The organism is Crossiella cryophila (genome assembly GCF_014204915.1).
GTDB classification, from domain to species: Bacteria; Actinomycetota; Actinomycetes; order Mycobacteriales; family Pseudonocardiaceae; genus Crossiella; species Crossiella cryophila.
Genome location: NZ_JACHMH010000001.1, coordinates 3,277,910 through 3,334,024, shown reverse-complemented (window position 1 = coordinate 3,334,024; position 56,115 = coordinate 3,277,910). Strand labels below are relative to the sequence as shown.

Annotated in this window: 54 protein-coding genes (2 of these 54 only partly in view); 21 read left to right on the top strand and 33 right to left on the bottom strand. The window is 70.1% G+C overall.

Annotation, left to right across the window (positions count from 1 at the left end; translation table 11 throughout):
- The 5 genes from HNR67_RS15480 to HNR67_RS15460 all read right to left on the bottom strand — a co-directional run.
- Window positions 1–616, bottom strand: the 5' portion of a protein-coding gene (locus tag HNR67_RS15480) for an ROK family transcriptional regulator (protein ID WP_185002785.1). Its footprint begins 560 nt before the window's first position; the window shows 616 of its 1,176 coding nt (coding positions 1–616); the start codon lies at window positions 614–616; its stop codon lies off the left edge, out of view.
- A gap of 72 nt (window positions 617–688) precedes the next feature.
- Window positions 689–2,125 carry a sugar ABC transporter permease gene (locus HNR67_RS15475; RefSeq protein ID WP_185002783.1) on the bottom strand — a complete coding sequence of 479 codons (1,437 nt, stop codon included), beginning with the start codon at window positions 2,123–2,125 and terminating at the stop codon, window positions 689–691.
- A gap of 56 nt (window positions 2,126–2,181) precedes the next feature.
- Complete coding sequence (locus HNR67_RS15470) at window positions 2,182–2,952, bottom strand: ATP-binding cassette domain-containing protein (RefSeq protein WP_185002781.1); 771 nt, start codon at window positions 2,950–2,952, stop codon at window positions 2,182–2,184.
- Between the two features lie 124 nt (window positions 2,953–3,076).
- Window positions 3,077–4,204, bottom strand: a complete 1,128-nt coding sequence (locus HNR67_RS15465) for a sugar ABC transporter substrate-binding protein (protein WP_185002780.1) — start codon at window positions 4,202–4,204, stop codon at window positions 3,077–3,079.
- A gap of 1,052 nt (window positions 4,205–5,256) precedes the next feature.
- Window positions 5,257–6,990: a DEAD/DEAH box helicase gene (locus tag HNR67_RS15460; RefSeq protein WP_407645176.1), complete on the bottom strand. Its 1,734-nt coding sequence runs from the start codon at window positions 6,988–6,990 to the stop codon at window positions 5,257–5,259.
- Between the two features lie 242 nt (window positions 6,991–7,232).
- On the opposite strand from HNR67_RS15460, the gene HNR67_RS15455 reads away from it, so the two are divergent.
- Window positions 7,233–8,516, top strand: a complete 1,284-nt coding sequence (locus HNR67_RS15455; protein WP_185002778.1) for a YihY/virulence factor BrkB family protein — start codon at window positions 7,233–7,235, stop codon at window positions 8,514–8,516.
- Here the strand turns inward: HNR67_RS15455 and HNR67_RS15450 are convergent.
- From HNR67_RS15450 to HNR67_RS15440, 3 genes are all read right to left on the bottom strand, one after another.
- Window positions 8,478–9,281 (bottom strand): IclR family transcriptional regulator, encoded by an 804-nt coding sequence (locus tag HNR67_RS15450; RefSeq protein ID WP_185002776.1) that lies wholly within the window; start codon window positions 9,279–9,281, stop codon window positions 8,478–8,480. The genes HNR67_RS15455 and HNR67_RS15450 overlap by 39 nt on opposite strands.
- 59 nt (window positions 9,282–9,340) lie before the next feature.
- Entirely contained in the window at window positions 9,341–9,904 is a 564-nt protein-coding gene (locus tag HNR67_RS15445) for a DJ-1/PfpI family protein (RefSeq protein WP_185002774.1), read from the bottom strand.
- Window positions 9,905–9,976: 72 nt separating this feature from the next.
- Complete coding sequence (locus HNR67_RS15440; protein ID WP_312987322.1) at window positions 9,977–11,167, bottom strand: MFS transporter; 1,191 nt, start codon at window positions 11,165–11,167, stop codon at window positions 9,977–9,979.
- Window positions 11,168–11,261: 94 nt separating this feature from the next.
- On the opposite strand from HNR67_RS15440, the gene HNR67_RS15435 reads away from it, so the two are divergent.
- Window positions 11,262–11,645 carry a MerR family DNA-binding transcriptional regulator gene (locus HNR67_RS15435; protein WP_185002772.1) on the top strand — a complete coding sequence of 128 codons (384 nt, stop codon included), beginning with the start codon at window positions 11,262–11,264 and terminating at the stop codon, window positions 11,643–11,645.
- Here HNR67_RS15435 and HNR67_RS45675 read toward each other — a convergent pair.
- On the bottom strand, window positions 11,635–13,059 hold the full coding sequence (locus tag HNR67_RS45675; RefSeq protein WP_312987320.1) for a S8 family peptidase: 1,425 nt from the start codon (window positions 13,057–13,059) through the stop codon (window positions 11,635–11,637). The two genes, HNR67_RS15435 and HNR67_RS45675, sit on opposite strands and share 11 nt — an antisense overlap.
- A 152-nt stretch (window positions 13,060–13,211) precedes the next feature.
- On the opposite strand from HNR67_RS45675, the gene HNR67_RS15425 reads away from it, so the two are divergent.
- Window positions 13,212–15,020: an alpha-L-fucosidase gene (locus HNR67_RS15425; RefSeq protein ID WP_185002770.1), complete on the top strand. Its 1,809-nt coding sequence runs from the start codon at window positions 13,212–13,214 to the stop codon at window positions 15,018–15,020.
- Window positions 15,017–17,074, top strand: coding sequence for a beta-glucosidase (locus HNR67_RS15420; RefSeq protein ID WP_185002769.1), 2,058 nt, complete (start codon window positions 15,017–15,019; stop codon window positions 17,072–17,074). Before HNR67_RS15425 ends, HNR67_RS15420 begins: the two co-directional genes overlap by 4 nt.
- Window positions 17,075–17,126: 52 nt before the next feature.
- Here HNR67_RS15420 and HNR67_RS15415 read toward each other — a convergent pair whose 3' ends face one another.
- The 5 genes from HNR67_RS15415 to HNR67_RS15395 all read right to left on the bottom strand — a co-directional run bounded on the left by HNR67_RS15415 (window position 17,127) and on the right by HNR67_RS15395 (window position 20,633).
- Window positions 17,127–17,531, bottom strand: coding sequence for a hypothetical protein (locus HNR67_RS15415; RefSeq protein ID WP_185002767.1), 405 nt, complete (start codon window positions 17,529–17,531; stop codon window positions 17,127–17,129).
- A 19-nt stretch (window positions 17,532–17,550) separates the two neighbouring features.
- A complete protein-coding gene (locus tag HNR67_RS15410) occupies window positions 17,551–17,949 on the bottom strand; it encodes a hypothetical protein (protein ID WP_185002765.1) in 399 nt (132 codons plus the stop codon).
- A 31-nt stretch (window positions 17,950–17,980) separates the two neighbouring features.
- The gene (locus tag HNR67_RS15405) at window positions 17,981–18,454 is read right to left on the bottom strand and encodes a stress protein (protein WP_185002763.1); all 474 of its coding nucleotides are present in this window, start codon (window positions 18,452–18,454) and stop codon (window positions 17,981–17,983) included.
- Between the two features lie 28 nt (window positions 18,455–18,482).
- On the bottom strand, window positions 18,483–18,980 hold the full coding sequence (locus HNR67_RS15400; protein WP_185002762.1) for a stress protein: 498 nt from the start codon (window positions 18,978–18,980) through the stop codon (window positions 18,483–18,485).
- Window positions 18,981–19,112: 132 nt separating this feature from the next.
- The gene (locus HNR67_RS15395; protein ID WP_185002761.1) at window positions 19,113–20,633 is read right to left on the bottom strand and encodes a right-handed parallel beta-helix repeat-containing protein; all 1,521 of its coding nucleotides are present in this window, start codon (window positions 20,631–20,633) and stop codon (window positions 19,113–19,115) included.
- A 148-nt stretch (window positions 20,634–20,781) separates the two neighbouring features.
- Here HNR67_RS15395 and HNR67_RS15390 point away from each other — a divergent pair, with 148 nt between their 5' ends.
- Window positions 20,782–21,042, top strand: coding sequence for a hypothetical protein (locus HNR67_RS15390; protein WP_185002760.1), 261 nt, complete (start codon window positions 20,782–20,784; stop codon window positions 21,040–21,042).
- Between the two features lie 1,157 nt (window positions 21,043–22,199).
- Here HNR67_RS15390 and HNR67_RS45670 read toward each other — a convergent pair.
- Together HNR67_RS45670 and HNR67_RS15380 are read right to left on the bottom strand one after the other, a co-directional pair.
- Complete coding sequence (locus tag HNR67_RS45670; RefSeq protein WP_185002758.1) at window positions 22,200–22,505, bottom strand: antibiotic biosynthesis monooxygenase family protein; 306 nt, start codon at window positions 22,503–22,505, stop codon at window positions 22,200–22,202.
- Window positions 22,502–22,750: a DUF3039 domain-containing protein gene (locus HNR67_RS15380; protein ID WP_185002757.1), complete on the bottom strand. Its 249-nt coding sequence runs from the start codon at window positions 22,748–22,750 to the stop codon at window positions 22,502–22,504. Before HNR67_RS15380 ends, HNR67_RS45670 begins: the two co-directional genes overlap by 4 nt.
- Window positions 22,751–22,775: 25 nt before the next feature.
- Here HNR67_RS15380 and HNR67_RS15375 point away from each other — a divergent pair, with 25 nt between their 5' ends.
- Together HNR67_RS15375 and HNR67_RS15370 are read left to right on the top strand one after the other, a co-directional pair.
- Window positions 22,776–23,714 carry a pseudouridine-5'-phosphate glycosidase gene (locus tag HNR67_RS15375; RefSeq protein ID WP_185002756.1) on the top strand — a complete coding sequence of 313 codons (939 nt, stop codon included), beginning with the start codon at window positions 22,776–22,778 and terminating at the stop codon, window positions 23,712–23,714.
- A 1-nt stretch (window position 23,715) separates the two neighbouring features.
- Window positions 23,716–24,615: a carbohydrate kinase family protein gene (locus HNR67_RS15370; RefSeq protein ID WP_185002755.1), complete on the top strand. Its 900-nt coding sequence runs from the start codon at window positions 23,716–23,718 to the stop codon at window positions 24,613–24,615.
- A gap of 139 nt (window positions 24,616–24,754) precedes the next feature.
- Here HNR67_RS15370 and HNR67_RS15365 read toward each other — a convergent pair whose 3' ends face one another.
- From HNR67_RS15365 to HNR67_RS15350, 4 genes are all read right to left on the bottom strand, one after another.
- Entirely contained in the window at window positions 24,755–25,318 is a 564-nt protein-coding gene (locus tag HNR67_RS15365; RefSeq protein ID WP_185002753.1) for a DUF2017 family protein, read from the bottom strand.
- A 120-nt stretch (window positions 25,319–25,438) separates the two neighbouring features.
- The gene (locus HNR67_RS15360; RefSeq protein ID WP_185002752.1) at window positions 25,439–25,756 is read right to left on the bottom strand and encodes a DUF3099 domain-containing protein; all 318 of its coding nucleotides are present in this window, start codon (window positions 25,754–25,756) and stop codon (window positions 25,439–25,441) included.
- A gap of 19 nt (window positions 25,757–25,775) precedes the next feature.
- Window positions 25,776–26,333, bottom strand: coding sequence for a hypothetical protein (locus tag HNR67_RS15355; RefSeq protein ID WP_185002750.1), 558 nt, complete (start codon window positions 26,331–26,333; stop codon window positions 25,776–25,778).
- 46 nt (window positions 26,334–26,379) lie between these two features.
- Window positions 26,380–27,441: a winged helix DNA-binding domain-containing protein gene (locus HNR67_RS15350; RefSeq protein WP_185002748.1), complete on the bottom strand. Its 1,062-nt coding sequence runs from the start codon at window positions 27,439–27,441 to the stop codon at window positions 26,380–26,382.
- Window positions 27,442–27,481: 40 nt separating this feature from the next.
- Between HNR67_RS15350 and HNR67_RS15345 the strand changes: the two genes are divergently transcribed.
- From HNR67_RS15345 to HNR67_RS15335, 3 genes are read left to right on the top strand one after another with little or no spacing between them, the layout of a single operon-like run.
- Entirely contained in the window at window positions 27,482–28,069 is a 588-nt protein-coding gene (locus HNR67_RS15345) for a CGNR zinc finger domain-containing protein (RefSeq protein WP_185002747.1), read from the top strand.
- Complete coding sequence (locus HNR67_RS15340) at window positions 28,056–29,603, top strand: PucR family transcriptional regulator (RefSeq protein WP_185002745.1); 1,548 nt, start codon at window positions 28,056–28,058, stop codon at window positions 29,601–29,603. Before HNR67_RS15345 ends, HNR67_RS15340 begins: the two co-directional genes overlap by 14 nt.
- Window positions 29,604–29,618: 15 nt before the next feature.
- On the top strand, window positions 29,619–29,786 hold the full coding sequence (locus HNR67_RS15335; protein ID WP_185011804.1) for a hypothetical protein: 168 nt from the start codon (window positions 29,619–29,621) through the stop codon (window positions 29,784–29,786).
- Here the strand turns inward: HNR67_RS15335 and HNR67_RS15330 are convergent.
- Complete coding sequence (locus tag HNR67_RS15330) at window positions 29,725–30,792, bottom strand: C45 family autoproteolytic acyltransferase/hydolase (RefSeq protein ID WP_185002743.1); 1,068 nt, start codon at window positions 30,790–30,792, stop codon at window positions 29,725–29,727. The genes HNR67_RS15335 and HNR67_RS15330 overlap by 62 nt on opposite strands.
- A gap of 84 nt (window positions 30,793–30,876) precedes the next feature.
- Between HNR67_RS15330 and HNR67_RS15325 the strand changes: the two genes are divergently transcribed.
- The 3 genes from HNR67_RS15325 (at window position 30,877) to HNR67_RS15315 (ending at window position 34,059) form a co-directional block, all read left to right on the top strand.
- Window positions 30,877–32,385 carry a DUF7782 domain-containing protein gene (locus HNR67_RS15325; protein WP_312987314.1) on the top strand — a complete coding sequence of 503 codons (1,509 nt, stop codon included), beginning with the start codon at window positions 30,877–30,879 and terminating at the stop codon, window positions 32,383–32,385.
- Window positions 32,382–32,807, top strand: coding sequence for a D-aminoacyl-tRNA deacylase (gene dtd / locus HNR67_RS15320; RefSeq protein ID WP_185002739.1), 426 nt, complete (start codon window positions 32,382–32,384; stop codon window positions 32,805–32,807). Before HNR67_RS15325 ends, dtd begins: the two co-directional genes overlap by 4 nt.
- Before the next feature lie 262 nt (window positions 32,808–33,069).
- Entirely contained in the window at window positions 33,070–34,059 is a 990-nt protein-coding gene (locus tag HNR67_RS15315) for a sigma-70 family RNA polymerase sigma factor (protein ID WP_246492520.1), read from the top strand.
- Between the two features lie 1,149 nt (window positions 34,060–35,208).
- Here HNR67_RS15315 and HNR67_RS15310 read toward each other — a convergent pair.
- Complete coding sequence (locus HNR67_RS15310) at window positions 35,209–35,919, bottom strand: tyrosine-protein phosphatase (protein WP_185002737.1); 711 nt, start codon at window positions 35,917–35,919, stop codon at window positions 35,209–35,211.
- A gap of 56 nt (window positions 35,920–35,975) precedes the next feature.
- Between HNR67_RS15310 and HNR67_RS15305 the strand changes: the two genes are divergently transcribed.
- A complete protein-coding gene (locus tag HNR67_RS15305) occupies window positions 35,976–36,863 on the top strand; it encodes a LysR family transcriptional regulator (RefSeq protein WP_185002735.1) in 888 nt (295 codons plus the stop codon).
- On the opposite strand, the gene HNR67_RS15300 is transcribed toward HNR67_RS15305, so the two are convergent.
- Window positions 36,853–37,650, bottom strand: coding sequence for an aldo/keto reductase (locus tag HNR67_RS15300; protein WP_185002734.1), 798 nt, complete (start codon window positions 37,648–37,650; stop codon window positions 36,853–36,855). The two genes, HNR67_RS15305 and HNR67_RS15300, sit on opposite strands and share 11 nt — an antisense overlap.
- A gap of 169 nt (window positions 37,651–37,819) precedes the next feature.
- Between HNR67_RS15300 and HNR67_RS15295 the strand changes: the two genes are divergently transcribed.
- From HNR67_RS15295 to HNR67_RS15285, 3 genes are read left to right on the top strand one after another with little or no spacing between them, the layout of a single operon-like run.
- Window positions 37,820–39,481, top strand: a complete 1,662-nt coding sequence (locus HNR67_RS15295; protein ID WP_185002732.1) for a fumarate hydratase — start codon at window positions 37,820–37,822, stop codon at window positions 39,479–39,481.
- 28 nt (window positions 39,482–39,509) lie between these two features.
- A complete protein-coding gene (locus HNR67_RS15290) occupies window positions 39,510–40,547 on the top strand; it encodes a TRM11 family SAM-dependent methyltransferase (protein WP_185002730.1) in 1,038 nt (345 codons plus the stop codon).
- A 47-nt stretch (window positions 40,548–40,594) separates the two neighbouring features.
- On the top strand, window positions 40,595–41,830 hold the full coding sequence (locus tag HNR67_RS15285) for a hypothetical protein (RefSeq protein ID WP_185002728.1): 1,236 nt from the start codon (window positions 40,595–40,597) through the stop codon (window positions 41,828–41,830).
- 78 nt (window positions 41,831–41,908) lie between these two features.
- On the opposite strand, the gene HNR67_RS15280 is transcribed toward HNR67_RS15285, so the two are convergent.
- The 7 genes from HNR67_RS15280 to HNR67_RS15250 all read right to left on the bottom strand — a co-directional run bounded on the left by HNR67_RS15280 (window position 41,909) and on the right by HNR67_RS15250 (window position 49,087).
- On the bottom strand, window positions 41,909–42,376 hold the full coding sequence (locus tag HNR67_RS15280) for a hypothetical protein (protein WP_185002727.1): 468 nt from the start codon (window positions 42,374–42,376) through the stop codon (window positions 41,909–41,911).
- A 126-nt stretch (window positions 42,377–42,502) separates the two neighbouring features.
- Window positions 42,503–43,651, bottom strand: coding sequence for a hypothetical protein (locus HNR67_RS15275; RefSeq protein WP_221489912.1), 1,149 nt, complete (start codon window positions 43,649–43,651; stop codon window positions 42,503–42,505).
- Window positions 43,648–44,919, bottom strand: a complete 1,272-nt coding sequence (locus HNR67_RS15270; RefSeq protein ID WP_185002723.1) for a glucarate dehydratase family protein — start codon at window positions 44,917–44,919, stop codon at window positions 43,648–43,650. Before HNR67_RS15270 ends, HNR67_RS15275 begins: the two co-directional genes overlap by 4 nt.
- On the bottom strand, window positions 44,916–45,815 hold the full coding sequence (locus tag HNR67_RS15265) for a 5-dehydro-4-deoxyglucarate dehydratase (RefSeq protein WP_185002722.1): 900 nt from the start codon (window positions 45,813–45,815) through the stop codon (window positions 44,916–44,918). Before HNR67_RS15265 ends, HNR67_RS15270 begins: the two co-directional genes overlap by 4 nt.
- A 52-nt stretch (window positions 45,816–45,867) precedes the next feature.
- Entirely contained in the window at window positions 45,868–46,812 is a 945-nt protein-coding gene (locus tag HNR67_RS15260; RefSeq protein ID WP_185002720.1) for a carbohydrate ABC transporter permease, read from the bottom strand.
- Complete coding sequence (locus HNR67_RS15255; RefSeq protein ID WP_221489911.1) at window positions 46,812–47,759, bottom strand: carbohydrate ABC transporter permease; 948 nt, start codon at window positions 47,757–47,759, stop codon at window positions 46,812–46,814. The genes HNR67_RS15260 and HNR67_RS15255 overlap by 1 nt, the downstream gene beginning before the upstream one ends.
- The gene (locus tag HNR67_RS15250; protein ID WP_185002718.1) at window positions 47,756–49,087 is read right to left on the bottom strand and encodes an ABC transporter substrate-binding protein; all 1,332 of its coding nucleotides are present in this window, start codon (window positions 49,085–49,087) and stop codon (window positions 47,756–47,758) included. Before HNR67_RS15250 ends, HNR67_RS15255 begins: the two co-directional genes overlap by 4 nt.
- 177 nt (window positions 49,088–49,264) lie before the next feature.
- Between HNR67_RS15250 and HNR67_RS15245 the strand changes: the two genes are divergently transcribed.
- The 4 genes from HNR67_RS15245 (at window position 49,265) to HNR67_RS15230 (ending at window position 53,773) form a co-directional block, all read left to right on the top strand.
- Complete coding sequence (locus HNR67_RS15245) at window positions 49,265–50,071, top strand: IclR family transcriptional regulator (protein WP_185002717.1); 807 nt, start codon at window positions 49,265–49,267, stop codon at window positions 50,069–50,071.
- A gap of 67 nt (window positions 50,072–50,138) precedes the next feature.
- Complete coding sequence (locus HNR67_RS15240) at window positions 50,139–50,963, top strand: NAD-dependent epimerase/dehydratase family protein (RefSeq protein WP_185002716.1); 825 nt, start codon at window positions 50,139–50,141, stop codon at window positions 50,961–50,963.
- Complete coding sequence (locus HNR67_RS15235) at window positions 50,960–52,474, top strand: aldehyde dehydrogenase (NADP(+)) (protein WP_185002714.1); 1,515 nt, start codon at window positions 50,960–50,962, stop codon at window positions 52,472–52,474. Before HNR67_RS15240 ends, HNR67_RS15235 begins: the two co-directional genes overlap by 4 nt.
- A 105-nt stretch (window positions 52,475–52,579) precedes the next feature.
- Window positions 52,580–53,773, top strand: a complete 1,194-nt coding sequence (locus tag HNR67_RS15230) for an RtcB family protein (protein ID WP_246492518.1) — start codon at window positions 52,580–52,582, stop codon at window positions 53,771–53,773.
- A gap of 177 nt (window positions 53,774–53,950) precedes the next feature.
- Here the strand turns inward: HNR67_RS15230 and HNR67_RS15225 are convergent, their stop codons facing one another.
- The 3 genes in view from HNR67_RS15225 to HNR67_RS15215 are tightly spaced (at most 10 nt apart) and all read right to left on the bottom strand, a layout consistent with a single transcriptional unit that may run on beyond the window.
- The gene (locus tag HNR67_RS15225; protein ID WP_185002712.1) at window positions 53,951–54,706 is read right to left on the bottom strand and encodes an SGNH/GDSL hydrolase family protein; all 756 of its coding nucleotides are present in this window, start codon (window positions 54,704–54,706) and stop codon (window positions 53,951–53,953) included.
- A gap of 10 nt (window positions 54,707–54,716) precedes the next feature.
- Window positions 54,717–55,364, bottom strand: a complete 648-nt coding sequence (locus tag HNR67_RS15220) for a response regulator (protein ID WP_185002711.1) — start codon at window positions 55,362–55,364, stop codon at window positions 54,717–54,719.
- A protein-coding gene (locus HNR67_RS15215) for a sensor histidine kinase (RefSeq protein ID WP_312987310.1) crosses the window boundary here: on the bottom strand, window positions 55,361–56,115 show its 3' portion. 508 nt of this gene lie beyond the right edge of the window; 755 of the gene's 1,263 nt are visible here — the last part of the coding sequence; the start codon falls outside the window, past its right edge; its stop codon occupies window positions 55,361–55,363. The genes HNR67_RS15220 and HNR67_RS15215 overlap by 4 nt, the downstream gene beginning before the upstream one ends.

Genomic DNA, 56,115 nt, shown 5'->3' with positions numbered 1-56,115 from the left:
CTCGGATGTGCTCGGCCAGCCCACCCAGATCGGCGTCGTTGCCGACCTGGACGGGCAGCCGTAGCTCGGTGGAGAGCATCCGGCCGAAGGGCACCCCGGTCCAGTGCAGGTTCGGCGCCTCGTGCACCAGTCCGTCGGCGCGTCGCACCACCCCTGGCACGGACACGCCGATGCGCACCGGCGGCCTGCCCAGTTCGGTGGCCAGTTCCCGGCAGGCGGTGGCCACCTTGGCCAGCACCGTCTCCGGATCGGCCCCACCCCTGGCCTGGGCCCAGTGCCTGCCGCCGAGCACGGTGCCGCCGATGCCGACCGCGGCCACGGTCACCTGTTCGACGCCAACGTCCACCGCCAGCACCGGCACCGCCCGCGCCTGGGGCAGCACCAGCAGCGAGGGCCGTCCGGCGCCCTGGCGGTGCGTGGGGACCTGTTCGGTGACCAGGCCGAGCGCGGTCAGCTCGTCCACCAGTGCCTTGATCGTGCTGCGGTTCAGCCCGAGTTCGGTGGCCAGTTCGGCACGCGTGCTCGGGCCGTCCACATGCAGTCTGCGGAGCAGCGCGGCCCGGTTGTGCCTGCGGACCTCGTCCGGTCTGGTGCCCGCGGTGGGCGCGCTGCTCAACGTCACTCCCCTGCTCGACGCACGCGGGGGACGTCCTCGGCCCCCGCCGAACCCGGTCAGACCCGCGTCAGCTCAGCGCACGCCGGCAGGCGCACGCCGCCGGGACAGCGCGTCCACGCTGGCCGCCAGCAGCAGCACCAGCCCGGTGACGATGGAGACCACCGCGGCGGGCTCGCCGAGCAGTCGCAGACCGTTCTCGATGGTGGCGATGACCGCGCCGCCGACGACCGCGTCCCGCACCCGGCCCTTGCCGCCGAAGAGCGAGGTGCCGCCGATGACGGCCGCGCCGACGGCGAAGAGCAAGGTGTTGCCGCCACCGGCCTGCGGGTCGACCGAACCGACCTTCGAGGAGTAGATGATCGCACCGATCGCGGCGATGGTGGAGGCGATCACGAACACCGACATCCTGATCTTGCGCACGTCGATGCCCGCCCGGCGGGCCGCCTCGGCGTTGCCGCCGACGGCGTAGACGTGCCGGCCGTAGCGGGTGCGGTCGAGCACGAAGGTGCCGATGACCAGCAGGAACAGCACGATGGGCACCACGTAGGGCACGCCGGCGATGGTGATCGCCTCGTTCAGGCTGCGGTTGAGCGTGAGCAGGTAGGTGCCGATCGCGCCGAGCACCACCACCGCACCGACCTTGACCAGCACCAGCGAGGTCGGCGGGGCCACCAGCTTCTTCTTCAGCCTGCCGAAGTGCCTGGTCAGCACGGCCACCGCGTAGCCGCCGACGACCAGCACCAGCAGCAGCCAGCTCAGCCCGATGGACAGGTTGCCGTTGGCCACCTCGAACAGCACGCCGTCGCCGACGCCCAGGGTGCCGCCCTCGCCGATGTACTGCAGGACAACGCCCTGCCAGGCGAGGAACAGGGCCAGGGTCACCACGAAGGACGGGATGCCCACCCTGGCGACCAGGAAGCCGGTGAGGCAGCCGATCGCGGTGCCGAAGCAGATCGCGAGCAGGATCTCCACCCACGGGTTGGCCGGCACGCCGACGATCATGATCCCGGCGGCCAGCACGGCCGGGATGGCGGCCACCCAGAGCCTGGTGAGCACGGCCATCGCCGCGGCGACCAGCAGGCCGATGATGGTGATGATGAAGACCGCGAGGCCCATCTTGCCGAGCAGGTTGCCGCCGGTGGACAGGTGCAGCGCGAAGATCGCCGCGGTGACGCCGGAGGCGGTGCCGGCGGAGAGGTCGATCTCGCCGAGCAGCAGCACGAACACCAGGCCCATGCCGATGACCACGGTGCCCGCGCCCTGGGCGAGCAGGTTGGACAGGTTGCCCAGGGTGAGGAAGTCACTGGACTGGCTGGCGAAGAAGAGGAAGAGCACGGCGAGTCCGCCAAGGGCGGGCAGCACGCCGAGCTGGCCGCCGCGCAGCCGGGCGCCGTAGTCGCCGACGGCCTGGCCGAAGCTGCGCTGCGTGTTGTCGATGCCGAAGTCGGCGACGGCGGTCGAGCCGCCATCGGGCTTGGCGGCCCCGGTGTCGGCTTGGGTCTCGGTCATCTGGAGTTCCTTGGGTGAAAAAGTGCGCGGGAAGGTTCAGTGGCGGCTGCGCCGACTCAGATCGTGGCGGCTTCCGGCTTGGCGATGCCGATGTCGCCGGTGCGGCCCGAGGTGATCAGCTCGACCGCCTGGGCGTGCGACAGGCTCTTGGTCGGCACCTGGGCGGCCAGGCGGCCCAGGTAGAGCGCGGCCACGGTGTCGGAGACCTCGAACACGTCGTTCATGTTGTGGCTGATCAGCACCACGCCGAGCCCGTTGTCGGCGAGCCTGCGCACCAGGTCGAGGACCTGGCGGGTCTGGGCCACGCCCAGCGCGGCGGTCGGCTCGTCGAGCAGCACCACCTTGCTGTCCCACAGCACCGACTTGGCGATGGCCACGGTCTGCCGCTGCCCACCGGAGAGCGAGGCCACCGGGGTGCGCACCGACTTCACCGTGCGCACGGACAGGTCGGCGAGCACCTTGCGGGCCGCCTGCTCCATGGCCGCGTCGTCCAGGGTCAGGCCGTTGGTCTTCTCCCGGCCGAGGAACATGTTGTCCACGATGTCGAGGTTGTCGCACAGCGCGAGGTCCTGGTACACGACCTCGATGCCCAGCGCGGCCGCGTCCCTCGGGCTGCCGATGGCCACCGGCTGCCCGTTGAACAGGATCTCGCCTGATTCGGTCGGGTGGATGCCCGCGATGCACTTGACCAGCGTGGACTTGCCCGCGCCGTTGTCACCGACCAGCGCGGTGACCTCACCGGCCTTGACCGCCAGGTCCACGTCGTGCAGCACGTGCACCGGACCGAAGCTCTTGTTCACGCCGCGCAGTTCGAGAATGTTGCTCACTGCTGGAACTCCAGGTTGAGAAGAAAGTGCTCAGGCATGAGCCAACGGCAGGGCGGGTCGGGGGGCGCCGCCCTGCCGTGGCGATCAACCAGCCGGATCTGCCCGGCTGAGTCTCATCCGTCGATCAACCGACGGTGATTCCCGCTTCCTTGCACTTCGCGACCAGGTCGTCCTTGCAGAACTCGGTCGCCTTGACGAAGCCCGAGTCCACCACGACCTTGACGTTGGCCTTGGTGATGGTCTGCGCGGACAGCAGCACCGACTTCACGTCGCGCTTGCCCTCCGGGTCCTTCTCGATGCCGGTGGCCAGCGCGTCGGCCGAGGCCTTGTCGTTCTTGGCCAGCGCGATCGCGATCTTGGCCGCGTTGCTGGCCTCCTCGGCGATCGGCTTGAACACGGTCATGCACTGGTCGCCACGCAGGATGTTGGCCAGCGCGGCCGGGTCGGCGTCCTGGCCGGTGACCGGGACCTTGCCGTTGAGGCCGTTCTTCTTCAGCACGGTGATCACCGCGGAGGCGAGACCGTCGTTGGCAGCGAGCACGCCGTCAACCTTGCCGTTGTTGCGGGTCAGCTCCTGCTCGAAGATCGTGTTACCGAGCTGGTTGTCCCACTTCTGCACCCACTGGTCGCCACCGAGCTTGGCCTGACCGGAGGAGTAGAGCGGCTTGAGGATCTTGTCGGCGCCGTTCTTGAACAGCGTGGCGTTGTAGTCCTCGGGACCGCCGTTGATCTGCACGATGTTCGGGGTGGGCTTGCCCTTGAGGCAGTCCACCAGCCCCTGCCCCTGCAGCTCGCCGACCTTGGTGTTGTCGAAGGAGACGTAGTAGTCCGCCGAACCGCCAAGGGTCAGGCGGTCGTAGTCGATGGTCGGGATGCCTGCGGCCTTGGCCTTCTTCTGCACCGCCGCGCCACCCTCGTTGCTCAGGCGCGCGATCATCAGGACCTTGACGCCCTGGGTGATGAACGAGTCGGCGATGGTGGAGAACTTGCCGGGGTCGTTCTCCGCGTTCTGGATCAGCGGGGTGACCCCCGCCTCCTTGAGCGCCTTCTCCAGCAGGGGCTTGTCGAAGCCCTCCCAGCGGGCCGAGGTCTTGGTGTCCGGGAGGATCACACCCACCTTGGGTCCGCTGCCTTCGGACCCACTCGCGCCGGTGGTGCTACCGCCACCACCGGTGCTGTTCGCTCCGCACGCCGACAGGGCCAGGGCCAACCCCGAGCCGACGGCGATCAGGCCAAGCGTCTTGCTCCGCATCCGCCCGTTCCTCCTACTGCCGTGGTCGTGACACTCCGCGACGAGCGTCACGACCCGGAAATGTTGTGGGTCACAACGTATGCCTCGGATAGACGAATCGGAAGCCTTCTGAATCCATACAGAAGGACAGAAGAGACACGATGGTGGCACGGGCTGATAACCGGCGCGTAACTCGTGTGAGAGCGCGTTCGCGGAGGTAGCACGGGGTTCGGCCAATCGCGCGACTCGCCCGGGGTGTGCTGGGGTGGTCGATCTGTCGGCGTGTTAGCCGTTGTTGTACGGGGTGTTGGCCGATGTGGGACACCTGGTTGGCCGTTGTGGGTGTTCGGGGGTGTCTGGGGGGTCCGTCGTTCGTCCGTAACTGCCGACGTGGTGTACGAGATCGGCCAACACTCCGGTGGGGGTTCTCAAGCCTTGGCGTGTTGGCCGTTCTGGTACGGCGTGTTGGCCGTTGTTGTACGGGGTGTTGGCCGGTGTGGGCGGGTTGGTTCACGAGCGGAAGATCAAGATCAAGGGCGTCCTCGCCGGACGGGCAGGAATCAAAGGATGGGGGGAGGTTCAAAGTCAAGGGCAGAGAGCAGTGCTCGTGCGGTTCCCCATCCCCGTCAGCCTTCCGATACCAAACCACATCCTGGGCGCGCGGACCCGTGCGGTTGGGTGGCTAGGGCGGCGGCGGGTTGCGGGTCCGCGCGCCCAGGATGCGGTGTGTCCTCTCCAGGCTGACGGGGATGGGGAACCGCTCAGGTGGGGTTTGAAAAGCCACCCCGGCTGCCTGTGTGCGGGCTTCGCCCGGTCGCGGCGCGTGTTAACGGCCTAGCCGCAGCGTTCCCGGGCTTCGCCCGCTTGCCCGCAACGCTCACCGCTCCGGGCTCCGCCCGCCCACAACAGTTCTAACCGCCCAGCCGCCAGCCTCCGGGCTTCGCCCGCCTGCCCCCAACGCTCCCCGCTCCGGGCTTCGCCCGCCCGGCGTCCCACAACGGCCAACACTCCGTACCAAAGCGGCCAACACTCCGTACGACAACGGCCAACACTCGGGATGATCTTGGTTTGGGTTACCAGGTTCTGAGGGTGACTATTCGTTCTTCTAGTTCCTCGATGCTGGCCATGGGGGTTGGGGGGCCGCCGCATTGGCGGCGGAGTTCGTTGTGGATCACGCCGTGGGGTTTGCCTGTGCGGTGGTGGATCATCGCTACCAGGGTGTTCAGTTCTTTGCGCAGGCTGTGGATGCGTTCGGAGACTGAGACGGCGCGTGGGGGTGGCGGGGCGGCGGCCGGTTGGGTGTTTTTGCGTTTGGTGGCGTTGGCCAGTTGTTGTTCCTGGCGCTGGCGGAGCAGGGTGCGGACCTGGTCGGGTTCCAGGAGGCCGGGTAGGCCCAGGTACTCCTGCTCTTCCTCGGTGCCTGCCAGGGCGGCGGTGCCGAAGGAGGAGCCGTCGTAGATCACCTGGTCGAGTTCGGCCGAGGCGCTCAGGGCGGTGAAGGCCTTCTCGTCCTCGCCCAGTTCGTCCTGCTGCTGGTTGGCCTGCTGGAGCAGTTCGTCGTCCCAGCCGTCCTTCTCCCGGTGCGGCTTGCCAAGGACGTGGTCGCGCTGCGCTTCCAGCTCGCTGGCCAGGCCCAGTAGCACCGGCACGCTGGGCAGGAAGACGCTCGCGGTCTCGCCTGCCCGCCTGGCCCGCACGAAGCGGCCGATGGCCTGGGCGAAGAACAGCGGGGTGGAGGCGCTGGTGGCGTAGACGCCAACGGCCAGTCTTGGCACGTCCACGCCCTCGGAGACCATCCGCACCGCGACCAGCCAGCGGTCCGTGGTCTGGGAGAACTGGCTGATCCGGCCGGACGCCTTGGGGTCGTCGGAGAGCACGATGGTGGGCTCGGTGCCGGTGACCTGGTGCAGGATGTTCGCGTACGCCTTGGCGGTGACGTGGTCGGTGGCGATGACCAGGCCGCCCGCGTCGGGGACCTCGGCGCGCTTCTGGGTGAGCCTGCGGTCGGCGGCCTTGAGCACCGCGGGCATCCACTCGCCTGCCGGGTCCAGCGCGGTGCGCCAGGCCCGCGCGGTCTGCTCCTGGGTCAGTGGCTCGCCGAGGCGGGCGCTGAACTCCTCGCCGGCGTTGTTCCGCCAGTGCGCCTCGCCCGAGTAGGCCAGGAAGATCACCGGGCGGACCACGCCGTCACGCAGTGCGTCGGCGTAGCCGTAGGAGTGGTCGGCCCGGCTGCGCTCGAAGCCGTCGCCGCCGCGCTCGTAGGTGATGAACGGGATCTGCGAGTCGTCGCTGCGGAAGGGCGTCCCGGTCAGCGAGAGCCGCCGCACCGCGGGGGTGAACGCCTCGCGGACCGCGTCGCCCCAGCTCTTGGCGTCGCCGCCGTGGTGGATCTCGTCCAGGATGACCAGGGTCTTGCGGTTCTCCGTGCGTACCCGGTGCAGCGTGGGGTGCGCGGCGATCTGGGCGTAGGTGACCGCGACGCCGCGGTAGTCCCGCGAGGTGACGCCGGTGGTGTTGCGGAAGTTCGGGTCGATGGCGATGCCGACCTCGCTGGCCGCCTGCGCCCACTGGTGCTTGAGGTGCTCGGTCGGCGTGACGATGGTGACCGACTCGACCGTGCGGTCGGCCAGCAGCTCCAGCGCCACCCGCAGCCCGAAGGTGGTCTTGCCCGCGCCGGGGGTCGCCACGGCCAGGAAGTCCTGCGGTTTCGCCGCCAGGTACTTGGTCAGCGCGCGGCGTTGCCAGGCGCGAAGTGGCCTGGTGGCGACCTTCGTGCGTGGCGAGCGCAGCGACGGGTCGGAGTCAATGTCGGCTTCCAGGGCCTCGGTCACTCTCGCGCTCCCCTCGCCACTCGAAGATCCACACCCATTGGGTCACATGCGAAAGCCCTCCGCGACAGTGGTCCCCGAGGGCCCTGCGAGCCTACCCCGCCGACGGGGGTGCTCCGTTCCACGACCCGGCCGGTGGGTAACCGATGAGGGTGACGACACACCCGTTTTGCGGGGTTCCGCATCAGGACGGCGGGCCATGCAGCATGCTTGGCGGTGCGATGACTTCGCCGCTGGAAGACCCGGACGAACGCGGTACGAGCGCCGCGAAGCCGAAGCGTGCTCGACGCGGGCCGCTGCGGCTGTTGGCGCGCACCCTGCAAAAGGCGTGGGACGACTCCATCTTCAGCGAGGCCGCCGAGGCCGCGTTCTGGCAGACGCTGTCGCTGCCGCCGCTGCTGCTCGGGCTGCTGGGCTCGCTGGGCTTCATCGCGGACTGGATCGGCCCTGACGTCATCCAGATCGTGCACAGCCGGATCATCGAGCTGTCCGGGAAGGTCTTCACCCCGAACGTGGTGGACGGGGTGATCGGCGACACCGTCACCAACATCCTGACCAAGGGCCAGAGCGAGATCGTCTCGATCGGCTTCCTGATCTCGCTGTGGGCGGGTTCCTCGGCCACCGCCTCCTTCGTGGACGCCATCACCGTGGCGCACGGCCAGTACGGCGCCCGCAACCTGGTCTGGCAGCGGATCCTGTCCCTGCTGCTCTACCTGGTCACGCTGGTGCTGCTGATCATCGGCCTGCCGGTGCTGGCACTGGGTCCCGAACTGCTGCCGGAGGTGTTCCCGGAGAGCTGGAAACCCACGGTCAGCCTGTGGGTGAACCGGTTCTACTACCCGGGCACCGGCCTGCTGCTGGTACTCGCGCTGGCCACGCTGTACAAGGTCGCGCTGCCGCGCAAACTGCCCTGGCACCGCGGGCTGCCCGGCGCGGCGCTGGCCATGGTGTTCTTCCTGATCTCCAGCTACGGGCTGCGGCTCTACATCTCCTGGGTGACCAGCACCGGGTTCACCTACGGCGCGCTGGCCACCCCGATCGCCTTCCTGCTGTTCGCCTTCGTGATCGGCATCGCGATCGTGCTCGGCGCGCACTTCAACGCGGCCATCCAGGAGCTGTGGCCGGCCAGCATGACCCGCAGGGAGCGGCGGCGCTGGCGGCGGCTGGAGATGGTGCGCACCGCGGAGAAGCTGCGCAGCCAGGCCGAGCAGGAGGCGTGGCGGCAGGTCGCCGAGGAGAACGAGCCGGACCACGACGGACCGGTCACCACCGTGCGCGGAGCGGACGGCGCGACGCTGGCCGGACCGGGCCGCTCCAGTGCCGCCGGAGCGGGGATCACCCCGGCGCCGGAACCACCCAGTCCGCCCCCGGGTCCGGGCGTGTCGCCACTGGGTCCGACCGTGGAACTGCCGCCGGTCAGCTCGCCCGCGGACACCAATCCGACCGTCCGGGTGCCGCGCAGTGGGTCAGCCCAGGGTGGCCCGCAGGGCGAGCAGGTGCCCTAGCCGGGCCGCGCCCGCCCTGGCCTGTTCGGTCAGCTCGGTCCGCCGCCGCCCGAACTCGGCCAGCGGCACCGAGAAGGCCAGTGCCCCGCTGATCCGCCCCGCACAGTCGCGCACCGGCGCGGCCACGCAGGCCAGCTCCGGCCGGAACTCCTCGATCTCGGCGGCCACCCCGGTGTGCCGGACCTCCAGGAGTTGCTCCTCCAGCGCGGGCAGTGCGGTCAGCGTGCGTTCGGTGGCCCGCCGCATGCCGGCCCCGGCGAAGTACTCCCGCCGCCGCTGCGGGCTCATCGCGGCCAGCAGCACCTTGCCGAACGCGGTGCCCTGCGCCGCCTCGTGGAAGCCGACGTCGAGCGGCTCGACCCTGGGCGCCTCCACCGAGTCGGCGATCTCGGCCACCACGATGTCGTTGTCCCGCATCACGGTGTAGTAGGCGGGCACCCCGGCCAGCTCGTGCACCTCGCGCAGCAGGCCGGAGACCTCGGGGCAGACCTCCAGCTGGATCCGCAGCGCTCTGTCCAAAGTGGTCAGTTTGTAGCCGAGGCCGTAACCGCGCTGCTGGTTGAGCCGGACCAGATATCCCTCGTACACCAACGTGTTCAGCAGGTGGTAGGTGCTGGACAGGTTGAGTCCGAGCCGCCTGGCGACCGCCTTGGCGGTGACGCCGTCGCCGAAGTCGGCCACCGCCTCCAGTACCTGCAGGGCGCGGCGGACCGAGCCGAGCAGCCCGGCTGGCGCTGGCAGTGGCGGCGGTTCGGGGTCAGGCATGCCCGACAGGGTTGCCGCCCGACGGGGCCCGGCACAAGGACCTTCCGGGCATTACCTGGTCACGCGATGGGCGCCCTGGCCCGCAAAAGAGCCACGAACTCACGCATCCAGGCCGGGTGGTCCGGCCAGGCGCGGGCGGTGATCATCGGGCCGTCCACGACCACCTCGTCGTCGACGAACTCCCCGCCACCGGCCAGCACGTCCGGCGCGCATTCCGGGTAGGCCGCGGTGCGCCGGTCCTTGAGCAGGCCCACAGCAGCCGGGACGAGCGCGCCGTGGCACAGGTGCGCGACCGGTTTCCCGGCCTCGAAGAAGTGGGTCACGATCCGCTGTACGTGCTCGTCGTTGCGCAGGTACTCCGGCGCCCGGCCACCCGGGATGACCAGGGCCACGTACCCGGCCGGATCCACCTCGCGGAAGGCCAGGTCGGCGGGCCAGGTGTAGCCGGGCTTCTCGGTGTAGGTGTCGTGCCCGTCCACGAAGTCGTGCACCACGAACTGCAATCGCTTGGCCGAGGGCGCCGCGATGTCCACGTCGTAGCCCTCCTCGCGCAGCCGCTGGTACGGGTAGAGGACCTCCAGCGATTCGGCGGCGTCGCCGGTGACGATCAGGACCTTGGGCATGGTCCTGATCGTGGGCACCGGCGACGCCGACGGTCAACGCGGGAGTTTCCGCCCAGCGAGAATCAGGACAAATCAGGCAGCCACCGGGAGCGGGCGGGCCGCCCCGTCCGGCTGCGCGGCCTGGTCCTGCCGCCGGGCCCAGCCCCGCACCAGGAAGGCCACCCCGAGTCCGGCCAGCGCGGGCAGCGCGGCCACCGGGCCGACCAGGTCGAGCCCGAACCCGCCGGTGATCACCGCACCGCCGAGCACCGGGCCGAGCGCGGCGGCCACGTTGAACGCGGAGATGTTCACCGAGGCCACCAGTCCCCCCGCCGGTTCGGCCTGCCGCATCAGCCAGGTGTGCAGCAGCGGACCGGTGGCGAAGGCCGAGGCGCCGAGCAGGAACAACGCGAGCACGCTGGTCGCCTTGGTGTGCATGGCCATTCCCTGCACCAGCAGCACCAGGCTGAGCGCGCCGATGGTGAACGGCAGCACCCTGGGGATCAGCTCGGGCCGGACCCGGCCGGCGATGTTGCTGCCCACCACCGTGCCCAGGCCGTAGACCAGCAGCACCACAGTGGCCCAGCCGGGCGAGAACCCGGTGATCTCCCGCAGTGCCGGGGTGACGTAGGTGAAGGTGGTGATCATGCCGGTGAAGGCCAGCACGGTGGTGGTCAGGCCGAGCAGGATGGAACGGCGGCCGAAGACGTGCATGCTGGCCCGGAAACCGGCGTCCGGCGCGTGGTCCACCTTGGGGCAGGCCAGGATCACGCCGAGCATGCCGATCGCGGCCAGCGCGGTCACCAGCACGAAAGAGGCCCGCCAGCCGTAGGCCTGACCGACCAGGGTACCGACCGGCACACCGGCCACAGTGGACAGTGCGACGCCGTTGACCACCTTGGCGATGGCCGCGGTCTGGCGTTCCGGCGGCACCGAGGCGGTGGCCACCTGGGAGGCGACCGCGAAGAACAGGCCCTGGGCCAGCGCGGCCACCATCCGGGCGCCCATCAGCACGGTGTAGTTCTCGGCGATGGAGGAGAGCAGGCTGCCCGCGACGCCGAGGGCCATGACTCCGATCAGCAACGGCCGCCTCGGCAGGCGGCGGGTGAACACGGTCAGCACGGGGCCACCGACAGCGACGGCGATGGCATAGCCCGTGACCAGCAAACCGGCCACGGACAGGGGGACGCCCAGGTCGGACGCGACCTCCGGCAGCACGCCGACAACGACGAACTCGGAGGTCCCCACAGCGAACGCGCACAACATCAGGACGAAAGCGATCACGGGAAAAGACGCTAAAGTCTGACATGAGTGTGAGGGTCAAGCCGCGGGTGACCCATCGCTCTCTTCAGCCGCCATGGGAATAACCGGAGGTCAGATGCGAATCGGCGAACTGAGCCAGCGCACCGGGGTGAGCATCCGGATGCTCCGATACTACGAGGAGCAGGGGCTGCTGCGCCCGGACCGGACCGAATCCGGGTACCGGGTCTACGCCGAGGCCGATGTGGACCGGGTCGGCAAGATCCGCTGCATGATCTCCTCGGCGCTGCCCTCGCACCTGGTCGCGCCGGTGTTGCAGGCCCTGCACGGCGAGCAGCCCGAGTACCCGGTGACGGCCGAGGACTGCCCGCCGCTGATGAAGATGCTGGACACCCAGCTCAGCACCATCAACGCGCGCATCGACGACCTGGTGACCAGCCGGGATCAGCTGGTCCAGTTCATGGCCGATCTGCGGCAGCGCTTCGACTGCGTCAGCGGGTGAGCGCGGCCCCGGCGTGGGTCAGGCCGGTGCCGTAGAAGCTGTTGCGGTCCTCGCCCGCGACACAGGTGGCATCGGGTTTGCCGTCGCCGTTGGGGTCGTAGAACTCGGGGCAGGGCAAGGACTTCGCCCGTTCCTGGAGTTCGGCGGCCAGCCGGTCGCCGCGCCAGAACGGGTGCCGGGAGGCCAGCAGCGCGGCCACGCCGCTGACGTGCGGGGCGGCCATCGAGGTGCCGCTGTAGGCCGCGTACTCGCCGTTGGGGACGGTGGACCAGACCCGCACGCCGGGGGCGGCCAGGCCGATCGGGCCGATGCCGTGGTTGGAGAAGCGGGCCTTGACCAGCTTCTCGTCCACCGCGCCAGCGCCGAGCACGCCGGGCAGTTCGTGCGGCAGCCGGACGCAGTCGTTGGTGATCTCCCGGCGGGCCGGGGTGCCGTCGGCCGGGCTTTCGGTGTCGACCGTGCGGTTGTGCAGGTCGAGCGCGCCGTTGCCGCCGGAGGCGACCACCAGCACACCGCGGGACTGGGCGTGCGCGACCGCGCGGCCGACCGCGGTGCGGATCGCGGCCTGGTCGACGTGGCCGGGGCAGTGGTAGCGCCAGGGGGTGGCCCGGTAGCTGTTGTTGGTGATGCGGAAGTTGTGCTCGGCGGCCCACATGAAGCCGCAGATCATGCTCTCCGCGGTCTCGGTGTCGTCCTTCTCGGCCAGTTTCACCGCGGCCAGCCGCACGCCCGGCGCGACGCCCACGACGCCGGATCCGTTGCGGGCGGCGGCGATGGTGCCCGCCACGTGCGTGCCGTGGCCGTCCAGGGTGGGCCGCCAGCCGCCGGGGCTGCGGTCGGCCCAGCCGGAGACGCAGGAGACCGAGCGGCGGGTGTCCACCGCGTGCCGCAGGTCCGGGTGGGTGTCGTCCACGCCGGTGTCCAGCACGCCGACCACGACGTGGCGGCTGCCGGTGGTCTCCCGGTGCGCCTCGTCCAGGCCGAGCGCGGGCACGTCCCAGGCGGTGCCCTCCGGCGGGACCTGGGCGCTGGTGGGTGAACCCGGGCCGGTGTAGGTCAGGTCGCGGCGCGGCTTGAAGTATTCGAGCGGCACCTTGGTGGTGCGGGTGGCGCCGACCTCGGTCACGCCGCGGGCCTTGCGCACGGTGGCGGCGAAGTCGTCCCTGGCCGAGTAGGCCACCACGACCCCGATCCTCGGGTAGGCGGCGACCACGGTGCCGCCGGCCTGGCGCACCGCGCGCTCGGCCTGCCAGGCGCCCAGCGGGCCCGCCTTGCCGATCACCACGTGCGGCAGCACCGGCTGCCCAGGTTCCGCCTCGGCCGCCGAGACCTCCGGTGACGCGAGAACGCTGCCCAGCACCGCGAGCACACCCGCGGTGACCCCGATCCGCCGTGTCCATCCACCCAGTCGCACGGGCTGAGCATAGGGCCAGCGGCCGCCGGAAATAGATCCGATCTATGACTGGATGATGAACGCTTTCATTGGCAACTTCCCTACCGAAGGCCGATTGACGTCCGATGTATACCGCTCCTAGCGTCGGTGCCAGCCAAGCTCGAGGAGGAGCGATGCGCCGGATGGCCGCACTGTGCGCCGTGATCCTGGCGGCGCTGCTGAGCACCAGCCCGATCACCTCAGCCGCACCGCCCGCCCCACCGCCGGGGGCTGCCGCCGACGACCCGTTCACCGCGGCCCGCACCCAGTGGTGGCGGGACGCCCGATTCGGCATGTTCATCCACTTCGGCGCGTACTCCCAGCTGGAGGGCGAGTACCGCAGGCCGGACGGCTCGCTGTGCCAGGACGCCGAGTGGATCATGCGCAAGTGCAAGGTGCCGGTGACCGAGTACGAGCGCCAGGCCAAGGCGTTCAACCCGGCCCGGTTCAACGCCAAGGAGATCGTCGGCCTGGCCAAGGCCGCGGGCCAGCAGTACATCGTGATCACCAGCAAGCACCACGACGGCTACGCGATGTGGCCCACCGCGGTGAACCGGTGGAACCTGCGCGAGCACTCCGCGTTCGACAAGAACCGGGACCTGCTGGCCGAGTTGAAGGCCGAGGCGGACCGGCAGGGCATCAAGTTCGGGCTGTACTACTCGATCTGGGACTGGCACGACCCCGACGCCGCCCAGCTCGCCAGCTACGACAAGTACAAGGCGCGGATGCGGGCCCAGCTCACCGAGCTGGTCGACCGCTACGACCCGGCGGTGCTGTGGTTCGACGGCGACTGGGCCGCGGACGGCCCGACCCTGCACTGGACCCGCCGCGACGGCGCCGAGCTGGAGGGCTACCTGCGGGCGAGATCGCCGAACCTGCTGATCAACAACCGGATCAGCTACCGGCCTGCCGGGGTCAAGGAGCGGCGGGTGGTCGACGGGGATTTCGGCACCCCGGAACAGACCTTCCCGACCGGCACGGTGGACGCCCAGCTGTGGGAGTCCTGCATGACCATCGCCTCGAAGTGGGGTTTCGCCCGCTGGGACACCAACTGGAAGAACCACACCCAGCTCATCCGCAACCTGACCGACATCGCCGGTCGCGGCGGCAACTACCTGCTCAACGTCGGCCCCGACCGCACCGGTGTGGTGCCGTCGATCGCCGCGGACCGGTTGCGCGCCATGGGGAACTGGCTGCGCACCGCTGGACAGGGCGCGGCCGTGCTCGGCGCGGGTGAGCCGGGCGTGGTGGCCGATCCGGACTGGGGCGCGGTGAGCCGCACCGGCGACACCCTGCACGCCTCGGTCTACCAGTGGCCGCAGCCAGGGAAGTCCTTGCACCTCAAGGCGACCGTGCCGTTCACCGTGCTCGGCGCCCGGGTGCTCGGCAGCCCGCAGCCGGTCAGGGTCACGCCGTCCGGCGACGGATTCGACATCACGCCCAGCGGCAAGTTCACCAACGACGTGGCCAGCGTGATCGAGCTGCGGATCCGCCCGCAATCGCCTGTCCCGCCGGGGAATGGCAGCGGGCTGAGCGCGGAGTACTTCGGCAACCCCGACCTCGCCGGACCGCCCGAGTTGCGCCGGGTCGACCCGGAGGTCAACTTCGCCTGGCGGTTCGCCGGGGACCGGTTCTCGGTGCGGTGGCAGGGTTTCCTGCAGCCGCGGTTCTCCGAGACCTACACCCTGCGCACGGTCTCCGACGAGGCGATCCGGGTCTGGGTGGACGGGAAGCTGGTCATCGACGCGAACAACCCGCACGAGACCCGGGTCGACAAGGCCAGCCTCGCGCTGAAGGCCGGGCAGCGGCACGCGATCCGGATCGAGTACCGGGAGCAGACCGGCGAGGCTTTCGCCAAGTTGCTGTGGTCCAGCCCGAACCAGCCGCAGCAGATCGTGCCGCGTAGCCAGCTCTACCCCTCGACCCCGGGAGCGACGCGATGAGAACACTGCGACTGGCCCTGGTGCTCACCCTGTCCGCAGGCGCGCTCGCCGCGCTCCCGGCCGCCGCGGGCGAGGCCGTGCCGCCACAAGTGCGGGCGCGGGCGGTGGTGGCGCAGATGACCCTGGACGAGAAGATCGCCCAGCTGCACGGGATCCGCACCGAGACCCAGTACCGGGTGGTGCCCGGCCTGCCCCGGCTGAAGGTGCCGCCGCTGCTGGTGACCAACGGACCGGCCGGGGTCGGACCCGGTGACGTGGTGCAGCCCTCGGCCACCGCGCTGCCCGCGCCGATCTCCCTGGCCGCCACCTGGGACACCGCGGCCGCGCACCGCTACGGCGACCTGCTCGGCAAGGAGACCAGGCACGTCGGCCGGAACCTGATGGAGGCGCCCACGGTCAACATCGCCAGGGTGCCGGTGAACGGGCGCACCTTCGAGGGCTACGGCGAGGACCCGTACCTGGTGAGCAGGCTCGCGGTGGACAACATCCGCGGCATCGAGCGCAACGGGATCATGGGCAACGTCAAGCACTACCTTGGCAACAACCAGGAGCAGAACCGGTTCAAGGTCAACGACATCATCGACGAACGCACCCTGCGGGAGATCTACCTGCCCGCGTTCGAGGCCTCGGTCAAGGAGGCCGGGGTCGACTCGGTGATGTGCGCCTTCCCCAAGATCAATGGCACCTTCAGCTGTGAGAACCACCTGTTCCTTACGAAGATCCTCAAGCAGGAGTGGGGATTCCAGGGTTTCGTCACCTCCGACTTCGGCGCGGTGCACTCCACCGTGCCCACCGCCAACGCCGGGCTGGACGTGGAGATGCCCACCGGCAAGTACTTCGGCGCGGAGCTGAAGAAGGCGGTGCAGGCCGGTCAGGTGTCCACCGCGACCATCGACGACAAGCTGATCCGCCGCTACACCACCATGATCCGGGCCGGACTGTTCGACCGGCCCACCACCGTCACGCCGATCCCGGCTCGTGAGCACGGCGCGATCGCCAGGGACCTGGCCGCCCGTGGGATGGTGCTGCTGCGCAACGAGGGCGGGCTGCTCCCGTTGTCCGCCAACGGGTTGCGTTCGGTGGCGCTGATCGGGCCGTTCGCCACCGAGGCCAAGACCGGCGGTGGCGGCAGCTCCAAGGTCAAACCGCTCTACACGGTGCCGCCCCTGGACGGGTTGCGCGCCAAGCTGTCCGCCGACGCCACGGTCACCTTGCACGACGGCGCCGACCTGGCCGCCGCGACCGCCGCGGCCAAGGCCGCCCAGGTGGCGGTGGTGATGGTCGGGGACAACCAGACCGAGGGCAGGGACAAGCCGAACCTGTCCCTGGAGGGTCAGCAGGACGCGCTGGTCAGGGCGGTGGCCGCGGCCAGCCCGCGGACCGTGGTGGTGGTCAAGTCCGGCGGCCCGGTGCTGATGCCCTGGCTGGCCGAGACGCCCGCGGTGCTGCAGGCCTGGTACCCGGGTCAGGAGGACGGGAACGCGGTGGCCGACGTGCTCTTCGGCGCGGCCAACCCGGAGGGCAGGCTGCCGATCACCTTCCCGCGCGCCGAGGGCGACGTCCCGGCCAACACCCCCGAGCGCTACCCGGGGATCGGCGTGGACGCCCGGTACTCGGAGGGGATCTTCGTCGGCTACCGGCACTACGACACCAACGGCGTGCACCCGTTGTTCCCCTTCGGGTTCGGCCTGTCCTACACCAGCTTCGACTACCGCGGCCTGACCGCCCGGCGGGACGGGGACAAGGTGCGGGTCAGCGTCGAGGTCCGCAACACCGGGAGCCGGGCCGGGGTGGAGACCGTGCAGCTCTACGTCGGTGATCCCGGCACCGCGGCCGCGCCGGAACCGCCGTCCCAGCTCCAGGGCTTCGCCAAGGCGGCACTGGCGCCGGGTCAGGCCAAACGGGTCGAGCTGACCCTGGACGCCCGCTCGTTCAGCTACTGGGACACCGGGCAGCACCGCTGGCGGGTGGCGCCCGGCGAACACAAGATCATGGTGGGCGCGAGTTCCCGGGACCTGCGCCTGCACACCTCGGTGCGGCTGCCGGGGAGCTGACGGCCGGATGCGGGGTGGGGGCACCCATTGCCCCACCCCGCATCCCGGGTGGTCATCGGCGGTGGAACTTCACCACGTTGTCGTTGCGGTCGAAGCTGCCGTAGAAGGCCCAGTTCCGGAAACCGCCATCGCCCTTGCGGGTGAACTCGCCGTCGCCCTTGAACACCACCCAGTGGTAGTCGTGGTTGCGCGGGAAGGCATTCGCACACGGCACGGCCTTGGCGGTGCCCTGGGTGACGATGTCGTTGAAGTGCCCGCCACCCCAGGCGGTGGCCTTGTAGACCACGATGTTCTTGGACTTGTCCGAGCCGAAGCCCTGCAGCTCGTCGATCTTCTCGGACAGGTTGCACGGGTTGATGAACTCCGCGGCCACCGCGGCCTGCGGGGCGGCCACGGCCAGGGCGCCGGCCAGGGCGAGCATGGTCAGCCCGCGGGTGGCGATCGTCTTGGTCTTCATGGGTCTTGTCCTCGTCTGCTCAGCGGGCCAGGAACTTGACGTGCCGGTCATTGCGCTCGAACCGGCCGCTGAACGCCCAGTTCCGGTAACCGCCATCGCCCTTGCGGGTGAACTGGCCGTCCTTGAACACCATCCAGAAGATGTGCACCGTGTTGCCGAAGAATCCCTTGCACTCCTGCGCGGTCTCATGCCCCTGGAGCGCGATCCCGTTGAAATGGCTGGATTCCCGCGCGGTCGATTTCCACACCACGATGTTGTACTGGTCATTGGCGTCCCAGCCGCGCAGTTCCTGGAGCTTCACGCCCAGATCGCACGGATTGATCTCCGCCTGCGCGGCCAGCGGGGCCGCCACACTCAGCGCGCCGACCATGGCCAGCACCGCGGCGCCATAACCGGCCACTTTCTGCCGAATACTCATGTCTTGATGTCCTTTACGCCAGAGAGAAAGGTCAGGGTCGGCGGAAGTTCACGGTCTTGCCATCGCGGTCGAACCAGCCGCGCATTCCCCAGTTGATCCAGCCGCCGTCGCCGTTGTTGGTGAACTGTCCGGCCTCGGAGATCCACAGGCCGTAGTTCACGTGCCCGTAGCGGACATTCGCGTACAACTTCTTGCCGGTCAGCCGTTCGTTGTAGCCCTGGCTGAGATTCATCATGACGACGTTGTAGCGACCACCGCTCACCTCGAACGCGGTGTCCACCGCCTTCTCCACGAACTTGCCACGGTTGTCCTCGTTGATGTTGCTGATCGCGTTGGCCACCTGGAAACCGTTGGCCCCGTTGTCCAGGTGGATGGTCACCCCGGCACCCGAGGCGCCCTGCACGGACATCGTCCCGGCCTCGGCGGCCTGGGCGGGGAGGGCGGCCACACCGAGCAAGGTCAGCGCGGTCAACGGCAGGGCGGCGAGCATCGCCTTGAGCTTCACGACTGGTCCCTTCGATTCGATCCCGGCATCACGGCTTGCGGAAGTTGACGGTCATGCCGTCACGGGTGAACCAGCCGCGGAAGGCCCAGTTGATGTGCCCGCCGTCGCCGCGATTGGTGAAGGTGCCGGATTCGAAGACGATGACCCGGAAATCGGGGTAGCCGCTGTGCACGATGGCGTCGTAGACGATGTTGTGCAGATTCGCCGTGTACGGGTGGTTCTGCTTGGTGACCATCACGTTGTACCGCTGACCGGCGTCATAGAAGGAGCCCTCCATGATGCCGTTCACAAAACCGGAGCGGTTCTGGTTGTGCGCGATGGAATTGCTGATGATGTCGTAGAGCCGGTTGGTGATGTCCACGACGCTCTTGGTCACGTCAATGCTGAACCCGGCCGCCTGCGCGGCCGCCACCGCCGATTCCTGCGGGGCCGGGGCGGCCTGCGCGGTGGCCACCGGCAGCAACGCGCCACCGATGGCGGCGGCGCCGAGCAGGGCCGCGGTCAGCTTCCTCTGAATGGAACCCATCTCGATCTCCCTGATTCCTGGCCCGGCGCTTTCGCCGGGGTGAGGGAATCATGGGATCGGGGATTGCTCATTTCCCAGACCGGTCCACTGCTCATCCACTGCTCAGTCCTGCCCGGTCCTGCTCAGTGCCGCTCAGTCGCCGAGTTCGCCCGGTCCCTGGTAGGCGCCGATGTTGGGCACGCTGGGCATCGGGTTGCCGAAGAAGTCCCGGCTGCCCGCACCCTGCACCGGCTCCCCGGCGCGCAACGCGGGTGAGCCGGCGCGCAGCCGGTAGCCACCCAGGTCCAGCAGTCCGCTGGCCGAGCCGGGGTTGAGCAGCAGCGGGTCCGCGGTGACCGCGCGGCCGTCCCGCTCCGGCACCGGCATGTTGAAGTAGGCGTTGGCCAGGTAGCGCCCGTGCGGGTCCTGGATCATCGAACTGCCGCCGGCGCGGGCGAAGACGTTGTTGGCGGCCACGATCTGGGTGTCGGTGTAGTTGGCCACCAGCCGGGTGTCCCGGCCGGTGAAGAAGGTGTTGTGGTGGATGCGCACGTTGGTCGCCCGCGCGCAGCCGATGGAGATCACCGCGACGTCCGGGTGCCCGTCGTGCTGGCTGATGTTGTGCCGGAACACGCCGCCGTCGTTGACCATGTCCTTGTCGTTGCACACCAGCAGCGCGCCACCGTCGTTGTCGTGGCTGTAGTTGTACTGGTAGAGCACGTTCCTGGAGCCGCCGTCGAAGTCGAAGGCCATGCTGTCCCTGGTGCCGAAGCCGCCGGAGACCTCGTTGAACTGGATCAGCGTGTCATCGGAGTTCCACGGCCAGATCCCGGCGTTCCAGCCGGCGGAGCGCATGTTGAACTGGTGCACCCGGTTGCGCTCCACCAGGGCGCCCAGGGTGTTCTGCGGCACGATGCCGTCGCCGCCGACGTCGGTGACCGCGTTGTCCCGCACCACCAGGTCCCGGATCGGCGCGAAGGAGCTGCCGGGCCCGTTCGGGTGCTCGGCGCGGCGGGCCCAGTGCGAGATGGTGCCGATCCCGGTCCGGTCCACCCGGGAGACCCGGTTGCGCTCGATCACGATGTCGGAGAACCGGGTCGGCCGCAGCGCGCCCAGCGCGCCGAAGAGGATGCCGCCACTGGGGTCGGGATCCTTGTGGTCGGAGCCGTTGACGTCGTGCACCTCGACATCGGCCACGACGTAGTGGTGGCCGACCCCGAAGTCGGTCAGCGTCACGTAGATCCCGGCGCGTCGCTCCTCCGGCCCCGGCGGCGGCCCGAAGTTGCTCACCCGGATATCCCGGATCTCCCAGTACTGCACGTTGCGCAGATGCACCGCGGCCCGCGCGCCCCCACCCGCGATGTGCGGCTTCCCACCCTCGCCGTACGCCCCGAGCTGAACCGGCCGCCCCGGCGCACCCGACCCGCGCGGGCTGAGCACCCCCGCGCACTCGGTGCCCCGGCGCAACAACAGCCGATCCCCCGGCAGGAAGGTGAACCCATTGGCCTGGTCCAACCGCTGCCAGGGCGAGTCGGCCGACCCGGTACCCGGCCAGGCCGCCGAGCAGTCCAGGTGGAAGTCACGGGTCTGCGCGGCCGCTGGTGGCGCGTCGAGCAGGGACGTGGCCAGCACCACGACACCGAGCAGGGCGGGCACAGCACGACGGGCGAGCATCCACGTCTCCTTCCGCAGACCGATGTTGATCACCATCGGCACCAGCGGGGAAACGATTGAGTCACCGATCGGGCAAAGATCCCGGCCAGGCGTGCGGAATCCCTGAAGTGGTGACGCCACAGCGTGTTCGAGGACTACCTTCGGCCCGGTGGACGATCTGATCAGCGCACCGGGACGCCCAGCCCGCGCCTGGGCGTGGTCGGTGGTCACGCTCGGGGTGCTACTGGCGATCACCGCGACCCTGACCGGGCCGCTGGCGGCGGGGCTGGCCGGGGCGATGAGCGGCGTGGCGGCAGTGCTGTTCGGATCGGCGGCCCTGGCGGACGCGACCCGCGGCCAGTGGTGGACGCTGGCAGGCGCGGTACTCCTGGCCACCGGCACCGCAGCCAGCATCCTCCTCCGCACCTAACCCCAAACCGGCGTGTTGGCCGTTGTCGTACGGAGTGTTGGCCGTTCTTGTACGCCGTGTTGGCCGTTGTCGTACGGAGTGTTGGCGGTTGTTGTACGGCCGCAGGCCGCAGGCCGGGGGTTGGGGTTGGGGTTGGGGTTGGGGTTGGGGTTGGGGTTGGGGTTGGGGTTGGGGTTGGGGTTGGGGTTGGGGTTGGGGTTGGGGTTGGGGTGAAAACCCCACGACGAGGGTTCTCGTGTGTTCTCCGTACGGCCTGGAGCTTGCTGACCGCGCCCCGAGGAGCGGCCCCTGCAACACAATCCGCCGCCGACCCCGCCCAAGGTGACGGGGGCCGCTCCTCGGGGTGTGGTTGGCTTGCGGAAGGCCGTGCGGAGAACACGCGAGCCCTCGGAGCCACGCTGGAACCGGCCCCGGCAGCCTGCCCAGCCCCGCAACCTGCTCATCCCGGGGTTTGACTTGCCCTCCCCCCTCCGGTGGTCTGCCCGGCCGGCGAGGCCATCTTTTCCGCTCTTGATCTTTACGCTTGTGGCCTCTGCTGCTGAGGTACCCGAACGAAAGTCAAGATCAAGAGCGTCCTCGCCGGACGGGCAGAAATCAAAGGATGGGGGGGAAAGTCAAAGACAAGAGCAAAGACGAAGAGCAAGAGCAGTGCTCGTACGGTTCCCCCATCCCCGTCAGCCCTCCGATACCAAACCACATCCCGGGCACGCAGACCGTTGCGGTTGAGAGGCTAGGGCGGCGGCAGGTTGCGGTCTGCGCACCCGGGATGTGGTGTGTCCTCTCCAGGCTGACGGGGATGGGGGAACCGCTCGGGGAGTGTTGAAAAGCCACCCCGACTGCTCGTTCCTCCGGGCTTCGCCCGGCCGCAGTCGCCCAAGGCGTACAAGAACGGCCAACACTGGGTACGACAACGGCCAACACGCGCGGAGGTTGAAACCCACACCCCTCCCGGAGTGTTGGCCGTTCTCGTACGCCGGTTTGGCCGTTCTCGTACGCCACGTGGCCAGACTGTTCTCGACTGTCAGCCTCAAGCGGCCCTACCCGGCACCGAACGGCCCCAAGCGGCGCCCCGGTCACACCGCCCCGGCGGCTCCCCGTCCCACAACGGCCAACCCGGCGTCCCACAACGGCCAACACTCGTGTGGGGTTGGGGTGGTTCAGGTTGTGGGGAGGGCGTCTTGGTAGTGGGAGACGGTGGGGTGGGGGGTGTAGAAGTGGTGGAGCAGGGTTCGCCACTGGGGGTATTGGGGTGAGTGGCGGAAGCCTTGTTCGTGGGCGGCCTGGGTGTCCCATTCGACGAGTAGGAGGAACTCGTGGGGGCGTTCCAGGCAGCGGGACAGCCGTAGCGAGCGGAAGCCGGGCTGTTGGGAGATGAGCGGTCGGGCCTGGGCGAAGGCTTCCAGGAAGGCTGCCTCCGCGCTGGGCCGGACCGCGAGTTGAGCGTGTTCGAGTACTGGGCTCACTCACCGCCGCCGGGGGGCAGGCTTTCGTAGATCTTCTTGCAGTCGGGGCAGACCGGGGAGCCGGGCTTGGCCGACTTCGTGACCGGGAAGACCTCGCCGCAGAGCGCCACCACGTGGGTGCCCATGACCGCGCTTTCGGCGATCTTGGCCTTGCGCACGTAGTGGAACATCTTCGGCGCGTCGTCGCTGGTGCTGTCCGTGGCGTCCGGGGTGGTGTCGACCTCGGGAAGAGTCTGGGTGCTCACGTGCACCATGATGCCTCACGGACAGATGGACTTCAGCGAGAAGGAGGCAGCGGTGCTGCGGGTGAGTGACGAGGTGCGATCGGCGCTGGCTGACGGGGGCGCTGTGGTCGCGCTGGAGAGCACGATCCTCGCGCACGGGCTGCCGCCGGGGCGCAACCTCACCGTGGCCAGGGAGCTGGAGGACATCGTGCGCGCGGCGGGCGCGGTGCCCGCCACGATCGCGGTGCTGGACGGCGAGGCGGTGGCGGGACTGTCCGCCGCCGAGCTTGAGCGGGTCTGTGATCCCAGCTCTGAGCTGGTCAAACTCTCTCGGCGGGACCTGGGTGCGGCCATTGGGCTCGGGCGCAGCGGGGCCACCACGGTGGCCAGTACGGCGGCGCTCGCCCAGGTCGCGGGGATCGGGGTGTTCGCCACCGGGGGGCTGGGTGGGGTGCATCGGGGGGCCCGGGAGAGCTGGGATGTCTCCGCCGATCTGGCGGTGCTGGCCGAGACGCCGGTGCTGGTGGTGTGTTCGGGGGTGAAGTCGGTGTTGGACATCCCGGCCACGCTGGAGCTGCTGGAGACCTCGTCGGTGCCGGTGCTGGGGTACCGGACCGATCGGTTCCCCGCCTTCTACCTGCGGGAATCCGATCAGGCCGTGCCGTGGCGGGTGGACTCGCCCGCCGAGGTGGCCGCGGTGGTGGCCGCGCATCGCGGCGAGGTGCCGGGGTCGGCGGGGGTGTTGCTGGCCAATCCGATTCCGGTCGAGGCGGAGATGGACCGCGAGCTGCACGATCGGCTGCTGGCCGAGGGGCTGGCGCTGCTCGCCGAGCGGAAAGTGCGGGGCAAGGACGTCACTCCCGTGCTTCTGGCCCATTTCCACCAGGCCAGCGCGGGTGTGAGTCTGGACGCGAACGCGGCGCTGGTGCGTTCCAACGCGGACCTGGCGGCGCGGGTGGCGGTCGAGCTGAGCGGAGCTAACTGAGATGGCGCGGATCGTGGTGGTCGGGGACGCCGGCCTGGACGTGGTGGCCCGGCACGACGGGCCCCTGGTGCACGGCGGCGACACCCGCTCGGCGGTGCGCATGGTGGTCGGCGGGGCGGGGGCGAACACCGCGGCCTGGCTGGCGCACTGCGGCGCCGAGGCGGTGCTGGTCGGCCGGATCGGTGGGGACATCGCCGGGCACCGGGTCAGCGCGGAGCTGGACGCGGCGGGGGTCACCGCCGCGCTGGTGGTGGACGAGAGCGCTCCCACATGCTGTGTGGTGGTCCTGGTGGACGCCCAGGGCCAGCGCACGATGCTGCCGGACCGGGGCGCCAATGCCCGGCTCTGCCCGGCCGACATCGCCCCTGAGGCGCTGGTCGGCGCGGACCACCTGCACCTGTCCGGCTACGTGCTGCTGGACGAGGGTTCCCGCCCGGCGGGCGTGGCCGCGCTGGCCGCCGCCCGCGCGGCCGGGCTGACCACCTCGGTGGATCCGCAGGCCGCGACGCTGATCGCGCGGCTGGGCACGACCGAGTTCCTCGAGCTGGTGGCCGGGGTGGACCTGCTGCTGCCCAACTCCGACGAGCTGGCCGTGCTCACCGGGTCCACCGACCCGGAATCGGCCCGGCAACTGCTCTCGGTGGTCGGCGCGGTGGCGGTGACCTCGGGTGACGGCGGCGCGCACTGGGTCTCCCCCAGCGCGACGGTCAACGCGGACGCGCCGGTGGTGGACTGCGTGGACTCCACCGGGGCGGGCGATGCCTTCAACGCGGGACTGCTCGCGGCCTGGCGGGGCGGGGCGGAGATCGGCGCCGCGCTGGCGGCGGGGGTGTCCGCGGGGGCACGGGCGGTGCAACTCGTCGGCGCGCAGCCGCCGAGTCCGCTCAACGTGCGGGGCTGATCAGCCCAGAAGGCCGGAAGTCAGGGGTGCGGCGGCGCTCGGTGTCCTCGGGGCATCGAGCGCACGGCCGCGTCGTGCGGTGCAACCACGTACTGCGAACAACGACGGCGGATACCCGGGCGGAGAATCCGCTGTCGGCCTAGCGCGAAACGGTGATCTTGCTGATCTCGGCCAGTTCGTGCGCCACATCCCACAGCCAGGTGGTCAGGTAGAAGGCGCGGCCGAGTTCGTCGCCGGGTTCGGGCTGTTCCCGGCGCAGGTCGTAGATGGCATCCGGCACCCGCCAGCTGATCGCGGCGGTGATCCGGTAGTCCAGCAGCACCCGGAACCAGGCGCGGATCTGCCGTTCCTCCCGCAGCACCACCATGCCGCCGCGTTCGGGCAGGGTCGCCCAGACCAGGTTGATGTCCTTGTACAGACCGGCGAACAGATCCGGTTCGTGCCAGAGGCGGACCTCCTCGGACTCTTCCTCACAACAGTGCCAGTCCAGGATCGCGTTCAGCCTGCGGTCCTCGGTCGCCTCGGTCGGCAGCGGCAGGCCCAGCTCAGCCCCGAGCGGATAGTCCGTGTGGTACTGGTCCATTCGCCACTGGACGAGGGAGGCGAAACCGGAGAGGTGCCGCCGTAGCCAACTGGCCTGGGCCGAGGTGAAGTTCCCGACGACCAGCTCGTTGGCCCGGTCCCAATGGATCGCTCCGTACATCCCTGACCTCGGACTCTGACCAGTTCCCGTACCGACAACTACTGGGCGAGTTTCCGCACCGTCCACCTGAGCCCCCTGTGATTGAGCGGAACGTAACCATACCGCCACTCCGGGTGGAGATCAGCCCTCGATTACAGGATGTTGTTTCGATTCGATGGCGGTATCGTCACGCACCCGGCGGAACCTGTTCACCTTCTCCGCCTTTCGTGGTGGACGGTCGTTGGCGATGAGCACCGCCATCCACGGCAGCGGCACCGACAACAGCACCAGTCCGATGGCCAGCCACGGGATCTGGTAGCAGGCGGCTGCCGCCACCAGACATGGGATACGCAGCGACATCATCAGCATGTACTTGCGCTTGCGGGCGGCGAGCTGGTCCTCGTACGACTGCCGCGCCTCCGTGATCAGGACCGGGGTGCCGTCCCGTTGTGTGGTCATCCGACACCACCTCCTTTCTTCATCTTTCCACCTGCTGGGGCTGGGCGGGAGGGTGCTGGGGATCGACAGGTTCGAAGCCGAGATCCCGTCGCATGACATTGCGTAGTCGCGCATAGGCATCCTGGGCCTGTGCCCAGTGCTTCTCGACCAGTTCCAACCGCGCCTTCTCGGGTCCATCAGCGGTCAGTTCACGGGAGAGCCGGGAGCGTGCGATCATTGCGGTGCGCAACAAATCGCGAATCTCCGTGGTCGCCACCAGATTGATCGGTCCGAGCACATTCTTGGCTTCGATCCAGGCCGTGCGCAGATCGACAAGTTCTGGTTCGCCGATTTCCAAGTCCTTACCGCGCGCCTTGTCCTTGAGCGGGTGCAGCACCCAGTCCCAGGACTCCAGCGAGCCGATCACCTCGGCATAGGCGGCCCGCCGCGCGTCAAATCGTTTGTTGTCCTCATCGCGGCTTTTCTCCCGGTTCCACCGGCGGTCCTCCCGCCAGGCCGCGATGAACTGCGCGCCGAGCACACCGAGGAAGCCGAGCAGCCCCACGGCCACCGGCACCCAGAGCGGAACCTGCGTCATGCCGCGACAGTAGGCCCGGACCCGGCGGCTCCGGTCGGCGGGCGCGTCAGAACAGCGCGCCGACCCGCTCGATCTCCGCGGACAGTGCCCTCGCGGGCAGTTCGGCGAACAGTTCGGTGCTGATCACGCCGTTGTCCCGGCTCCACACCCCGGCCACCCGGCCGCCGTGCAGCACCACCGGCGAGATCCAGCCGGCGGCCCGGCTGACCTTGGCCAGGTGCTGCTCCGGGATCAGCTCCCTGGACACCGCCACCACGTACTGGTCGAAGGCGGGCACCAGCCGGACCGCCTTCGACGGCTTGGTCTCGCGCAGCTCGGCCAGGTCCTCGGTCAGCACGAACCCTGGTTTGCCCGCCACGCTGACCTCGGTCAGCTCGGGCCGGACCGCGGCGAACCAGCGCTTGGTCAGCCCGGGTTTGCCATTGCGGAACAACCACTGCGCGAACTCGTCGTGCCCGGCAGGGCCGAAGGCACGCAGGTAGGCGCGGACCAGGTCGGGGCCTGCCTGCTCCGGATCCGGCACGGTCCAGCCGGGCAGCCAGTGCACCGGGCTGGTGAAGGTGACCCGGTTGCCCTCGGCCGGGCCGTGGCAGAGCAGGCCCAGGTAGGCGGCGGGTTTGAACAGCGCGCCCCAGCCGGAGCCGAGCGCCTCGCGCAGCCGGGCCGAGCCGACCCGGTCGAGCACCTCGGCGACCAGCTCCTCCCGGCTGAGCAGCCGGTGGTCCAGGACCTCGGCCAGCGCGGCGAGCACCTTGGTCAGCTCCTCGGCGGTGATGCCGTGGCCACGCTGCCAGCTGCCCTTCTCCCAGAACCGGAGTGCCCCGACCGCGGCCACGAAGCTCGGCGCGAGCCCGGCGGGCAGCAGGTGCAGGGTGCCCCTGGCCGCCCACATCCGGACCAGGGTGCGGTCCAGCGTCAGCGCCCGGGTGATCTCCCCCGGCTCGGGCTCGACCTGGCGGATCCGCACCGCCAGCTCGGCCGCCGAGGGCACCTGGGCCTGCACCCCGCACAGCCGGCCGGCCAGCGCGACCGCGTCCAGCCCGGCCGGGTTGACCAGCTCGTGCCGCCGTAACCGCCAGGCCAGCGCCTGGTCCGCCCCCAGCTCCATGACACCACTATAACCGGTGTGCACCGGTTATAGTGGTGTCATGGGCGAGGAGTCGGCGGGGCTGCCGATGGTCGGGCACGACGGGCAGCACTACCGGTTCAACCCGGGGGCCCTCTGCCTGGAACTGCTGGTCAGCGGCGGCGCGGGCGAGCGGGCCAAGTGGGAGGTGCTGCACCGGGTCGCGGACCTGCGGGACTGGCTGACGCACACCCGGCTCGGCCCGGCCAGGATCAGGATGAGCGCGGCGGAACTGGCCGAGCTGAAGGTGCTGCGCGAGTCGATCTGGTTCAGCGCGGGCCGGGTCGCCAGTGGCAAGGCCCCCGGCGCGTTCGAGGACTGGAACCGGCTCGCCCAGGCTCCCCCGCCGGTGCCTGAGCTGACCGGCCAGGGGCGGCGCTGGCGGGAGCCGATCAGTGGCGCGGCACTGCTGTCCGCCTTCGCCAGGGACGCCATCGAGTTGTTCGGCGGGCCGTACCGGCACCGCGTCCGGCGCTGCGCCGCGGCGGACTGCCATCTTCTCTTCGTGGACACCTCACGCCCCGGCGCCCGCCGCTGGTGCTCGATGCAGCGCTGCGGCAACCGGGCCAAGCAGCGCGTCCGGCAGGAGGCCACCCGTGGTCACGCTTGAGCGGCTGGTCGACGTGCTCGGCGGCCTGGGCACCCGGCTGGTCTGCGCGCCGCGCGGCCGGGACGTCGAACTGCGCGGGCTCTCCCTGCACGACCCCACCGAGACCCACCCGACCAGCCCCACCGACGTGCTGCTGGGCATCGGCACCGGCTCGGTCACCGCCGCCACCCGCCTGGTCCGCGGCACCACCGCCGCCGCCGTGATCCTGCACGGACCGCCTGAGCTGGACGAACGCGTGCTCGCCGCGGCCCGCAGCTCCGGCGCGGCCGTGCTCGTGGTCGACCCCGCGGTGCCCTGGAGCCACCTCGCCGGACTGATCCACACCCTGGTGCTCAGCGGCCAGGGCCCCAGCCGGGACGTGCCAGGCGACCTGTTCGCGGTGGCCGACGCGATCGCCGCGGTGGTCGGCGGGCCGGTCACCATCGAGGACCTGCAGTCCAGGGTGCTGGCCTACTCCAACCGGCAGGATGACGTGGACGCCGCCAGGGTGCAGACCATCCTCGGCCGCCGGGTCCCGCCCGACGTGCTCAAGGCCCTCGCGGACTACGGCGTGTTCAAGCACCTGGCCAACTCCGACGAACCACTGCTGGTCCCCGCGCTCACCCCCGGCCTGCTGGGTCGCCTGATCGTGGCCATCCGGGCCGGGCGGGAACTCCTGGGCTCGGTGTGGGTCGAGGTCACCCCGCCGGTCCGGCCGCAGGCCTACTCGGCCATGGTCGACGGCGCCCGCACCGCCGCCCTGCACCTGCTGCGCGCCAGGGCGGGCGCCGACCTGGAACGCCGCGCCGAGGCCGACGCCGTGCTCAGCCTGCTGGACGGCACCGCGGACGCGCCCGGCACGCTGTCCCGCCTCGGCCTGGCCGCCGCCGGACTGCGGGTGGTCGCCCTGCACGCGCACGCCGGGATGAACGAACACGGCGCCGCGCTGCTCGCCTTCGAACGCGCCACCTCCGGTTTCGGCTGGTCCAGGCCCGGCCGCAGCGCACTGCTCGGCAACGTGCTCTACACCGTGCTGCCCGATGACAACCCCGCCCGCGACTGGCTGCGCTCGCTGCTGCGCGAACTGCCGGCCGATGTGGCCGTGCACGCCGGGATCGGCGGCAGGGCCACCCCGGCCGACCTGCCCGCCAGCCGCCTGGAAGCCGAGGAATGCCTGGCCACCCGGGTCGCCGGGCTGGTCGAGGCGGACACCGTGGACTACGACGAGCACTGGGCGCAGGTGCTGCTGCTCCGGCTGCGCACCGCGGCCGAGGCCGGCCGGCTGCCCACCCGCGGCCCGGTCGCCGACCTGCTCCGCCAGGACACCGAACACGGCACCGAGTACCTGGCCACCCTGCGCGCCTGGCTGGCCGCCGGCGGCGACGGCAGGGCCGCCGCGCGCAAACTCGCCGTGCACCCCAACACCCTGCGCTACCGGCTGCGCAAGATCGAACAGCTCACCGCGCTGCGCCTGGACGATCCGGACCAGCGGCTCGCGCTGACCGTCGGGCTGGCCGCGCTACCGGCGCAAGGACCGCGTAAAGATCGCTGGTAGCGGCGTCAAGGAGGCGTGAACGGGGGTGTTCGGCGACCGGCAGGCGGCCGGACCATGCCGATCATGGCCAACCTGCCCTACACGCTCGCGCTGATCGGCGGCTTCGTGCTGCTGGCCCTGGTCATCCGCGCGGTGCAGACCCGGCTGGCGGTCCGGCCAGCGCGTCGGCCACCGACCAGGTGAAGCGCTTACCGCCACGCGGCACCACGGTGAGTTCGGCCGCGGCCAGGTCCACCACGCAGGTGCACAGCGTGGCCGAGTCATCGGTGCCCGGCGGGCGGCACACGCCACGCGGGTGTGCGCTGGTCAGGACGTCCAGGAACCAGTCGATGCCCGGTTCGGCCGGTGGGTCCAGGCTGTCCAGGACCTTGGCGCGTTCCCGGCTGGACAGCGTGACCAGCTCGGGCAGCGTCAGGTGGCGCAGGTGGTTGGTGTGCCAGAGCGGCTCGTCCCCGGCGATCTGGACCGCGCTGGCCCCGCCCACCGCCTCCACGTGCGCGACCCGGCCGGTGCTCAGCTCGGCCAGGTTGTAGGCGAACCCGCCTGCCGAGGGCAGTTCGGTGAGCAGCCGGATCGCCTCGTCCAGATCACGCGCCCGGTGCAGGGCGCGGGCCACGAAATGGCGGCCGGGAGCGATCGCCGGTTCGGCCACCGGCAGGTGGTCCAGGCCGAAGACCAGGCCGTGCCCGGTCAGGGTGAAGGCGTTGCTGGGCAGCATGCCCGGGTACCAGAGCGCGGTGACCGGCACGTCGTCGTCGCAGTGCAGGGTGAGCAGCAGCAGGCGGCCGATCAGGGCGGACCCGCCGTCCTCGTTGTGCGCCAGCGCGCGGCCCGGCCAGGCCAGGTCCGAACAGCCTGCCGTGGTGGACGGCGGCGGCAGGTCGCCACGCAGGTTGACCAGCAGCAACGTCTGCTCGGGCAGGTTCGCGCCCGCGGCCATCGCGCGGAGTTCGGCATATTCCTGAGGGTGTCTGGTGCTGGTCAACGCGCTCAGTCTGGACAGTCGGACCAGGCCCTGGTCGGTGCGCGCGTACGCCGCCAGCGCCGGCCACTCGGGCAGGGTGTGCACGGCCTCGGTGATCTCGGCGCGGAACTGCTCGCCGAGGGCGCGGAAGACCTCGAGCCGGGGGCCGCGCAGCCCGGCCCAGCGCAGCCCGTCCAGCTCGGCGACGGTGACCGCCACAGACATGGGATGACCCCCTTCTCCGTGCGATCTCAACATAGGCGGACGGGCGGAGAAGTGGGGATCGGCGAAACGTGTGAGGATCTTCGCGTGTTCGGCGTAGCGATCGACGACCAGGTATGCGACCAGTTGCGGACGGCTTTCCTGTCCGCGGACTACCACGCGGACGGGGTGCTCGGACTGCTCGGACCCACCGCGCACGCCGCGCTGGGCCGAGGGGAGCTGGAGCCCGCCGCCAGGGCCTGCGCCGACGGCGGGGCGCTGGGCGCCCTGGTCCGGTTGTTCCTGCTCAACGAGCCGGTGCCGGAGGCGGAGGTGGCCGCCGCGCTGCGGCCGTTGCCACTGGCCGACGCGGTCCGCTCCGGGCTGCTGCACACCGACGGCGAGTCCGTGCGGGCCGCGCTGGACCTGCGGCCCTACGGCGATGACCAGGGCTCCTGGTGGGTGCTCTCCGACCTGGACTCCGATGCCCGCGGCGGCCCGGTGCCCGCTGACCACGTGCTCGGCGTCGGGCACGCCTCGCTCAGCCTGGCCAGGGCCACCGCCCGCCGCCCGGTCGGCGCGCTGCTGGACCTCGGCACCGGCTGCGGGGTGCAGTCGCTGCACGCCAGCAGGCATGCCGAGCACGTCACCGCCACGGATCTGTCCGGCCGGGCGCTCGCGCTGGCCTCGGCCACCTTCCGGCTCAACCAGCTCGATGTGGAACTCAGCCGCGGCGAGTGGTTCAAGCCGGTGGCCGGGCGGCGGTTCCAGCAGATCGTGTGCAACCCGCCGTTCGTGGTCGGGCCGCCGAGGGTGGACTACGTCTACCGCGACTCCGGGCTGTCCGGGGACAGCGCCAGCGAACTGGTCATCCGGCAGCTGCCAGAGCACCTCGCCGACGGCGGGGTCGGGCAGCTGCTCGCCTCCTGGCTGCACATCAAGGGCCAGAACTGGGGTGAGCGGGTCGCCTCCTGGCTGCCGGCGCAGGGCATGGACGCCTGGGTGGTGCAGCGGGACGTGGCCGATCCGGCGCTGTATGTCGGCACCTGGTTGCGCGACGCTGGGGTGGATCCGCGTTCGCCGGAGGGCCGGGAGCAGGCCGGGCGTTGGCTGGACTGGTTCGCGGAGAACCAGGTCGAGGGCATCGGGTTCGGCTTCGTGACGCTGCGGCACACCCAGACCGGGCCCGCCGACATCGTGTGCGAGGACCTGCGCCAGGCCTATGACGACCCGCTGGGCCCGGAGACCGCCGGCTGGCTGGACCGGGTGGCCTGGCTGCGGCAGCACAGCGAGGACGAGGACCTGCTCGCCGCCCGGCTCACCGTGCCCGCCTCGGTGGCGCTGGAGGAGATCTCCTCGCCAGCCGAGGACGGCTGGAGTTCGCTGGTGCGCAGGCTGCACCGGCAGGACGGGCCGGGCTGGCAGCACGACCTGGACGACCTGGCCGCCGCACTGCTGGCCGGTTGCCGGGGGCACCTGGACCTGGGCGACCTGCTCGGGCTGCTCGCCGCCGCGCACGGGCTGCCGACCGACGTGCTGGTCATGGGCGCGCTGCCGGCGGTCCGCAGCCTGATCCGGCACGGGATGCTGGTGCCTGCCGACTGGGTCGTGGCGTGAGGGCGGTCGTCTCCAGGGTCACCCGCGCCAGCGTCACCGTCGAGGACGAGGTGGTCGGCGCGATCGAGGAGCCCGGTCTGCTGGTGCTGCTCGGCGTCACGCACACCGACACCGAGGTGACCGCGGCCACCATGGCCCGGAAACTGCACGAGCTGCGGGTGCTGAGGGAGGAGCGGTCGTGCGCCGAAACCGGGGCTCCGCTGCTCGTAGTGAGCCAGTTCACGCTCTACGGCCAGACCCGCAAGGGCAGGCGCCCGTCGTGGACCGAGGCGGCCCGTCCGGAGGTGGCCGAGCCGTTGGTGGTCGCGGTGGTAGAAGCCCTGCGTAACCGGGGTGCGCGGGTGGCGACGGGGCGGTTCCGCGCGGCCATGGCGGTGGAAAGCGTGAACGACGGTCCATTCACCGTGCTGGTCGATCTTTAAGGGTTCTCTTTACGCCTTCTCAGCGAATCCTCAGCCTGCGGAAGCAACCCCGCAGGTCAGCCTGACGTCTTGCTAATTGAGAGTGGGTACCGGGAACGAAACCGAGATCGGCTTCGTTATCCAAGTGTCCAGCCAGGACGGGGCGGGGAAACCGCACAGGGACGGAACCCCCGCACTGAAGGGGCCGCCGCGCAACGGGGCGTCGGCTTGGTGACGCATGCCCGCACGACGCCGTTTGCCCGCGACCAGGGAGGGAGCTCCGATGACCGCCCTACTGAAACTTACCGAGCAGGAGCCGCAGGAAGCTGCACAGATCGAGGCGCACGACCTCGACGCGCAGAGCCCGGCGGCTGACCTGGTTCGAGTCTACCTGAACGGAATCGGCCGCACCGCGTTGTTGAGCGCGGCGCAGGAAGTCGATCTCGCCAAGCGCATCGAAGCGGGGGTATTCGCCCGCCACATGCTGGATGAGGCGAAGTCGCTTTCCCCGCAGCGCCGAGCCGACCTGAAGACTCTGGTTCGTGACGGGCACACCGCCAAGAACCATTTGCTGGAAGCGAACCTGCGCCTGGTGGTCAGTCTCGCCAAGCGCTACACCGGACGCGGTATGCCGCTGCTGGACCTCATCCAGGAGGGCAACCTCGGGCTGATCCGCGCGGTGGAGAAGTTCGACTACAGCAAGGGCTTCAAGTTCTCCACCTACGCGACCTGGTGGATCCGGCAGGCGATCACCCGCGGCATGGCCGACCAGGGCCGCACCATCCGGCTGCCCGTGCACCTGGTGGAACAGGTCAACAAGCTGGCCCGGATCAAGCGCGACCTGCACCAGCAGCTCGGCCGTGAGGCCACGCACGAGGAGCTGGCCGCGGAGTCGGGCCTGCCCGCGGACAAGATCTCCGACCTGCTCGACCACGCCCGCGACCCGGTGAGCCTGGACATGCCGGTCGGCGCCGAGGAAGACGCCCCGCTGGGCGACTTCATCGAGGACTCCGAGGCCACCGACGCCGAAAGCGCGGTCATCTCGGGCCTGCTCCAGGACGACCTGCGCCGAGTGCTGGCCACCCTGGACGACCGCGAACAGCACGTCATCCGCCTCCGCTACGGCCTGGACGACGGCCAGCCGCGGACCCTGGACCAGATCGGCCGCCGATTCGGCCTCTCGCGCGAGCGGGTTCGCCAGATCGAGCGGGAGGTCATGTCCAAGCTGCGGCAGGGCGACCGGGCCGAGCGGCTGCGGGCGTACGCGAGCTGAGCTTGTTCTGGAGTGACGCTGAGTAGCGCTTGGGGTCACCCGGATAGCGGCGTTGACTTGTGACCTGCCTCACGGCACGGTTCTCCAAGACAACACAGACTGCGCAGTCCGGCTGTACCACTACAGCCGGATTGCACACCCCGGGAGGTCGGACCCGTCGGGGGCGGGTCCGGCCTTCCGACATGTCCGGGGTTCGCGACCCGTGGCGGGGTTGGGGTTGGGGGTGAAACCCCCACGACGAGGGTTCTCGCGTGTTCTCCGTACGGCCTGGAGCTTGCTGACCGCGCCTCACCGAGTGGCCCCTGCAACCTGCCGCCGCCTGCCCACGAATCCGCAACGGGGGCCACTCGGTGAGGTGTGGTTGGCTTGCGGAAGGCCGTGCGGAGAACACGCGAGCCCTCGGAGCCACGCTGGAACCGGCCCCGGCAACACAAACCCCGCCCCGCAACCTGCTCATCCCGGGGTTTGACTTGCCCCACCCCCTCCGGTGGTCTGCCCGGCCGGCGAGGCCATCTTTTCCGCTCTTGATCTTTACGCTGTTGGCCTCTGTTGCTGAGGTACACGAGCGACAGTCAAGGGCGTCCTCGCCGGACGGGCAGAAATCAAAGGATGGGGGGGAAAGTCAAAGACAAGAGCAAGAGCAGTGCTCGTACGGTTCCCCCATCCCCGTCAGCCTTCCGATACCAAACCACATCCCAGCCAGCGACCGCCGTCACGTTGGGTTGGCCGGGCGGCGGTTTGTGTTGCAGCGGCCGCTGGCTGGGATGCGGTGTGTCCTCTCCAGGCTGACGGGGATGGGGGAACCGCTCGGGGAGTGTTGAAAAGCCACCCCGGCTGCCTGTGCTCGGGCTCCGCCCGCTCGCGGCGCGTGGGAACCGCCTAGCCGCAGCGTTCCCGGGCTTCGCCCGCTTGCCCCCAACGCTCACCGCTCCGGGCTTCGCCCGCCCGGCGTCCCACAACGGCCAACGTGCCGTACAACAACGGCCAACGTGGTGTCCCAGAACGGCCAACACTCCGTACCAAAGCGGCCAACACGCGGGCTGGGGTTTCAAGCTCCCGGCGTGTTGGCCGTTCTGGGACGGTGTGTTGGCCGTTCTCGTACCGGGTGTTGGCCGTTCTTGTACGGAGCGTTGGCTGTTGTTGTGCGGGTTATGGGGTTAGGAAGCGGGTGGTCCAGCGGGTGATTTCTTCTTGGGTGGCGCCGTGGGCCAGTAGCCAGCCTTGGGGGCCGTTTTCGTGGGTGTCCAGGGTGTCCAGGACGCCTTCCAGGGCTGGGGCGGGGGCGGCCAGGAGGTGTTTCATGGTGGTCAGTTGGGCTTCGGTGGGTTCTGGGCGGCCCAGGCTGGTGGCTACTCGGCGGATTACGCCGGTCATGTTGGCTTCGGTGCGTACGTAGTCGGCGATGATGGTTTCGCGGGGGACGCCGGCGGCTCGGAGCAGCAGGGCTACGGAGACTCCGGTTCGGTCCTTGCCTACCGAGCAGTGGACCAGGACGGCGCCGTCGGCCTCGCCTGCCAGGCGGAGGATCTGGACCAGGCCTTCGGCTGATTCCTCCAGCAGTTGGCGGTAGAGCTTGCCTAGGTCCAGGGCACTGGGGTCGGTGGTCGCGGCGGCCATGATCAGGTCCAGCATGGGGATGCGGTGGATCTTGGTGCCGGTGGACTGCAGGGGGTGGTCGGGGTGGCCTTCCTGGGTGCCGCGCAGGTCGAGGACCACCGCGGGCGGCCAGCCGGCCAGGTCTGGGGTGGGGTCGCCTGCCAGGGGGGCCTCGCTGCGCAGCAGCACGCCGTGCCGGGTCAGTCTGCCGTCCTCCGTGCGCAACCCGCCCAGGTCGCGGCTGTTGACGAGTCCCGTGGTCACCATGTCCCCCTCGACTAAGTTGAACTGCCTGCCCAAACCTACGCGGGGGTCTCGCCATGCTCGACCTGCCCCAGCTGCACGCCCTGCACGCGGTGCACACCCAGGGCTCGGTGCGGGCCGCGGCGCGGACCCTGCACCTGACCACCTCGGCGGTGTCGCAGCGGCTGGCCCGGCTCGAACGGGAACTGGGCAAGCCGATGCTGGAGCGCACTGGGCGCGGGGTGCGGTTGACCGAGGCGGCGCTCGTGCTGGTGGCGCACGCGGATCGGATCCTGGCCGCGGTCGCCGAGGCGGAGGCGGCGGTGGAGGAGAAGGCGGGGGTGGTGCTGGGCGGGGTGTCGGTGGCGGCGTTCTCCACCGCGGCCCGCGCGTTGCTTCCACCCGCGCTGGAACTGGTGCGCGCCCGGCATCCGGGGTTGCGGGTTGGGCTGGGTGAGTTGGAGCCGCACGAGGCTCTGCCGTTGGTGGCCGGGGCCGAGCTGGATCTGGCGATCGTGCAGGACTGGCCGGACGCGCCGTTGGAGTTGCCGGGTGGGTTGGCGCGGGCGGGATTGCTTGATGACGTGGTGGATGTGGTGGTACCTGATGATCACCGGTTGGGTGCTGTCGCCACGTTGGCCGAGTTGGGTGGGGAGAGTTGGGTCAGCTGGCCGGAGGGCACTGGGTGCCGGGACTGGCTGCGGCGGGTTGTCGGTGGGGCGGATGTGGTGCACAGCGCGGGTGAGCATCACACCCAGTTGGCGTTGGTGGCTCGGGGATTGGGGATCGCGATGATGCCTCGGCTCGGGCGGGGCCTACTGCCGGGTGGGGTTCGGGTGGTGGAGTTGGAACCGGTGTCGCATCGGCACGTCTACGCGGTGTGGCGGGTGGAGTCGGCCCGGCGGCCGGCGATCCGGGCGGTATTGGAGGCCATCGACCTGGCGGCGCTGGAACTCACTGGCTGAGGCGGGCCAGTTGGGCCGGGGTCAGGGACAGCTCGCGGGCCGCGATGTTCTCCTCCAGATGGGCGAGCGAGGAAGTTCCCGGGATGGGCACGATCACCGGGGAGTGGTGCAACAGCCAGGACAGGGCCACCTGGGCGGGTGACGCGCCGACCTCGCGGGCCACCTCGGCGACGGGTGCGTCCGGGTGGGTCAGGGTGCCGGCGATGGGCAGCCAGGGGATGAAGGTGATGCCCTCGGCCGTGCAGTGGTCGAGGACGGCCTCGTGGCGGCGGTCGGTGAGGTTGTACTGGTTCTGCACGCTGGCGATCTCGACGTGGGTGCGGGCCTCGATGAGTTGGGGCACGGTCACCTCGGACAGGCCGATCTTGGCTGCCTTGCCTTCCCGCACCAGGTCGGCGAGCACGCCGAACTGGTCGGCGGCGGGGACCTTCGGGTCGATCCGGTGCAGCTGGAACAGGTCAAGGCGGTCCACGCGCAGGCGGCGCAGGCTCAGTTCGACCTGCTGGCGCAGGTACTCGGGGCGGCCCAGCGGCACCCAGGCGGACGGGCCCGGCCTGCTCTGCCCCGCCTTGGTGCCGATGGTCAGGTGCGCTGGATACGGGTGCAGGGCCGCGGCCAGGAGTTCCTCGTTGGTGCCAAGGCCGTAGGCGTCGGCGGTGTCGATGAAGTCCACGCCCAGCTCCACCGCGCGGCGGGCCACCGCGATGGCCGAGGCGGGGTCGTTGGGGCGATCCCAGCCGGTGAGCCGCATCGCGCCGAAGCCCAGCCGGAAGTCACTGATCGTCATGGTGGGAGACTCTGCCCAGCTCAGCGGGGTTGTGGGTGCACTGTTGCCGGACCAGGGGGTCGAGTGCCGCTGCACGATCCGGACGGGGATCACACCCGGTCAGCGCCAGGCCGCCGGAGCGCACGCGGTAGTTTCATCAGATACCCGAATCGCAGGCAAGGGAGCCCGCGTGACTGCCACCACCACGGCGTTTGAGTACACCGACGTTCTGCCGCTCGGCCCGGACCAGACCGAGTACCGCCTCGTCACCACCGAGGGCGTGCGGCTGGTCGAGGCCGCGGGACGGCGCTTCCTCGAGGTCGACCCCGAGGTGCTGACCCTGCTCGCCCGGGAGGCGATCAAGGACATCCAGCACCTGCTGCGGCCCTCGCACCTGGCCCAGCTGCGCGCGATCATCGACGACCCGGAGGCCAGCGGTAACGACCGGTTCGTCGCGATGGACCTGCTGCGCAACGCCTGCATCGCCGCCGGCGGGGTGCTGCCGATGTGCCAGGACACCGGCACCGCGATCGTGATGGGCAAGCGCACCGAGACCGTGCTCACCGGCGGCGCGGACGAGCAGGCGCTCTCCCGCGGCATCTTCGACGCCTACCAGGAACTGAACCTGCGCTACTCGCAGATGGCGCCGGTGACCTTCTGGGACGAGAAGAACACCGGGTCCAACCTGCCCGCGCAGATCGAGGTGTTCACCAAGCCCGGCACCGAACCCAAGTACGAGTTCCTGTTCATGGCCAAGGGCGGCGGCAGCGCGAACAAGACCTTCCTGTACCAGGAGACCAAGGCGCTGCTGAACCCGGTGCGGCTGGCCAAGTTCCTGGACGAGAAGCTGCGCAGCCTGGGCACCGCGGCCTGCCCGCCGTACCACCTCGCGGTGGTCGTCGGCGGACTGTCCGCGGAGCAGAACCTCAAGGTCGCCAAGCTCGCCTCGGCCCGCTACCTCGACGAGCTGCCCACCGAGGGATCCCCGCTGGGACACGCCTTCCGCGATGTCGACCTGGAACAGCAGGTCCTCGAACTGACCCGTCAGTTCGGCATCGGCGCGCAGTTCGGCGGCAAGTACTTCTGCCACGACGTGCGGGTGATCCGGCTGCCCCGGCACGGCGCCTCCTGCCCGGTCGGCGTGGCGGTGTCCTGCTCGGCGGACCGCCAGGCGCGAGCCAAGATCACCCCTGAGGGCGTGTTCATCGAGCAGCTCGAACGCGATCCGGCCCGGTTCCTGCCGGAGATCGGCGACGGCGAGCTGTCCGACGAGGTGGTCAACATCGACCTCACGCTGCCGATGGAGCAGATCCGCGAGACGCTGACCAAGCTGCCGGTCAAGACCAGGGTCTCGCTGACCGGTCCGCTGGTGGTGGCCCGCGACATCGCGCACGCCAAGATCAAGGAGCGGCTGGACGCGGGCGAGGGCATGCCGCAGTACCTGCGCGATCACCCCGTCTACTACGCCGGTCCGGCCAAGACGCCCGAGGGCTACGCCTCCGGGTCGTTCGGGCCGACCACCGCCGGCCGGATGGACTCCTATGTGGAGCAGTTCCAGGCCGAGGGCGGCTCACTGGTCATGCTGGCCAAGGGAAACCGGTCCAAGCAGGTCACCGATGCCTGCCAGAGCCACGGCGGTTTCTACCTCGGTTCCATCGGCGGTCCGGCGGCCCGGCTGGCCCAGGACTGCATCCGCAAGGTCGAGGTGCTCGAGTACGCCGAACTCGGCATGGAGGCGGTGTGGAAGATCGAGGTCGAGGACTTCCCCGCGTTCGTGGTGGTCGACGACAAGGGCAACGACTTCTTCGCAGGCACCAGTCAGCCCACCCTCCAGGTGTCCTTCCGACGCTGATTTGTTACTCCGCAACGATTGTGAGCACATGGCAAGGTACGCGCTGCTGATTCTGCCCGCGTTCAACCGGGTGTACGGGGAGTCGGCCATCCGGCTGACCCGCACCGAGCTGGCGGTGTTCAGCGAGACCGCGTTGCACACCGAGGTCGCCGACGTCGCCGAGACGGAGATCGGCGGCGTCCCCTACGTCACCTTCGAGTCCGGGACGCTGGACGAGTACGACATCTCGGTGCTGTCCAACCTGTCCTCGGTGTACGCGTTGTACGCGGTCGAGGGCGAGTTGCTGCGGCCGCTGCGAGTGTCCCCTTTGGACAAGTTCAGCAGCGATCTGCTGACCATCCAGAAGTACTCGGGCAAGACCAACGAGCACTTCACCAAGCTGCTGCTCAACGTCACCCTGCTGGCCCGCGCCGAACCCGGTGAGCTGATGGACAAGAAGCTCGCTGTCTTCGACCCGATGTGCGGGCGCGGCACCACGCTGAACCAGGCGCTGATGTACGGCCACGACGCCTTCGGCATGGACACCGACAGCAAGGACTTCGACGCCTACGCGCACTTCCTGGCCACCTGGCTGAAGAACCACCGGATCAAGCACCAGCACGAGGTCACCCCGATCCGGCGGGACAAGTCGCTGATCGGCAAGCGGCTCAGCGTGAAACTGGGGCTGACCAAGGAGCTGTACAAGGCGGGCGAGGCCAACCAGCTCATGGTGGTCAACGCCGACACCGTGCGCAGCCGGGAGTTCTTCCGCGCCGAGACCGTGGACGCGATCGTCACCGACGCGCCCTACGGCGTGCAGCACGGTTCCCGGCCCACCCAGAAGCACCTCGCCCGCAGCCCACTGGAGCTGCTGTACAACGCGGTGCCGGGGTGGAGCCAGATCCTGCGACCCGGCGGTGCCATCGGCATCTCCTGGAACACGCACGTGGCCGGCCGGGACGAGCTGGTGAAGATCCTGGCGGACAACGGTTTGCAGCCGCTCGATGACGGTCCGTGGCGCGAGTTCGAGCACCGGGTGGACCAGTCGATCATCCGCGATCTGGTGGTGGCGCGGAAACCCGGCTGAGCCGATATCCCACTGCCCTCGGCCGGGCGGGGACGCATACTGTCGCGGTGAGCACCTTCCTCCGCTACCGCTGGCTGCCCGAGGGCGCGTTCCCGCTCGGCCTTGGCGAGCCGTATGCCCGCCCCGCCGGGCGCTACCTCACCCTCGGTGTGGCCGCGCTGGTGCTGATGGGCATGCCGATGTGGTTGCCGCGCTGGGCCTGGCTGCTGATCGGCGCCGGACTGGCGGTGTGGGCCACGGTGGTCTTCGGGTTCGCCCAGCGGCCGCGGTACCCGACCAGCTGGCTGGTCCGGCAGAGCGACCGGATCGGCCGGGTGGACGCCGGGGACAAGGACCTGACCGGACCGGCGCCCGGGGTGGTGACCTGGTTGCGGTCGGGCCGGATCCAGCTGGTGCAGCGGTCCTGGGCCACCGCGGCCACCGCGGCGCACGCCCGGTTCCTGGACGCGACCGGGCTGGCCGGGACGACCTCGGCAGCGGATTGGGACGAGGACGAGGAATTCGAGCACGGCACCGGGGAAACCGGCTATGTGCTGCGGGATGACCGGGCCGCGTTCGCGGTGCACGGCTACGAGATGTCGGACGAGTCCAGGGCCGGGCTGTTGCCGTTCCAGTGGCTGGGTGTGGCCAGGGACCGGCTGGCCGTGCAGCGGCACACGCCGACGGTGACCAGGGTCGGCTACGACGATGTGCGTGCGCTGGCCAGGGTCGGCGCCGCGCCCGCGCACCGGCTGGAGGCGGCCTTCGCCGGGCACGCCCAGCCGAGTGAGGTGGACCTGGTGCTGGAGCTGGGTCTGCCGCGCGGCTGGCCGTCCATTCTGGACACCCTGCCGCCCGCGGAGGTGCGGGCGATGCTGGTGCCCGCGCGGATCGCGGTGCTGCGCGCGGAACTGCTCGCCCAGGGCGAACGGGACCTGGCCTGGGAACAGGAACGCGAGGTGGTCACCCCGGTCAGTCCGGAGTGGACACAGCGCTGGCTGCGGCGGCTGGACACGATCAGCGCGTCCGGACAGGCCCCGGAACTGACCCCCGGCGCGTGGCCGGAACTGTCCGGCACCGCGTACACCGGCCTGCTGCTGGCCGCCACCGCGACCGACCCGACGGATCGGCCACTGCGGCCGCTGCTGGAAAGTCTGGGCGTGCCAACGGAATCAGCGGCCCAGCGACTGGACTGGGCACCGGGACGAGCCATGGGGCACCTGCTGGACCGGGCGAATCTGGTTGCCTGCTACGGGTTCTCGATCTGCGCCGGCGCGGCGTTCAGCGCCTGGCTGGACTCCTGACCCGGCCCGGATCCGGGCGGAGTTCGGCGCCCCGGCTGGGTTCCGCGCCTGCCGGGGCGCCGCATTCGGTTGGTCGGGTTACTTGGTCTCCTGCTTGGCGGTGACGACGACGCCGCGCTCCCCCAACGGTTTGGCCAGCTTCACGGTGACCGGCGGGAACCGCAGGTCCATCGTGCAGGCCTCGCTGTTGGCGGGGGTGGTCTCCACCAGCGTGATCTTCACGCCGGTGTCGGTCTGCTCGGTCAGGTCGGCGCGCACCTTGCTGCAGCCGCCTTCCTTGCCGAACGTGCCGACCACGGTGCCGTCACCCTCGGTCCACACCCGCTTGGGGAAGTCCGCGGGCAGTGCCGACAGGTCGGCCTTGTTCTTCGCCAACGGTTTTCCGCCGGCGGGCGGTTCCATCTCCGGACCCGGCTCCGGTGTGGGCTGGGCTGAGGAGGGCGGCGGAGTCGGTTGTCCGCCAAAACCAGCCGTGGGCTCCGCACAGGCGCTCAACGCGAGCACCAGCGCCGCCCCGGCGCCGACCACGGTAGCTAGACGTCTCATGTGCACAGGACGGAACGGTAGCCACGGCGGGTTGCACGCGGGGGCCAAAGAAGAAAAACAGCCGTGGGATCGACCTCCCGGCAGGAGAGGTCGATCCCACGGCATCACCAGGGGAGACGGCCGGCGCTACCCCAGCGAGTCCAGTGCTGATCGGATCATCGCCAATCGCGCCCCGGAGGCGAGTCCGGCGTGGTAGAGGTGGAATTCCTCCACCCCGGCCGCGGACAGCGCGGTCAGCTCGGCCCGCATGGCCGAGGAGTCCACCGGCTTGGGCGGCAGGGCGAGCACGTACCCGGCGATCCTGGTCTGCGGGGCCAGCTTCCGCAGCGCCTCGATACCGGGGATGCTCGCCTCCGGTCCCGGCCAGCACATGGCCACGATCGCGTCGACCTCCACACCCAGTTCGGGTGCGGCGGTGGCGAAGGGTCCGGTGGCCCACTGGTCGGCGTTGGCGTGCACGATGACCCTGATCCCCGGGGCGAGTTCGCGGATCTCGCCGACCAGCAGCGCGCGCAGTCGCGCCACCGCGCTGGTCCGGACGGCGGCGACCTGTGCGGCCAGTTCCGCGCCCAGCGCCGAGTCCACGCTGTCCGGTTCGCCCGCGTCCACGGCCGCGCGCACCCGCGCGCGCAGCGCGTCCACCGCGATGCCGGCCTCGGTGTAACCGGCCGAACACGCTCCGCAGAAGCAGAGTGAGAGCAGGGCCTGGCGGACCTTGCCCCAGTCACCGCCCTCGGTCTTCTCGTGGTGGCCACCGTGGAAGAAGCCCAGCGGTCCGCACGCCTCCAGCACCACGCCGTCCGGCTGCCCCTGGGTCACGATCTCGCGGACCAGGGTCAGCGCGTACTCGACGACCTCGGGCTGGGTGGTGCACAGCGCGTAGGGGTAGCGGTCGCCGAAGGCGTTGCGCACCACCAGGTCCGGCGCCAGGTCGCCGAGGCGGCTGGAGTGGGTGAGCACGGTCCAGGCGTAGACCGGCAGTCCGGCGGCCTTGAGCGCGTCGCGGGCCTGGCCGTAGGAGTCCGGACCGTCCACCCAGGACGGTTCGGCCGGGGTGAGCCTGCGCCCGGCCCAGACCTCCGGCCGCACCGGCAGGTACAGCGCGGCGTGCCGGGCGTCGACCAGGCGGTGCTCCGGGTGCAGCGGGGTGGCGGCCCGCACGGTGTGGTACGAGGCGGCCAGGGCCACCGCGTCCACGCCGAGGTCGGCGATCCGTTGTACCGCACCGGGATCGCCGATGATGTCCCACGGGTAGACGTGGGCGACGGACTTCACCACCGCGGCCGCTTCCTCTCGTAGTCAGGCTGGAACTTCTGCATGTAGCCGGTGTCGTCGCGCACCTTCAGCCCGCAGGTGCGGTAGTTCTCGTGCAGGCGGGCCAGCTGGTCCCGGTCCAGGGTCACGCCGAGTCCAGGGGTGGTCGGCACCGCCATCGCGCCGTCCACAAAGGACACCACGCCGGGTTCGATCACCTCGTCCTGCGCGTTCCACGGGTAGTGGGTGTCGCAGGCGTAGGACAGGTTCGGGGTGGCCGCGGCCAGGTGGGTCATCGCGGCCAGGCTGATGCCCAGGTGCGAGTTGGAGTGCATGGACAGCCCGACGCCGAAGGTGTCGCAGATGACGCCCAGGTGCCGGGAGCGGGTCAGGCCGCCCCAGTAGTGGTGGTCGGAGAGGATGACCTGCACCGCGTCCTTGGCGATGGCCTCGGGCAGCTGGTCGTAGGAGACCACGCACATGTTGGTGGCCAACGGCATCGATGCCTGCTTGGCCACCTCGGACATGCCGTTGATGCCGGGAGTGGGGTCCTCCAGGTACTCCAGGACCCCGTCGAGTTCCTTGGCCACCCGCAGCGAGGTCGGCACCGACCAGGCGCAGTTCGGGTCGATCCGCAACGGGTGGTTCGGGAATGCCTCGCGCAGGGCCTGGATGGCGGCGATCTCCTGCTCGGGCGGGAAGACCCCGCCCTTGAGCTTGATCGAGCCGAACCCGTACTCCCGCACCATCTTCCGGGTCTGCTCGACCATCCCGGCCGGGTCGATCGCCTCGCCCCACTCGTCGGCCTCGGCGCCGGGGTGCCCGGCCCACTTGTAGAACAGGTAGGCGCTGTAGGGCACCGAATCGCGGACCTTGCCGCCGAGCAGGTCGTGCACCGGGCGGCCGAGGAGGTGGCCCTGGATGTCCAGGCAGGCCACCTCGAACGGGGAGAACACCCGGTCCACGGTGCCGCCGGAGGTGAAGTCGCCGGTGAGCCCGTGCTTGTCCGATCCGGCCACGCCGCCGAGGGCTTCGGCGACCTTGGCGTGGATCTGGTTGAGCGCGTAGACGTCCAGCCCGATCAGGCCTGGCAGCACGGATTCCATCCGGGCCAGGTGCCCGGTGTCGCCGTAGCTCTCGCCGAGGCCGAGCACGCCGTCCTCGGTGACCACTTCGATGATCGAGCGCAGCGCCCAGGGTTCGTGCACCCCGGCGGAGTTGAGCAGTGGCGGGTCCCGGAAGGCGATCGGGGTGATGGTGATCCGCTGGATCCGGGTGCCGGTGCTCACACCAGCTCCAGACCCGCGGCCACGATCTGCTCGAGTTCGGCCAGGTGCTCCGGGGTCGGGTCGGTCAGCGGGGCGCGCACGCCGCCGCAGTCCAGGCCGCGCTGCTTGACCGCGGCCTTGACCAGCGACACCGCGTAGCCGGGGGACTTGTCCCGCAACGCCACCAGCGGCCCGTAGAAGCCGTGCAGCAGCGCGTTGACCTTGGCCGTGTCGCCCTCGTCCACCGCGCGGTAGAAGGCCAGCGAGATCTCCGGGGCGAAGCAGAACACCGCGGAGGAGTACAGCTCCACGCCGATGCCGCGGTAGGCGGGCTGGGTCATCTCCGCGGTGGGCAGGCCGTTGAAGAACTGGAACGGCTTGTCCACAGTGGACCGGACCGCGAGCACGATGCGCTGCATCAGGTCCAGGTCGCCGAGGCCGTCCTTGAAGCCGACCACGTTGGGCAGCTTGGCGACCTCGACCGCGGTCTCCGGGGTGAACAGCGCGTTGTTGCGCTGGTAGACGATCACCGGCAGATCGGTGCTCGCCGCCACCTGGCGCACGTAGTCGAGCAGTCCCTCCGGCCGCGAGCCCACCAGGTACGGCGGGAGCAGCAGCAGGCCGTCCGCGCCCGCCTGCTTGGCCGCCGCGGCGAACTGCTTGGCCAGGGGTAGCGCGCCGCCGGCTCCGGCGAGCACCGGGACCCGGCCCGCGGTGGCCTCCACCGCGACCGCGACAACGCGTTCGTACTCTCCGGGTTCCAGTGCGTGGAACTCACCCGTGCCACAGGCCACGAAGACGCCGCCGGGTCCGGCGTCCACACCACGCTTGACGTGCTCGGCGAGCACGTCCTCGGCCACCTCGCCGGTCCCGGTGAACGGGGTCACCGGGAAGAACAAGACTCCATCCAGCTGCATGTCAGACCTCACGACGTCGAGACCGGCGATGGCGGGAACCGCACGCGATTCCCTATCCCTTCACAGCACCACTGGTGATGCCGCGCAGGAACGATTTCTGCAATGACAGGTACACGATCAAACTCGGTACCAGGGCGAGCAGCGCACCGGCCAGCACGACACCCGGTCCGACCATGTCGTCGGAGCGCAGTGTCGCGAGGGCGACGGTGAGCGTGTAGTCGCCGGGATCGGTGGCCACGATCAACGGCAACAGGTACTGGTCCCAGATCATGGTGAAGCCGAACACGGCGACGACTCCCAGTGCGGGCCTGCACAACGGCACCACGATCTGGGCGAAGATGCGGAGTTCGCCCGCGCCGTCGACGCGGGCCGCCTCCTCCAGCTCGAGCGGGATCTCCCGCATGAACTCGGTCATCACGAAGATGGAGAAACCCCAGGCGCCCAACGGCAGGATCACGCCGAGCAGGGTGCCCTTGAGGCTGATGCCCAGCAGCGGGAGGTCGCCGATCACCATCGACAGCGGGATCGCGATGACCTCCTCGGGCAGCATCATGGTGGTGAGGATGGCCAGCATCACGATGGCCTGACCGCGGAACTTCTTGCGGGCCAGGGCATACGCGGCGAACACGCTGACGCTGACCTGCAGCAGCAGTCCGCCACCGGCGATGATCAGCGAGTTGAGCAGGTAGCCCCAGATGCCCTTCTGGGTGGCCACGTCGAAGTTGACCAGCGAGGGGCGGTTGGGCAGCACGGACAGCTTGGTCGGGTCCGGGCTGAAGTCGAAGGCGCCGGAGACCACGGTGATCAGCGGCCCGCAGAAGAACAGGAACACCGCGGCACACAACAGGATCCGGCCGGTGGCGCCCGCTGGGGAGGCGCGCACGCCTGCCCAGCCGAGCGCGGTCTCGCACTGCCGCGCGACCCCGATCGGCTTGCGCCCGGTACCCGGACGGTCCGAAGTGGACGGTGTGACGGGTCGGAGTTCGGTGGTGGTCATCAGGCCTCCCGCCGTCGGCGCAGCAGCTGCACGCCCAGGGTCAGCAGCAGGGTCACCAGGAACAGCACCACCGAGCCCGCCGAGGCCACGCCCAGCTCGCTGGTCTCGAAGCCGAGGGAGAACACCCTGGTCATCCAGACGTCGGTGGAACCGGCCGGGCCGCCGCCGGTGAGCACGTAGACCTCGGTGAACACGCGCAGACCGCGGATCGAGGCCAGGGTGAGCAGGATGGTGATCGCGGGGCGCAGCGCGGGCAGCGTGATGTAACGGATGCGCTGCCAGGTGGTGCAGCCGTCGATCGCGGCGGATTCGTAGAGCTGGCGGTCGATCCCGGCCAGTCCGGCCAGCAGGATCACCATGTCGTACGGGGCGCCCTTCCAGATGCCCACCGCCATCACCGACCACAGCGAGGTGTCCGGGTGGTCCAGGAAGGTGGACGGGCCGAGGCCCACCCAGGAGAGCAGCGAGTTGAGGAAGCCGCCCTCGGCCGGGTAGTAGAGCAGTCGCCAGATCTCGCCGACCACCGCGGTGGCCGCGACCACCGGCAGGAACACCGCCGAGCGCACGAACCACAGCGAGCGCGCGGTGCCTTCCAGCAGCAGCGCGAGGCCGAAGCCGATGAGCATGGCGCCCGCGGTCTGCCCGATGGCCAGGATGAGGGTGTTGTTCAGCGCGTTGTGGAAGCGTTCGTCGCCGAGCACCCTGGCGTAGTTGTCCAGGCCAACCCACAGGTCGCCGAGGAACGGGCGGACCTCGAACAGGCTGAGCCGGATGCCCTCCGCCATCGGGACGTACTTGAAGACCAGGAACAACAGCAGCGCGGGCAGCAGGAACAGCCACGGGATGATGGTGACCGCGAGGCGGCGCCGAGGAGGGCGCCGCCTCGCGGAGTGGGACTCGACGGCACCGCCGCCACTAGCCGCCGAGCCCACGTCTGTGAGGGTCACTGAGCCGCCTTCTGCGACTTCAGTTCCTTGTCGAGATTGCCGGCCAGCTTGGTCAGCTCAGCGGAGACATCGCTGCCGCACTTGGCGAACAGGCTGTTCAGCGTCTCCGCGGTCTGCTGCCGGAAGGGCTGGAAGTTGGGCACGTTCGGGAACGGCCGGGCGTTCTCGGCGTAGACCTTGGCCACGGTGTCCCAGCGCGGGTCGTTGTAGACCGCCTTGACGTCGACGTTCTTGTTCACCGAGAGCCGCACCACGGGACGCTGTCCGGCATCCGGCTTCATGCCGAGCTGCTGGGCCTCCGGGCTGACCAGGAACTCGGCCAGCTTCTTCTGCTCGGCGGTCTTGGCCGATCCGGCCATCTGGTAGATGACCTCGCCCTCGCCGAGCACGGTGGAGCCGCTGGGGCCTGCCGGGGACGGGATGACCTCGTACTTGTCCTTGCCCGGCGCCTTGTCGAAGCGGGTGAACATGTACGGGCCGGTCAGGTAGATCCCGGCCTTGCCCTGCTCGAAGTAGTTGTGCGCGTCGTTGGTGACCATGGTCAGCGAATTGGGCAGGGTCACCTTGGTGTCGCAGAACAGGCCCTTGAGCCAGTTCACCGCCTGGGTGGTCTGCGGGGAGTTCACCGCGACCTTGTACTCGCCGCCGGACTCGCTGAGGATGTCGCCGCCGGCCTGCCAGATGTAGTTGGCCGCCCACCAGGCCAGGTAACCGCGGTCGGTGGAGCCGGGGGCGACGATGCCGAAGGTGTCCTTGGCGTCGCCGTTGCCGTCGGGGTCCTTGGTGGTGAAGTCGTTGGCCAGCGCGGCCAGTTCCTCCCAGGTCTTGGGGACCGGCTTGCCCAGCTTCTCCCGCCAGTCCTTGCGCACCAGCAGCACCTGGGCCTGGGTGGAGAAGGGCACCGCGAAGTACTTGCCGTCGGCGGTCTTGCCGTTGTTCCAGGCGCGTTCGACCAGGTCACCCTGGCCGGCGAAGGCGTTGCGGTCGACCTCGACCAGGAAGCCCTGCTTGCGGTACGGGCCGAGCGAGCCGGTGTCGGTGATGACCAGGTCCGGCAGGTCCTTGGACTGGGCGCGTTCCTGCACCCGCTTGTCGAAGTCGTTGAACGGCGGCGGGTTGTAGTTGACCGGGATGCCGGTCTTGTCGGTGAACGCCTTGAAGATCTTCTCGTAGACCTTCTTGGTGTCGTCCTGGCTGCGCGTCCACACCTCGATCGGCGCGTTCGGATCGCCCTGCTGCGCACCACCGGAGCAGGCGGACAGGACCAGCCCGACGGCCACCGCACCCGCGAACAACGCGGTGCGGGTTCTGGCGGTACGACGCTGCATGCCCGGCTCCCTCAACTTCGGCGGTGGGTTCACCCGAACTGCCCTCTGGACAGATTCGTTCAGATATGTGAATCTGAGTCGTACTTGTGAACCTTGTTGCGGGACTGTAAAAATCAGGGCGTGCCCCTGTCAAGAGGGCGGCACGGGAGAAGAACCCGATTGGACCTGGAGGCCGAGATGACGGAAGCCGTCAAGGACGCCGCGGTCGCCCCCACCCGACCGGCGGCGGTCAAGTCCGCCGACCGCACGGTGGAGCTGCTGGAGGTCCTGGCCTCCTTCGACCGCAGGCTGACGCTCACCGAGCTACATCGCGAGCTGAGTTACCCCAAATCGAGCCTGTACATGCTGCTCCAGACGCTGGTGGCGCGCGGCTGGGTCGAGGTGGAGCCGGACCGCGGCACCTACGGGATCGGCGTGCGCGCACTGCTGGTCGGCACCTCCTACCTGGATCACGACCCCGTGGTGCGCACCGCGATCCGGGTGATGGAGCAGGTGCGGCAGGAGATCAACGAGACCGTCCACCTCGCCCGGCTCGAAGGCGACGACGTGGTTTACCTGGCCAGCCGCGAGTCCGAGCACCACCTGCGGGTGGTCTCCAGGGTCGGCCGCCGGCTGCCCGCGCACAGCACCGCGCTGGGCAAGGCACTGCTCTCCGCCCGCCCGGCCGCCGATGCCGCGGCGCTGGTGCCGGAGTCGATCGCCCCGCTGACCGCGAACACGGTCACCGACCGGGACGCGCTGCTGGCCCAGCTGGATGACTTCCGCCGGGTCGGCTACTCCTTCGAGCGCGAGGAGAACACCCCCGGGCTGGGTTGTTTCGCGGTCGCGCTGCCCTACCGCAACCCGGTGACCGACGCGATGAGCTGCTCGGTGCCGGTCGCCCGGCTCACCCCCGACCACGAGAAGCAGATCGTGGATGCCCTGCTGGGCGCGGCCCGCACCCTCACCGAGCTGCTCCGCCAGCCCGGCCTCACGCCGCTGTGAGCCGTACCGCCACCGGCAAGCAGTCCATTAAGGACAGTCAAGTCACGGACGCACGAAGGGTCTCGGAGTGACCGAACGCATTCTGATCACCGGCGCGGCCGGCGGCGTGGGCACGCTGATGCGGCCCCGCCTGGCCCGCGAAGGCCGCATCCTGCGGTTACTGGACATCGCCGAGCTGCCACCGGCGGGTGACGGTGAGGCGGTCGAGCTGGTGACGGCCTCGGTGACCGACATGGCGGCGATGGAGGCGGCCTGCGCGGGCGTGTCCGCGGTGATCCACCTCGGCGGGCACAGCCTGGAGCGGGAGTGGGCGGACATCCTCGATGTCAACATCAACGGCACGTACACCGTGTTCGAGGCGGCCCGGCGGCAGGGCGTGCCCCGGGTGGTCTTCGCCAGTTCCAACCACGCGGTCGGTTTCGCACCGCGCGCCGACGGCGAGGTGGCCGGGAACGCGTTCCCGCGCCCGGACACCAACTACGGCGTGAGCAAGGTGGCCGGTGAGGCCATCGCCAGCCACTACGCCGACCGGTACGGCCTGGACGTGCTGTGCGTGCGCATCGGCTCCTGCTTCGAGCGGCCGAAAGACCTGCGCATGCTCTCCACCTGGCTCTCCCCCGCTGACGGGGCAAGGCTGCTCGAGGCGTGTCTGTCCACTCCGGACCCCGGCTACCGGGTGCTGTGGGGCGTCTCGGACAACACCCGCCGCTGGTTCTCCCTTGAGGAGGCCAAGGCGATCGGCTACGTCTCGCAGGACGATTCCGAGGCGCACGCGGCCGATCTGCTCGCCGAGCACGGCGAACCGGACGTCAGCGCGTCACCGCACCACCTCGTCGGCGGCATCTGGTGCTCGCCCGACTACGACACCGCGAAGAAGGAGGCCGGACGGTGACCGTCCAGGGCGTGCAGGGCTACAACCCACGGACCGGTGGGACCTACCGCGAGCCGGTGCCGGCCACCCCGCCTGCCGAGGTCGACCGGCTGGCGCTGGCCGCGGCCGAGGCGTTCCCGGTGCTGTCCGGGCTGGCGCTGGCCAAGCGGGCCGAGCTGCTGGAGCTGATCGCGGACGCACTCGACGCGAAGAGCGGGACGCTGATCGAGATCGCGGACACCGAGACCGCGCTCGGCGTGCCCCGGCTGACCGTGGAACTCAAGCGCACCACCAATCAGCTGCGGCTCTTCGGTGAGGTGCTGCGCGAGGGCAGCTACACCGAGGCCACCATCGACTCGCCCAACCCGGACATCATCCCGCCGCGGCCCAACCTGCGCCGGATGCTGCAGCCGCTGGGCCCGGTCGCGGTGTTCTCGGCCAGCAACTTCCCGTTCGCCTTCTCGGTGGCCGGTGGCGACACCGCCTCCGCGCTGGCCGCGGGCTGCCCGGTGCTGGTGAAGTCGCATTCGGCGCACCCCAACACCTCGGTGGCCACCGCCGCGGTGCTGATCGAGACGATCGCCGCGGCCGGGCTGCCCGCCGGGGTGTTCAACATCGTCTACAGCACGCCTGCCGGTTCGCAGCTGGTCAAGCACCACGCGATCAAGGCGGTCGGCTTCACCGGGTCCACCGGTGGCGGGCGGGCGCTGTTCGACCTGGCGGTCGGGCGGCCGGATCCGATCCCGTTCTACGGCGAGCTGGGCAGCGTGAACCCGACGGTGATCCTGCCGGGTGCGGCGGCCGCGCAGGCCGAGGAGCTGGCCACCGGCTTCGCCGCCTCGCTGACCATGGGCGTGGGCCAGTTCTGCACCAACCCCGGTCTGATGTTCGTGCCGGAGTCCATTGTGGACGCACTCGGCAAGGCGGTCGGCGGGGCCAACGGCGGGGCGATGCTCACCGCCCGCATGCGCGACTCGTACGAGTCCACTGTGGACGGTCTGTCGGCGCGGGACGCGGTCGAGCTGGTCGCGGTCGGCGAGGCGCCGGAGGGCGGCTGGACGGTGGCGCCGCGGCTGTACCGCACCACGGTGGCCAACTTCGCCGCCGACCAGGCCAAGCTGAGCGAGGAGTGCTTCGGCCCGGCGGCCATCGCGGTCACCTATTCCGACCCGGCCGAACTGCTGCCGGTGCTGGCCAAGCTGGAGGGCACCCTCACCGCCACCGTGCACGCCGCCGAGGAGGACCACGACGCGGCGGGCACGCTGTCCGCGGTGCTCGCCCGGATCGCCGGCCGCCTGGTGTTCAACGCCTGGCCGACCGGGGTCGCGGTGAGCTGGGCCCAGCACCACGGCGGCCCGTGGCCCGCCACCACCTCGGCACTGCACACCTCGGTGGGCGCCACCGCGATCCGCCGCTGGATCGCGCCGGTGACCTTCCAGTCCTGGCCGGACGCGCTGCTGCCGGTGGAACTCCAGGACGCCAACCCGCTGGGCATCCCGCGCCGGCGGGACGGGGTGCTCGGCACGCACTGAACACAGTGAGCCAGGCCCGGTTCGCGCGGTGACCCCGACCCCGCGTGAACCGGGCCTTTCACTTATTCAGGAGCGGTTTCCGCGTGCCGCCCCTAGCCTGGGCGCATGGCACAGAAGTCGTTCCAGGGAGACGTGATCCCTGGTAAGCAGGTCGACATCCGCATGTGGACCAAGGCCAATGAGGTCGAGGGCCAGGCAATGCAGCAGCTGCAGAACATCGCCGCGCTGCCCTGGGTGTTCAAGCACGTCGCCGTCATGCCGGACGTGCACTATGGCAAGGGCGCCACGGTCGGATCGGTCATCGCCATGCAGGGCGCGGTGTCCCCGGCCGCGGTGGGCGTGGACATCGGCTGCGGGATGACCGCGGTCCGGACCTCCTTGCGTGCCAACGATCTGCCCGACGACCTCCGTGCGCTGCGCTCCGGGATCGAGAAGGTGGTGCCGGTCGGTTTCGGCATGCACCGCGACATCGCCTTCGGTGACCAGGACGCTTCGGACTGGGACTCCTTCTGGTCCGGCTTCGACAACCTGACCGAGGCGGTCAAGGCCGAGACCAAGCGGGCGCTGCTGCAGATGGGCACCCTCGGCGGTGGCAACCACTTCCTGGAGGTCTGCCTCGACGAGGACGACCGGGTCTGGCTGATGCTGCACTCGGGTTCCCGCGGGATCGGGAACCTGTTGGCACAGCATCACATCAGTGTGGCGCGCGGCCTCGCGCACAACACCGAACTGCCCGACCCGGACCTCGCCGTGTTCCTGGCCCAGACCCCGGAGATGGCGGCCTACCGGCATGACCTGTACTGGGCGCAGGACTACGCGCGCCGGAACCGTTCGGTGATGATGCGGCTGGCCTGCACCGTGCTGGCCAAGCAGTTCCCGCAGGTCACCTTCGAGGAGCCGATCTCCTGCCACCACAACTACGTCGCTGAAGAGACCCACTTCGGCGCGGAGCTGCTGGTGACCCGCAAGGGCGCGATCCGGGCGGGCCAGGGCGACCTGGGCATCATCCCGGGTTCGATGGGCACCGGTTCCTACATCGTCCGCGGGCTGGGCAACCCGGACTCGTTCTGCTCGGCCAGCCACGGCGCGGGCAGGCGGATGTCCCGGAACCAGGCCCGCAAGCGGTTCACCGCCAAGGACCTCGCCGAGCAGACCGCGGGCGTGGAGTGCCGCAAGGACTCCGGCGTGGTCGACGAGATCCCGGCCGCCTACAAGGACATCAACAAGGTGATCGCGAACCAGGCCGACCTGGTCGAGGTGGTGGCCAAGCTCCGCCAGATCATCTGCATCAAGGGCTGACCCAAACCGGCCAACACTACGTACCAAACCGGCCAACACACCGTCCCACAACGGCCAACACGCGCGGGAGCGAAACCCCTCCCGCGCGTGTTGGCCGTTCTCGTACGGTGTGTTGGCCGTTCTCGTACGGTGTGTTGGCCGGTTTGGTACGGGGGTTTGGCCGTTGTCGTATGGGGATCAGCCGGTGGCGGGGAGGCGGCGGTAGGCGGGGAGCTTGGCGACCCGGCCGTCGCCGCTGCTCTGCCCGCGCATCCGGCGGATCAGCCAGGGCACCAGGAAGGTGCGCAGCCAGCGCAGGTGGTCCGGGTCGGACTGCGCGGCGCCGTCGACCGCCACCGCGGGGGCCAGCCCGTCCAGCGCGGCCAGTGCCGCCGCGGCCATCGCCTCGTGCGCGATCGGCCCCGGGTGCAGCCGGTCCTCGGCCCAGGCGGCCATCCCGGCGGGGGTCATCGCGGCCAGGTCAAGGCACAGCAGGCCGTGCCGGTGTGCCGCGGCGGTGATCACCGCGTTCATCCGGGTGATCCGGGTGTCCATCCGCCGCCGCAACGCCTGCGGCAGCGGCGCGAACAGGCCCGGCGCCGGAATGGTCGCGGTCAGTACTACCGCCCCGGTCACTCGCAACCCGCTGAACAGCGCGTTCAGGTCGGTGGCGAACTCCAGCGGGTCCAGCCCCGGCCGGATCACGTCGTTCATCCCGACCACCGCGGTCACCAGATCCGGCCGCAGCTCCTGGGCCGCGGCGAGCTGGCTGTGCAGGATGCGCCGGGTGGTCAGGCCACGCACGGCCAGGTTGGCGTAGCGCACCTCGCCCTGCCGGTCCGCGATCGCCTCGGCCAGCCGGTCCGCCCAGCCGCGGAACCCGCCGTCGCCGTCGGGGTCGCCGAGTCCCTCGGTCACGCTGTCGCCCACGGCGACGAACCTCTGCCACACCACGCGCTCCACGTTAGCGCGGGGTGATGAACCCGGACTCATAGGCCGCGATCACCGCCTGGGTCCGGTCCCTGGCCTGCAGTTTCGACAGCACGTTGCCCACATGCGTCTTCACCGTCTGCAACCCGACGAACAGCTTCTCCGCGATCTCGGCGTTGGACAGCCCGGTGGCCATCAGCCGCAGCACCGCCTCCTCCCGCTCGGTCAGCTGCGCCCTGGCCAGGGTGTCCTCGGCCCGCCTGCTGTGGTGCTCGGCGGCCAGGGCCCGGATCGCGGTGGGGAACAGCAGGGTGTCGCCGCCTGCCACGATCCGGATCGCGTGCACGATCTCCTCCGGCCGGGCCCGCTTGAGCAGGAAACCGCTGGCGCCCACCCGCAGCGCGTCGTAGACGTACTCGTCGTTCTCGAAGGTGGTGACCACCAGGATCTTGGGGGGTTCGGCCACCGTGTCCAGCAGGTGCCGGGTGGCCTGGATGCCGTCCACCGCGGGCATCCGCACGTCCATCAGCACCACCTCGGGGCGCAGCCGGTGCACCAGCCCTGGCACCTCGGCGCCGTCGGCGGCCTCGCCGACCACCTCCAGGTCGGGTTCGGCGTTGATGATCGCGCGCAGGCCGGCCCGGATCAGGTCCTCGTCGTCGACCAGCAGCACGGAGGTCATGACGTGGCCGCCCGCATCGGCAGGGTGGCCGCGACCCGCCACACGCCCTCGCACTCCCCCGCGGTCAGGGTGCCGCGCAACACGGTCACCCGTTCCCCGATGCCGCGCAGGCCGCGCCCGCCTCCGTGTCCGCGACCGGACGGCCGCTCCCCCAACGGGTTGGTCATCTCCAGCTCCAGGTTGTCCGCGCGCACGAGCAGCCGCAGGGTGACCGGCACCTTGCCGGCGTGCCGCATCGCGTTGGTGAGTCCTTCTTGGACGATCCGGTACGCCTCCCTGGACACGGCTTTGGGCACGCGGTCCAGGTCGGGTTCGAGTCGGGCGTCGATCTCCACCCCGGCCAGCCGGGTGCTGCGCAGCAGACCGTCCAGGTCGGCCAGGGTGGGTTGCGGCGCGGTGCTGCCGCGGGATTCCTCGCGCAGGATGCCCAGCACGTGGTCCAGGTCGGCCAGCGCGCTGCGGGCGGCCTCCTCGATCGCGCCGAGCGCGGTCCTGGCGAACTCCCGGTCGGTGTCCAGCACCCGCCCGGCGGCCGCGGCCTGGATGGTGACCACGCTGAGCGCGTGCCCGACCGAATCGTGCAGCTCGCGGGCCAGCCGGTTGCGCTGGGCCAGCCGCTCGGCCTTGCGTTCCAGTTCGGCCAGCCGCTCGGCCGGGGTCGGGCCGAGGAAGAACCCGGCCAGCCTGGCCATGATCTCGCCGACCCCGGCCACCAGGTACACCGCGACCAGCGCCACGCCGAGCGCGGCCA

Excerpts from the sequence above, each read along its gene's own strand:
- HNR67_RS15475 (WP_185002783.1), bottom strand. The coding sequence starts at position 2,125 with ATGACCGAGACCCAAGCCGACACCGGGGCCGCCAAGCCCGATGGCGGC.
- HNR67_RS15465 (WP_185002780.1), bottom strand. The coding sequence starts at position 4,204 with ATGCGGAGCAAGACGCTTGGCCTGATCGCCGTCGGCTCGGGGTTGGCC.
- HNR67_RS15455 (WP_185002778.1), top strand. The coding sequence starts at position 7,233 with ATGACTTCGCCGCTGGAAGACCCGGACGAACGCGGTACGAGCGCCGCG.
- HNR67_RS15450 (WP_185002776.1), bottom strand. The coding sequence starts at position 9,281 with ATGCCTGACCCCGAACCGCCGCCACTGCCAGCGCCAGCCGGGCTGCTC.
- HNR67_RS15445 (WP_185002774.1), bottom strand. The coding sequence starts at position 9,904 with ATGCCCAAGGTCCTGATCGTCACCGGCGACGCCGCCGAATCGCTGGAG.
- HNR67_RS15435 (WP_185002772.1), top strand. The coding sequence starts at position 11,262 with ATGCGAATCGGCGAACTGAGCCAGCGCACCGGGGTGAGCATCCGGATG.
- HNR67_RS15425 (WP_185002770.1), top strand. The coding sequence starts at position 13,212 with ATGCGCCGGATGGCCGCACTGTGCGCCGTGATCCTGGCGGCGCTGCTG.
- HNR67_RS15420 (WP_185002769.1), top strand. The coding sequence starts at position 15,017 with ATGAGAACACTGCGACTGGCCCTGGTGCTCACCCTGTCCGCAGGCGCG.
- HNR67_RS15415 (WP_185002767.1), bottom strand. The coding sequence starts at position 17,531 with ATGAAGACCAAGACGATCGCCACCCGCGGGCTGACCATGCTCGCCCTG.
- HNR67_RS15410 (WP_185002765.1), bottom strand. The coding sequence starts at position 17,949 with ATGAGTATTCGGCAGAAAGTGGCCGGTTATGGCGCCGCGGTGCTGGCC.
- HNR67_RS15400 (WP_185002762.1), bottom strand. The coding sequence starts at position 18,980 with ATGGGTTCCATTCAGAGGAAGCTGACCGCGGCCCTGCTCGGCGCCGCC.
- HNR67_RS15395 (WP_185002761.1), bottom strand. The coding sequence starts at position 20,633 with ATGCTCGCCCGTCGTGCTGTGCCCGCCCTGCTCGGTGTCGTGGTGCTG.
- HNR67_RS15375 (WP_185002756.1), top strand. The coding sequence starts at position 22,776 with ATGGACTTCAGCGAGAAGGAGGCAGCGGTGCTGCGGGTGAGTGACGAG.
- HNR67_RS15370 (WP_185002755.1), top strand. The coding sequence starts at position 23,716 with ATGGCGCGGATCGTGGTGGTCGGGGACGCCGGCCTGGACGTGGTGGCC.
- HNR67_RS15365 (WP_185002753.1), bottom strand. The coding sequence starts at position 25,318 with ATGTACGGAGCGATCCATTGGGACCGGGCCAACGAGCTGGTCGTCGGG.
- HNR67_RS15360 (WP_185002752.1), bottom strand. The coding sequence starts at position 25,756 with ATGACCACACAACGGGACGGCACCCCGGTCCTGATCACGGAGGCGCGG.
- HNR67_RS15355 (WP_185002750.1), bottom strand. The coding sequence starts at position 26,333 with ATGACGCAGGTTCCGCTCTGGGTGCCGGTGGCCGTGGGGCTGCTCGGC.
- HNR67_RS15350 (WP_185002748.1), bottom strand. The coding sequence starts at position 27,441 with ATGGAGCTGGGGGCGGACCAGGCGCTGGCCTGGCGGTTACGGCGGCAC.
- HNR67_RS15345 (WP_185002747.1), top strand. The coding sequence starts at position 27,482 with ATGGGCGAGGAGTCGGCGGGGCTGCCGATGGTCGGGCACGACGGGCAG.
- HNR67_RS15330 (WP_185002743.1), bottom strand. The coding sequence starts at position 30,792 with ATGTCTGTGGCGGTCACCGTCGCCGAGCTGGACGGGCTGCGCTGGGCC.
- HNR67_RS15315 (WP_246492520.1), top strand. The coding sequence starts at position 33,070 with ATGACCGCCCTACTGAAACTTACCGAGCAGGAGCCGCAGGAAGCTGCA.
- HNR67_RS15305 (WP_185002735.1), top strand. The coding sequence starts at position 35,976 with ATGCTCGACCTGCCCCAGCTGCACGCCCTGCACGCGGTGCACACCCAG.
- HNR67_RS15300 (WP_185002734.1), bottom strand. The coding sequence starts at position 37,650 with ATGACGATCAGTGACTTCCGGCTGGGCTTCGGCGCGATGCGGCTCACC.
- HNR67_RS15290 (WP_185002730.1), top strand. The coding sequence starts at position 39,510 with ATGGCAAGGTACGCGCTGCTGATTCTGCCCGCGTTCAACCGGGTGTAC.
- HNR67_RS15280 (WP_185002727.1), bottom strand. The coding sequence starts at position 42,376 with ATGAGACGTCTAGCTACCGTGGTCGGCGCCGGGGCGGCGCTGGTGCTC.
- HNR67_RS15265 (WP_185002722.1), bottom strand. The coding sequence starts at position 45,815 with ATGCAGCTGGATGGAGTCTTGTTCTTCCCGGTGACCCCGTTCACCGGG.
- HNR67_RS15260 (WP_185002720.1), bottom strand. The coding sequence starts at position 46,812 with ATGACCACCACCGAACTCCGACCCGTCACACCGTCCACTTCGGACCGT.
- HNR67_RS15250 (WP_185002718.1), bottom strand. The coding sequence starts at position 49,087 with ATGCAGCGTCGTACCGCCAGAACCCGCACCGCGTTGTTCGCGGGTGCG.
- HNR67_RS15245 (WP_185002717.1), top strand. The coding sequence starts at position 49,265 with ATGACGGAAGCCGTCAAGGACGCCGCGGTCGCCCCCACCCGACCGGCG.
- HNR67_RS15230 (WP_246492518.1), top strand. The coding sequence starts at position 52,580 with ATGGCACAGAAGTCGTTCCAGGGAGACGTGATCCCTGGTAAGCAGGTC.
- HNR67_RS15220 (WP_185002711.1), bottom strand. The coding sequence starts at position 55,364 with ATGACCTCCGTGCTGCTGGTCGACGACGAGGACCTGATCCGGGCCGGC.